Origin of the sequence: Paramagnetospirillum marisnigri (assembly GCF_001650715.1) — a bacterium.
Taxonomy (GTDB): Bacteria; Pseudomonadota; Alphaproteobacteria; order Rhodospirillales; family Magnetospirillaceae; genus Phaeospirillum; species Phaeospirillum marisnigri.
In genome coordinates this window covers 1-54,985 of the sequence record NZ_LWQT01000037.1, presented here as the reverse complement: position 1 = coordinate 54,985, position 54,985 = coordinate 1, and the positions used below count along the sequence as shown (strand labels likewise).

Genomic DNA, 54,985 nt, shown 5'->3' with positions numbered 1-54,985 from the left:
CGGCTGCCATCAGACCCAGCATGCGCCGTGCCGCGGGGTTGATGAAGGTAACGGCACCGCTGGCATCGACACCGCAAATGCCATCACCGGCCGCGTCCAAGATCAGCTTGGCGTCGCGATGCGCCCGCTCGGTTTCGCGCTGGGCGATTTCGCCCCCCTTCATGGCGCGCAGCAGGATCGAGGCTGCGACCACCGACAGCAGCGTCATCACCACGGCGATGGATACCAGGGTGAAGGTCTCGCGCCGCCAGGGAATCAACAGGTCGTCCACCTCGGCGGCCACGGTGACGTAAAGAGGATATTCCTTGAGCCGGATGAACGACACCAATTTGGGGGGCGTACCCACGGCGGTGCCATCCGAGTAATACGTCCCACGGCTCGATTGGGAGATATTCTGGTCCCAGGACGGGGTTCCGGCGATGGATTGGCCGATGATGTTGTTGCCGGCCGGGACCCGGAACAGGAAGGTGCCATCGGCCCGCATGATGGAAATGGCGCCATCGGGCTTGGGCCGCTCGGCCTCGAAGGTCTTGGCGATACGATCCAGTTCCATGGCGACGAACACGATGCCCACATCGCCACCTGCCACATCCACCGGTATGGAAACCGGGATGCCCCATTTGCCGGTTACCCGGCTGACCAGGGGGTTGCCGATGAAGAAACCCCGGGTGGCGGGGGTCAACTGCGCCTTGTAGTAGTCGCGGTCCGAGACATCGGCCAGAGGCTTGGGACTGCGCTTGGGGATATAGAACAGGCCGCCATTCCGGCCGACCATGCGGATGTCCAGCATGCCTTCCGAGGCGCCGCGGAGGCTGTCCACCAGCGCGGTAAAGGTGGGGGCGGTGCCCGGGTCCTCGGTTGGGTGGCCCGCCATCCAGTGCCGGGACACGATCAGCGAGGTTTCCGCCTGCTTGAACAGCCGCAGCGTCTGTTCCTCCACCGCGCTGGTCAACTGCTCCAGCAAGACGGTGCTCGATGCCAGCAGCCGATGGTATTGCGACCATGACCAGTAGCCGATGAAGCCCCACAGGACCAGCAGCAGGGTCCCCAGCAGCCCGACGACCAGACGGCGGTTGCTGGGACGGGTCATGGGCTCAGCGACTTTCCTGGAACCGCACGGGTTCGCCCACCGGGGCGCCCAGCAGTTGGCCCTCGCGCATGACGGTGCGGCCGCGCACGATGGTCGCCACCGGCCAGCCGGTGACCGTCTTGCCGTCGAACGGCGTCCAGCCGCAGCGGCTTTCGATCCAGTCATTGGTGATGGTGCGTTCGGCGCGCATATCCACCACGGTGAAGTCGGCGTCATAGCCCAGCGCGATGCGGCCCTTGCCGGCGATGTTGTAAATGCGCGCCGGTCCGGCGCTGGTCAGGTCCACCAGCCGCTCCAGGCTGAGGCGGCCGTGGTTGACGTGGTCAAGCATCAGGGGCACCAGGGTCTGGACCCCGGTCATGCCCGACGGACTTTGCGGGTAGGGCTGGCCTTTTTCCTCGAGGGTATGGGGGGCATGGTCCGAGCCCAGCACATCCACCACGCCGCTGGCGATGGCGGCCCACAGGGCCTCGCGGTGGCGGGCCTCGCGGATGGGCGGGTTCATCTGGGCCAGGGTGCCCAGGCGTTCGTAACAGTCGGGTGCCGCCAGGGTCAGGTGCTGCGGCGTGGTCTCCACCGTGGCCAGATCCTTGTGCCCCGCCAGGAATTCCATCTCCTCCGCCGTGGTGACATGCAGCACATGCACCCGGCGTCGTGCCGCCTCGGCCAGCCTCACCAGCCGCTGGGTGGCCAGCAGGGCGGTCTCGGCATCGCGCCATTGGTGATGGGCACGGGGATGGGCCGCTTCCACCGCCAGATGCTTGCGTTCGGCCAGGCGGCCTTCATCCTCGCAATGGACGGCGACGCGGCGCCAGCCCTGGGCCAGCACGGCGGCCAGGGTTTCGTCGTCGGCCACCAGCAGCGAGCCGGTGGAAGAGCCCATGAACACCTTGATCCCGGCGCAGCCCGGCATCCGTTCCCACTCGGCCAGATGGGCGACATTGTCGGCGGCTGCGCCGATGAAGAAGGCATGGTCGACCCAGGCGCGGCCCTTGGCCCGGGCCAGTTTGTCATTGATGGCGTCGGCGGTGGTGGTCGACGGCTTGGTGTTGGGCATCTCGAAGATGGCCACCACGCCGCCCTTGGCGGCTCCGGCGGTGCCCGAGGCCAGGTCTTCCTTGTGCTCCAGTCCGGGTTCGCGGAAATGGACCTGGGTGTCGATGACGCCGGGCAAAACGGTCAGGCCGCGCAGGTCCTGTTCCTCGGCCGCCGAGGCCCGCTCCAATCCGCCGATGGCCCTGATCCGGCCATCGGCCACGGCGATGTCGGTCCGCTCGGTGCCATTGGGCGTGACGACAATGCCATTGCGCAGAATCAGGTCATAGGTCTGGGACATGGGAAACTCCCGAAAGCCGTGTCTATTATAACTAATTATCTAGTTCGGAAAAGACATCCCCTTGAGGGAGAATTCCCTGGACATGCCGACGATACCACAAAGCGTAGAATAGCAGGGTCCAGCAGGCGAATCCCGTATCCTTGCCGCAGGCGCCAAACAGGCTTTGCACCGTTCCGGGTGAGCAAATTTCCTGAATTGCAGGCTGATTGGCGACAAGTTTCCCCAAATGGGGTGCATTGGAGATCCATTCGGCGACCGGAACGGTAAAGCCGCGTTTCTTGTCGAAAGGCTTCGCGGCGGGCAGGGCGGTTTCCAGCCACTTGCGCAGCAGCCACTTGCCCAGCCCCTTCCTGACCTTCAGGTGGTCGGGAAGACGGAAGGCGAAGCCCGCCACCACCGGGTCGAGGAAGGGCACCCGTCCCTCGATGCCGTTGGCCATCAGGCAGCGGTCGGCCTTGGTCAGCAGGTCGTTGGGCAGCCAGTCGGCGCAGTCCACCGCCTGAGCGCGCTGAAGCCTGGAGCGGCCGCTGCGCGCCTGCTCCCGCTCCACCGCCGCCAGCCGGTCGCGCCAGCCCTGGGTGACGCCGGGGCGCAGCACGTCGATTCCGTCGAAGGTTCCCTTGCGCCGCATGGGCTTGGCGAAGGGCCAAGGACGCATGACGTGACGATAGCGGCCATAGCCCGCGAACAACTCGTCGCCACCCTCGCCCGACAGGATGACCTTGACCTGCCTGGAAGCCTCGGCCGCCAGCTTGAAAGTGGGCAGGCAGGCATAATCAGCCGCCGGATCGTCCATGGCCGCCGCCACCCGGGGCAGCAGCGACCAGAAATCCGCCTCGGTGAATTCCACTTCCACATGGTCGGCGCCGGTGACGCGGGCCAGGGCGCGGGCGTGCTCGCGCTCGTCATGGGCGCGGGTGCCGGGGAACCCGGCGGTAAAGGCCAGCACGCCCTTGGGATTGAGCCGGGCCATCAGTGCCAGCACCACCGACGAATCGATACCGCCCGACAGGAACATGCCGTAAGGCACGTCGGAGCGCTGGTGCAGGTCCACCGATTCGGTCAGCACCTCGTCCAACTCGTCCAGAAGGCGGTCGAGATCGCCCGATTGCGGCGCTCCGGCGGGCAGCGCGGGCAGGATGCGGCTGTCTTGAACACATCCCCCCTCGGCCACCACGGTTTCGCCGGGGGCGAGGCGGCGGATGCCCTTGAAGATGGAGTCGGTGCCGCAGGTGAACTGCATTTGCAACAGTTCCGCCCGGGCCCTGGGGTCGATCTCGGGCTTGGCCAGCCCGGCGGCGATCAGGGCCTGGGGCTCGGAGGCGAAGGCGAGGCCGGGATGGCTTTCCGCCAGATAGAGCGGCTTGATGCCGAAGGGATCGCGCGCCAGCACCAGACGTTGGCGGGCGGGATCGTGGATGGCGATGGCGTACATGCCGCGCAGGCTGCGGGCGAAGCCGGTGCCCTGGTGGGCATACAGGTGCAGCGGCGGCTCGCAGTCGGAGCCGGTGGCGAAGGCCTGGCCCGGCATGTCCGACTTCAGTTCCAGATAGTTGTAAACCTCTCCATTGGCGACGATGGCCCGGCCCTGGGCGTCGAGGATAGGTTGTTTGCCGCCCTCCAGATCGATGATGGACAACCGGTTCTGCACCATGCCCACATCGCCTTGCACCCAGCGTCCCCGCCCATCGGGGCCGCGATGGGCCAGGGCTTCGGCCAGCCGGTCCAAGCTGGCCTCATCGGGCACCCCGCCCGCCGTCATGATCCCGGCGATGCCGCACATCAGCGCTCACCCATCATGGTCATCCCGAGCCGGGGCGAGGGATCTCGTCCTGGGTCGATGGTGCCGATCCTGAGCCAGGGGAGCAGGCGGAGATCCTTCCTCCCGATGGTCGTCAGGATGACAGGCGGGGGGGTCATCGCTTCACCGTGTCGAAGAACTCCAGATAGCGCGCCACCACGGCGGCCTGGGTGAATCTCTCCTCATAGGCCTGGCGCCCGGCGGCGGCCAGGGCGCGGGCGGTGTCGGGCTCGGCCATCAGTCGGCGGATGGCGGCGGCCAGGGCGTCGGCATCATCCACCGGCACCAGCAGCCCGTCGACGCCGTCCCTGATCAACTGGCGCGGTCCCTGCGAGGCGCAGGCCACCACCGGCTTGGCGGCGGCCCAGGCCTCGATCACTACATTGCCTAGGGGTTCGTGCCGCGACGGGCAGACGAAGATGTCGGCCGCCGCGTAAAGGGCGGCGACGTCGTCGCGCCAGCCCAGGAAGCGCATCCGGGGGCGAACCGACAGATGGGCGGCCAGCTCGCTCAACTCGGTGCGCAGCGGCCCTTCGCCCGCGATCCACAGATAGGCGTCGTGGAGCTTTTCCAGGGCATGCAGCAGGACGTCGAACCCCTTGTTGGGGTGCAGGCGGCCCATGGCGACGATCAGCGGCGCGCCCTCGGGCGTGTCCTGAGAGGCGCGGGCCAATGGCTGGGCCAGTCCCGGCTCGGCCACGAAATTGGGGACGTAATGGGCGCGCTCGGCGGGCCAGCCCTGGCCGACGATCCAGTCGCGGATGTCTTGGGTATTGCCGATCAGGTGGTCGCAGCCCCGGTAATATTTCAGGTCGTAATAGCCGCCCAGGCGGCCGACGCGGACATAGTCGCCCTTGGGCACGAATTTGCTGGCCCGGTTCATCCAGCTCAACACCACCTCGGGCCTGAAGCGCTTGATCTCCTGGGCCAGCTTCCAGCGGGTGACCAGATCGAGGGCGCCACCGAAGGGAAGCTCGGTCAGGTCAACGCCCTTGGACCGCAGCAGCTCGGCGCGCTTGGGATTATCGCGGATCAGCACCCGCTGCTCGACCCCGGCCTTGGCCAGGGCGGGGGCCAGCCGCTCGAAGAAGGCCTCGGCGCCGCCATGGGGGGCGCCCGCCATGGCCTGGAGCAGCCGGGTCATTTCAGCCAGCCTTCCAGCACGGCGGCGGCATTGTCCCAGGTGCGGCCCCGGTAGAGCGCGCGGGCCTCCTCGCCCATGGTCCGGCGCACCTGGGCATCGTTGAGCAGCAGGGCTGCCAGATTGGCGAAGGCGTCGTCGTCGGGGGCGACATAGGCGCTGGCGCCGTCCTTGACCCGCTCGGCCGCCGCCCCCAGCGGGCGCACCACCGCCGGACAACCGCTGGCCTGGGATTCCATCAAGGTGAAGCAGCCCATATCGTCGGCATGGCCGGGGAACAGATGGACGCTGGCTTCCTGATAGGCCACCGCCATCAGGAAATCGCCCTGCGGCCGGGTGATGACCACGCCGTGCTCACGGGCGGCCAGAGCCTTTTTGGCCAGCGGCCGCAGCGCTTCGTCCACGGCGCCGCCATCGGCGGCACTGGCCAGGGTGGTGGAATGGATGTGCAGTTCCGCCGTGGGCGCCAGCGGGCGGATGCGGCTGATCCACAGATCCAGCAGCCAGTCCAGCCCATGGGCGGGGTGGGTGGTGACCAGGGCGCGGGGCGGGTCCTGCGGCCGGGGCTCGCCGCCCAGGAAATCCTGGCGCACGGCGGCGGGCATCAGGCCGACCCGCAGTCCCCGGCCCTGGAAATCGCGGGCCTGGGCCTCGGCGGTCAGCAGGATCAGGGGTTTATGGCTGGACAGCAGCTCCCGCGTGGAGGGGCGTTCCAACAGGCGGCCCGGCCCGGTGTGCCACAGCACCCTGCGGTCGGCCTGACGGACGAATTCCAGCAGAGCGGGCTTGCGGAAGGCGATCAGCACATCGGTGCGCAGCGGCTTCTTGCCGTCCAGGGTTTCCCACTGGGCGCCCTCCACATACATGCCCCAGCGGCAGCGGTTGAAGGCGTGCACGGTGTGGCCACGACGCGCCAGGGCGCCGGGCAGCGAGGCGAAGGCTTTCTCCGCCCCGCCCAGGGGGCGGCTGGAGGCGCTGTAGCCGTCGAAGGGAATGGAATCGTCCACAAGGGTGATATTCATGATCCGATGTTTATAAGACGGCATTGATGCCTTGTCATCCCAGGTGCTTTGCCGCACTTTTGAGCAGGCTGGGTTCAGGAGATGTTGGAAATGGCAGACAAGGTGTATGTGCGTCTCGACCATCGCGCGGTCATCGAAGTGGGCGGCGAGGACCGCCGCGCCTTCCTTCAGGGGCTGGTTTCCAACGATATGATGAAGGTGGCACCCGATCGTGCCGTCTATAGCGCCCTGCTGACCCCCCAGGGCAAGTTCCTGTTCGACCTGTTCGTGGTGGAACTGGGCGATGTCTTCCTGTTGGAGGTCGAGGCCGCCCGCGCCGAGGAGCTGCGCAAGAAGCTGTCCATGTACAAGCTGCGGGCCAAGGTCACCCTTGCCATCGCCGCCAATACCGGCGTTTTCGCCGTGATGGGTGACGGTGCCGCCGCCGAAATCGGGGTCGGACTCGAGCCCGGCAATGCCGAGGAATTCGCGGGCGGCGTCGTCTTCGTCGATCCTCGCTCGGCCGAGATTGGTCTGCGCGCCCTGCTGTCCCTGGATGGCGGTCCCCGGGTGCTGGAAGCCAACGGCTTCGTCCCGGCAGCGTTCGAGGCCTGGGACGTGGCCCGCATCGGCCTGGGACTGCCCGACGGCTCGCGCGACATCGAGGTGGACAAGGGTATCCTGCTGGAGAACGGCTTTGACGAGTTGAACGGCGTCGATTTCCAGAAAGGCTGCTATATGGGCCAGGAGTTGACGGCGCGGACCAAGTATCGCGGCCTGATCAAGAAGCGGCTGATGCCGGTGGAAATCAACGGCCCGGTTCCGGCGCCGGGCGCGGTCATCCGCCTGGGCGATGCCGAGGCGGGCGAGATGCGCTCGAGCTGTGGCAAACAGGGCCTGGCCCTGATCCGCCTTGAACAGTTCAAGGCCTCGGGCGGCATGGGGCTGACCTGCGAGGGCGCCACCATGGACGCCATGAAGCCGAAATGGGCGGTGTTTCCCGAGGTGGAATAGACCGGCTACTGGGTCGGCTGGGCGGCGGCATCCTGCTGCCCGGCCAGATCCAACAGGGCGGCCGCCTGGGTGATCAGGGCATGGTGCATCTTGCCCCAGGCGTCGATGGCCTTCATGTCATCGATGGACAGCTCGAAGGCGCGGCCGTATTCCACCAGAACCTTGACCTCCTCTGAGCGAAACACCGCGTCGCAATAGGCGATGGAAGACAGCTTCAACATCGCGGCGATCTGGCTGCGGCGGCTGGCGAAGGCATCCAACTGGGCCCCGGCCTCGAAATCCGCCCGTGAGACCGAGGTGATGCCCAACTCGGCCTTCAGGGCATCCATGATGCTCTTTTCCTCGGGATGAACCAACTTGTCGGCCATGACCATGCGAAAGGCCATGACCAGCAGGCTCTTCCTCTGCTCTTCGTTTAGGTATTGCATGTACATGGCGCCGCATCCGTTTGGCGGTATGGATTTCTACTCACCATACCCGCTTCGTCGCCCGAGGAAAAGTGATGCTCAGCCAAAAGCTGCCACGGCGGTCCCGGCCATGGTGACGGCAAAGACCACAAGGACCACCGCCGCCAGACGGCAGATCCTGGTGGGGGTGGCCCGTGATCCGGCAGAGCGTGCCAGGGTCGCCCCCAAGGTAATCCAGCCCGCCGCCACGACCACGGCCAGCCCGGAGAAGCCGACCAACCAGGGGATCAGGTCCAGGGGAGATGCGGGGGGGAAGATGGCGATGGCGAAGATCAGGCCCTTGGGATTGAGCAAGGTGGTGGTGAAGATCCTGAGGGGGGTGATGACGGCTTCGTCTCCAAAGTCCGGTCCACCGCCTTCACGCCACAGGCGCCCGGCGCAGCAGACCAGCCAGGCGGCGGCGGCCAACTTCAGTCCGGCCCCCAGCAGGGCATGGGCGGCCAGCAGCGGCGCCACCACCAGCGCCAGGGTGGAAATGGACAGCAGATAGGCACTCAGTTCGGCCGGGATCAGCGCCAGCGACCGCCGCGGCCCGGCGGTGGCGCCCGAGGCGGCCAGCAGGGTGTTGGTGGGGCCGGGCGTGGCCAGCAAGGCCAGCACCGCCAGAGTAAAGGCGAGAGGATCGGTCATGGCTCATTTCACCGTAGCAGCTTTGCCAAGGCCCCCGTCAAGGCCTCTGCCGTCATGCCCGCCGCCAGTCCGGCGAGGAACAGCAGCGCCCATAATCCGAAACGGGCCCGAGGGCGTTCGACAATCAGCGACGGGGTCGCATCGCGGTGGGCGGGGGGAGGCGGCGCGTAGGGTTCGGCGATCGGCTCCTTGTGGCCAGTTCCGGTTTCTCCCTCGCCATCCTCCTCGCCGGACTCGTGGGTCCAACTGACGGCGCGGCCGGGCATGCGCAGCAGGGCGGCATGGGTGGTGGATCGCCATTCCCGCAGGCGGTTCAGGGCAAAATCCATGCCCAGGGACAGATGGAGCTGGGTCTCGGGGCGTCTTTGCCGTCCCAGTCGGGTCAGCAGTTCCTCACAGGCATCCACATAGGAGCGCCCGGCCAAGCCATCGGGATCCAGCACGGTCACCGGCAATCCCATCTGTGCCGCTTCCGCCACCTTTGGGTCGGTCTGGATTTCCGCGTCATAGACCTGATCGCCGAATTCGGCGCGGATCACCCGGGCGACATCGGCGCCGGCCGGTTCCGAGGCCGCCATGGTCATGATGATGCCGGCGACACCGAGATGGGGATTGACGGTCTCGCGGATGCGCTTGATCTCGTACCAGGTATTGACCAGCCCTTCATGGGCGAAGGGGTCTGGGCGTACCGGCATCAGCACCGCCGAGGCCGAGGCCAGGGCGGTGGCGGTGGCGGGGCCCAGGGCAGGGGGGCAATCCACCAGAACGATATCGACGCCGGTTGCCGCCAGGCGGGTCTCCAGCAGGCCGCGCCGCCGCCCGGCATGGCCCAGCACCCGGGCATTGTCGCGCAACGATATGGTCGCGGGCAGCAGCCACAAACCGGGATAGACGGTATCCAGGGCGACGTCCTCGACCCTGGCCGCGCCGGTGATGACCTCGAAGGCGCCCGAGGTGGGCAGGGGAGATACGCCGAAGCTGCCGGTGGCATTGCCCTGGGTGTCCAGGTCCACCAGCAGCACGGTATAACCGAAGGCGGTCAGGCACACCGCCAGATTGCAAGCCGTGGTGGTCTTGGCGACGCCGCCCTTCTGATTGAACACCGCCACCATGACCGGGGGGCGAGCATCAGGGGCGGCGGCCTTGGCCATTAGAACAGTTCGTCGTCGATATCGGCGGATTCGGCGGGATTGCGCGGGCCGGGATCACGGCCGTGCAGGGCTTCGTTGAAGCGCTTGCGCCAGTCGGCCAGGGAGACACAGCCGCCCAATTCGGCGATCCAGCGGGCGGAGGTATCCCGCACATCCGGGCGCGGGGGCAACTCCCCGCCGGCTTCCACCAGTTCGGCCTCGAGACGGCGCAGGGTCTCCAGCACCGAAGCCACCTGCTCCAGTCCCTGGCGCGAGCGGTCGGCGGCTTGCAGCTTGTGGACCACGGCGAAGGTTTCGGCCTGGATCTGGGCGGGGTCCAGAATCACCGAGGCATCCCCCATGCGGCTCAGGACCTGGGCGGCGCCATTGGTGGAATTCTCGAACTCCTCGCCGGTGGCGATGGCTTCGGAAGCCAGGAAGGCGAAAGCGTGTTGCTGCAATTCGGAAAAGGCCTGCCAGCGGGCCAGCAGGTCCAGCAGATCGGCCTTGGAAACAGTACCATCACTCATGAAACCATACCCCGTCACACCCCATGGCTCAGTGTCGCGTATAAGCGCGTCTGCATCAATGCCTGCCATCACTGCGACAGAGTTTTAGAATTTCATCGGCGATACGCGACAGCGGCAGTTCGCGGTCCACCGCGCCCAGTTCGAAGGCGGCCTTTGGCATGCCGTAGACCACGCAGGACGATTCGTCCTCGCCCAATGTGTCGGCTCCGGCCTTGTGCATGGCCAGCAGCCCCTCGGCACCGTCGCGGCCCATGCCGGTCAGGATGACGCCCACGGAGGCCGAGCCGCAGACCTCGGCCACCGAATGGAACAGCACGTCGACGCTGGGCTTGTGGCCAGAGGTCAGGGGGCCGTCGAAGGTGTGGGTCATCAACTGGGCGCCCGAGCGCTTCACCGTCAGGTGGCGGTCGCCCGGCGCGATATAGACGTGACCCGCCAAAATCCGTTCATTGTCGGCTGCTTCCTTGACCCGGACGGCGGCAAGGCCGTCGAGGCGCTCGGCGAAGCTGGCGGAAAAGCGCGGCGGGATATGCTGGGTGATGACGATGGGCGGGGCATCCGGGGGCAGGGCCAGGATGATGTCGCGCAGGGCCTCGACGCCGCCGGTGCTCGATCCGATCGCGACCAGCCGGTCCGAGGACTTGTAGATCTGGGTCACCGCCAGCTTGGCCTGCGGCTTGATTCCCCCCTTGCCCACCAGGGCCTTGACCCGCGACACCGAGGCGGCCTTGACCTTGTCGATCAGTTCCTGGGCGTGGGCGGCGAAGCCCCCGGCGGCCGCGTCGCCGGGCTTGCAGAACACGTCGACGGCGCCCAGTTCCATGGCGCGCATGGTGACCTCGGCGCCGCGTTCGGTCAGGGACGACACCATCACCACCGGCATGGGCCGCAGTGTCATGACCTTTTCCAGGAAGGCGATGCCATCCATGCCCGGCATTTCCACGTCCAGGGTCATGACGTCGGGATTCAGCGCCTTGATCTTCTCGCGGGCCACCAGGGGATCGGGGGCGGTGCCCACCACCTCGATGCCGGGGTCGGAGGATAGGATGGACGACAGGATTTGCCGCATCAGGGCGGAGTCGTCGACGACCAGGACACGGATTCTCGCCATGGCGCGCCTCAGGTAAACAATTCGACGTCGCCTTCGACCGGGACGTCCTTGAGTTTGCTGCGGTAGGACAGTTCGCGGGTAAGCACGGCCCGTTCCACGTCCTTCTTCAGGAACAGACGGATGACCTTGCCGATGCGCGGAAAGAAATGGATGCGTCGCGGATGTGGTCCACCCAGATCCTCGGCGGCGATGCGCAAGCCTTCCTCGGAGAGGTAGCGCCGCACGAATTCGGCGTTGCGGTCGCCGATGGGGCCGGTGCCGCCGCCGCTCATGCCCGCGATGACATTGCCGCCGCCGAACACCTTGATTTCCAGCGATTCACGCCGTGCGCCCCGGCGCAAAAGGTCGTTGATCAGTTCTTCCATGGCGTGATTGCCATAGCGCATGGACTTGTCGACCGGCGCGCCGTCCGAATTGGATTCGGGCAGCATGAAATGATTCATGCCGCCGATCTTCATGCGCGGCTCCCAGATGCAGGCGGACACGCAGGACCCCAGCACGGTGACGATCATTTCCTGCCCCGCGGTGGAGACGTAATGCTCGCCCGGCAGAACCTTGACGGCCATGATCTTGAAAGTGGGATCGAACCAACGCCGCCGCTCGGCTTCATCTGCCTGCGAACCCCAGACCTGGTCCACGCTCATCGGATGCGCCTGTACACGGTCTTGTCCGAAGCCTCGAAGCGATCATTCATGCCGATCAGGGATTCGGCATGTCCAAGGTATAGCATTCCGCCGACATGCAACATATCCGCGTACCGGTTGAACAAGGCTCTTTGTGTCGGCTTGTCGAAATATATGGCGACATTGCGACAAAATATGGCGTCGAACTTGCCCTTCATGGGCCATTTTTCGTGCAGGTTCAGCCGCTTGAACCGGATCAGTCGCCTGAGTTCATCGGCCATCTGGACATGGTCCGAGTCATTGTGCAGGCGACGCACGAATCGCTTGCGATAGTTCTCGGGAATATGGGCGGCATCCTCGGCGGAATAGATGCCATCGGCGCCCCGCTTCAGCATGTTGGTATCGATATCGGTGGCCAGGATCAGGGCATCCCAGGCTTCTGACGGCTTCAGGACTTCGGCCATGACCATGGCGATGGAATAGGGCTCTTGGCCCGACGAGCATCCGGCCGACCAGATGCGGATACGCGGCTTCTTCGGCGACTGGCTCAGCCGGGGTTCCAGCACCTGATGCCGCAAATGGTCGAAATGGTGGGGTTCGCGGAAGAAATTGGTGATGTTGGTGGTGATGGCATTGACCAGATGCTCCACCTCAGCCCCGGCCGCCGGGCTGTCCAGCAGGGCGCAATAGGCGGCGAAGTCGCGCATCCCCAGCGACCTCAGCCGTTTGACCAGCCGACCGCAGACCATCTGGCGCTTATGCTCGGAGAGCACAATGCCGGTTTCCCGGGACAGGAAGGATACCAGGAAGCGGAATTCCCGGTCTTCAAGATTGAATTCCCGCTGGTGTGAGTGATCGTGTCGCGCGTTCATAGCCCCCAAATCCGGCAAGGAGGAAGCCTCCTACCGGTATAGAGTCTTACCTGATAGGAAAATTCACGCAACCGCGAAACCCGCATGCCTCCCCCGCCGGGGCGGAGAAGAGGCATGCGGGCTTGGCAACCTAGAATTCCGCCCAGTCCTCGTCACCGCCGACGGCCTTGGCCGCGGCTGGGGCGGGGGCTTCCGCAGCCTCGGCCTTCTGGTGCAGCTTGGCCAGATGGCTCTGCGCCGGAGCCTTCTTGGCGGCGGGGCGTGCCGCCGCGACCTTGGCCGGAGAGGCCTTGGCCTTGGCCGGTGAGGCCTTGGCGGTGGGTCGGGATGGGGTGGCGGCCTGCTGCTTGGCCTCGTCGCCGGTATGGAAGAAGGCCATGACCTCGCTCAGATGGCGGGCCTGATCTTCCAGCGAATGGGCGGCGGCGGTGCTTTCTTCCACCAGGGCGGCATTCTGTTGGGTCATCTCGTCCATCTGGGTGATGGCCTGGTTGACCTGATCGATGCCCGAGGCCTGCTCCGCCGAGGCGGCGGCGATCTCGGCGACGATGTCGGCCACCCGCTTGACGCTGCCCAGGATGTCTTCCAGGGTCTTGCCCGCGCCCTTGACCAGTTCGGCGCCGGAACGGACCTGGCTGGAGCTTTCGGCGATCAGGCCCTTGATCTCCTTGGAGGCCTGGGCCGAACGCTGGGCCAGATTGCGCACTTCCTGGGCCACCACGGCGAAGCCCTTGCCGGCGTCACCGGCCCGGGCGGCTTCCACCGCCGCGTTCAGCGCCAGCAGATTGGTCTGGAAGGCAATTTCGTCGATCATGCCGACGATGTCCTCGATTTTCTGCGAACTGCCCTCGATGCGGCCCATGGCGCTGATGGCGTCGTTGACCACCTGGCCGCCGCCAGCGGCGACCTCGCGGGCTCCGGCCGCCAACTGGTTGGCCTGCTGGGCGTTGGCCGAGTTCTGGCGCACCGTGGCGGCCAGTTCTTCCATGGAGGCGGCGGTCTCTTCCAGGGCGCTGGCCTGCTGTTCCGAGCGCTCCGACAGATCCTGGCTGCCCGCCGCCACTTCCGAGGCGGCGCCAGTGATCTGGTTGGCGGCTTCATTGATATTGCTGACCACCTCGAACAGCTTGTCGGCGGTCAGGTTGACATCGCCCTTCAACTGGCCGAACACCCCGGCGTAGTCGCCGGTAATGCGCCGGGTCAGATCACCCTGGGCGACGGCGCCCAGGACATCGGCCACGTCCTTGAGGGCGATGCCGGTCAGATTGACCAGATTGTTGACGCCCTCGCAAAGATTGAGCAGGAAGCCCGACTTGCCTTCCAGATCGATGCGACGGTCCAGGTCGCCGGTGCTGGCGGCCTTGGCCACCTCGGCCACCTCGGCGACGATGGCGGCCTCGCGCTTGCGCTGGTCCTCCTCGGCCTGACGCTGGGCTTCCTCGGCGGCACGCTGTTCCGCTTCCATGCGCAGCTTGTCGATGGCGTTCTGCTTGAACACCTGGACGGCCTTGGCCATCAGGCCGATCTCGTCCTTGAAGCCCAGGGCGGGAATCTCGACCGAGTTGTCGCCGCCCGCCAGACGGGTCATGGCGCCGGTCATGTCGTTGACCGGGGTGGTGATGCCGCGCGCGATCAGCCAAGCAGCCACCACGCCGAGCGCCAGGGCGATGAGGGAGACGCTGATCAACAGCCGACTGGCGGCGGTGGCGGCAGCGTCATCCTCGACCTGGGCGCGGGTGTTGACGTCCTTCAACTCCGTGGACAAGGCATCGGCGGCGCTGGCGAACTGGGCGGCAATGCCGGGCAGGGTGGTATTGACCTGGACGGTTGCGGTGTCGACCGCCTTGGCCAGGGTCTGGAAAGCGGATTCATAGGCGATGACGGCGGCCAGGGTGTCCTTGAGGATGGCCTGGGCCTGAGGCTGCTTGGCCTTGTTCAGGGCGGCCTCGGTTTCGGTCCGCAGGGTGGCCAGCCGTTTGAGGGCTGCGTCCGTGGCCTGCGGGGTTGGGGTATAGATATAGTACAGCGCCGCCAGACGGGCGGTGGCGGCTTCCACCTGGATCTCGCTGATCTGGAAGGCACTCTGGAAATCGTTGGCCGCGGTGAAGATGTCCTGGGCCTTCTCCAGCTTGTCCAGCACGCTGGCGCCGGTGGCGCGCAGCCCGGCCTCGGTTTCGTCGCGGCTCTTGCGCAAGGCCCGCAACTTGTCGAATTCGCCCAAATAACTCTCGGTCAACTGGGCCAATTTGCCGGTGGCGTCGCGGCGGGCTTCCGAATGGAAGGTCTGCTGCAGCGCCTTCAGATCGGTGACGATCTTGCCGCCGGTGGTCATGGTCTGGGTAAAGGCCTTCTCATCGCCGGTAAAGCCGTAGATGCGAACCGTGCGGCGAATATCGGCGACATTGGCCTGGATCCGCAGGACGCTTTCCAATTGGCTGTTGCGGCGCTCAATATTGTTGCCATTTTCGTGGGCATTATCGAGGGCGCGCCAGCCGGTGAAGGCCACCGCCACCAGCAGGACCAGGATCATGATGAAGCCGGCGAATATGCGACTTCCCACCTTGTAATTGGCCATCCAATGAATCATTCAAACCCCCTTGGTCCGCAGCGCGGGCGGACGCGTGTCGTTCAGTCCCGTTCGGGCGCTATCAGGCGGCGGCGTCGGTATTGATCTCGGAAAGATCCATTTCGTCGAAGGCAAAGACGTGGTCGAGGTCGAGCAGGGCGACCATCCGCCCCTCGACGGTGACCAGTCCGGTCAGGAAACCGGCGGCGGCATGTTCAAGCTGCGGCACCGGCTGAATGTCGTCGCCGGGCACCGCCAGGATGTCCGCCACCGCGTCCACCAGCAGGCCGGCCACCCGATTGCCCACCGCCACCACCATGATGACATGGCGGGCGGAAGCGTCGGTGACGCCACGGCCGAAGCGGGCGCGCAAATCCAGGATGGGCACGATGGCGCCGCGCAGATTGATCACGCCCCGCATATAGGCGGGGGCGTTGGGCAGCGCCGTGCTGGCGGTCCAGCCCTTGATCTCGCGGATGGCCATGATGTCGACGCCGTATTCCTCGTCGCCGATGGTGAAGGAGATGAACTGACGGATGGTGTTGTCGGACACGCTGCTCTCCTTGTTGACCCTACTCTGCCGCCTGGGGGCTGGCGGCGGCCACCAACTGGGCGCCGCTCATCAGTCTTTCCCCCATGATGCGCAGTGCGCCCACGTCCAGGATCAGGGCGACGCGGCCATCGCCCAGGATGGTGGCGGCCGAGATGCCTTCCACCGGGCGATAGTTGGAATCCAGGCTCTTGATCACCACCTGCTGCTGGCCCAGCAATTCGTCCACCAACAGGCCGATGCGGTCGCCGCCTTCGGTTTCCACCACCACCACTAGGCCCCGGGTGGTGTCGGTGATGGCATTCTTGATGCCAAACAGCTCGTAGAGGCGGATCAGGCGGATATAGTCGCCGCGCAAGGTCAGGACATCGCCCACATTGACCAGGGTACGGGCCTGCTGGGCGGTGGGGCGGAGCGATTCGACGATATTGGTCAGCGGCAGCACGTAACGCTCGTTGCCGACCGCCACCAGCATGCCGTCCATCACCGCCAGGGTCAGGGGCAGCGACAGGATGAAGCGTGATCCCTGTCCGGGCGTGGATTGCACCACCACGCGGCCGCCCACGTCCTGGATGTTCTTGCGCACCACATCCATGCCGACGCCGCGCCCGGACACGTCGGAGACCACGGCGGCGGTGGAGAAGCCCGGCGCGAAGATCAACTGGTCGATCTGCTCATCGGTCATCTGGGCGCCCCGGTCCACCAGCCCTTTCTCGATGGCCTTTTCCAGGACCCGCTTGCGGTCGATGCCCTTGCCGTCGTCGGAAACCTGGATGACCACCCGGCCCGAACGATGCTCGGCGGCCAGATGGATGGTGCCCTCGGCGGGCTTGCCCTGGGCGATGCGCTCTTCCGGAGTCTCGATGCCGTGGTCCAGGGAATTGCGGATCAAATGGGTGAGCGGGTCGGACAACTGCTCGATGACGGTCTTGTCCACCTCAGTGCCTTCACCGCTCATGACTAGGCGGGCCTGCTTGCCCAGCTTGGTGGACAGGTCGCGGACCAGCCTGGGGGCGCGGGAGAACAGCGCCTTGACCGGCTGGGCCCGGATGGCCATCACGCTTTCCTGTAATTCACGGGTGTGGTGGGACAGTTCCTGCAGCCCCTGGACCAGTTCGGGATGGGATTCGATGGAGAAGCCGCTGGCCTGCTGCCCCAGCATGGCCTGGGTGATCACCAGTTCGCCGACCATGTTGACCAGCCGGTCGACCCGGTCCAGGTCGACGCGGATGGAGGAGGTGTGGATGCCACCGGCACCCGCTTCCTGGCCCTTGGCCGATGTGGCCGGAGCGGCGGGGTGTCCAACCGTGCCCTGATGTGTCGGAGCCGCCGCGGCGGGCGGGGCATCGGGCGTGGGGGGGATCGGGGCGAACAGGCCCCAGCCGTCGCCTTCCTCGGCTTCCACCGGCTGGCCGGTCTGTTCGATCACCACATCGGCGGAATCGCCGGCGACGAATTCGAAGACCTCCTCGATGGCGGCGCGGCCCTTGTCGGTGACCAGGGTGAAGGTCCAGGCCAGATAGGCGGTTTGAGCGTCCATATCGGCCAGCAACGGCAGGCGCGAACGGTCCACCGCCACCTTCATCTCGCCCAGGCCCGAAAGCTCGCGGATCATCAGCAAGGGGTCGTTGCCGGTGCGCAGCAGTCCCGGCGCCGGGGTCAGGCGGATGGTCCAGGTGGCGAACCCGGACGGAACGGCAGCGGGGGCGGCGACCGGAGCCGGTCGTGCCGCCGGAGCGGGGGTGTCGGCATCACCGGTCAGGATGGCGGCCAGTTGGGTCTTGACCTCGGCGCCGTGATCGGGGGGCAGGGTCTCGCCTTCCTGGGCGGCGCGGACGAAATCGCCCAGCACGTCATTGCCGCGCACCAGGATTTCCGCCACATGGGGGGTCAGCTGGACGCGGCCCGAGCGCAGGGCGTCCATGGACGTCTCGAACACATGGGCGAAATGAACCAGATCCTCGAAGGCGAAGGCGCCGCCGCCGCCCTTGATGGAGTGGACGCAGCGGAAGACCGCATTCAGATCCTCGACGCTGCCTTCGCCGTCCTGAAGACGCGACAGCGTCTCCTCGGCCGAGGCAAGCAGTTCGGCGCATTCCTCGAAATAGGTCGCCTTGAAGCGGGACAGGTCGTAGGACTGGTCTTCGGCCATGCGATGGTCCCCTTGTTCGCCAACGGGTTACGGGCAGACCTTGGCGACGATCTGCAGCAGCTTGTCCGGGCTGAACGGCTTGACGATCCAGCCGGTGGCACCGGCGGAACGGCCCTCGTCCTTCTTGGACTGGTCGCTTTCCGTGGTCAGGATCAGCACCGGCGTGCCCGCGTGCTGGGGCTGGGCCCGGATCTTGCGGACCAGGGTGATGCCATCCATCTCCGGCATGTTCACGTCGGTGATGATGACATCGACCTTGGCGCCTTGCAGGGCCTTCAATGCGCTGACGCCGTTATCGGCCTCGACCACCGTGTATCCGGCTCCGCGCAGGGTGAAGGAGACCATGTCACGCATGGTCTTGGAGTCGTCGACGGCCAGAACGCACTTTCCCATTCTCTACGATCCCTTATGTCAAATCAGTTTCTGAAGGTCGGGCGCCAGGCCAAGCCTTTCGAATGCATCGCTGAAGGCGGAACTGGGGTTTTCCACTTCCAGGCGCCGTGCCGCGGCCTTGAATCCGTCCGCAGCTACAAGGATCACCTGGACGCAGGCGGTGGACAGACGTTCCACCGCTCCGGCCTTGACCACGACATCGGCGGAACTGTCCCGGGCCAAGGCATCAAGCAGGATGTCGCGCAACTCGCCCGACATGGGTAGGTCGATGGCAACGGGAAGCTCGATCTCAAGCCGACCGCTCCCTTCTTTCAATTCCATGCTGGGCTCGCGAAGTTCTGTGTGGACCAAGGGGGCATAATACGGCAAATTCCAAACCTAGGTAAGGCCCTTAGGATAGATCAATTCCAGATGGCGAGAAAAGTAGCCCAGGCCGGTCCGTGGAACATGACAGTCTATACCTTCGAAATGGAGGATGCGGACAATCCACTCGGCCGTTTAACGGAGCAGGGGCTGGCCGAATTGCCATTCGGGGCGGTTGAGCTGTCGAGCGAAGGCATGGTGGTCGGGTACAACGACACCGAGCCATCGGGGGCCGCCGGTCTCCGCCAGTCGGTGAACGGTCGCCACTTCTTCAAGGATGTCGCCCCCTGGGCGGGATCGTCCATGGTGGCCGATGAATTCCGCAAGGGTGTCGAGAGCGGCGATCTGAACGTGGTGTTCGATTGCGCCGTTCCCGGCCAGACCTACAAGGTGCGGGTGCATCTGAAGGTCAGCCCCATCCTGGGCACCTTCTGGGTCTTCATCAAGCGGCTGCGGCGCCAGGCCGCCTGAGCGCGCGCCGTCCGGATCAGCGGGTGAAGCGGGGGCGGGGCGGCGTGATGCGCTCGACCACCTCTCCCCACAGGTCATAATCCTCGGCGGCTTCCACCGCGACCCTGACCAGATCCCCAGGGGCGAGATCGGTCTCGCCATTCATATAGACCTCGCCATCCACTTCGGGACTGTCGGCCTTGCTGCGGCCGATGGCGCCTTCGTCGTCCACCTCGTCGATGATCACCTCGACCACGGTGCCCACCCGCGCCTGCGCCTTGGCGTCGGCGATCTGGCGGGCGGCCTCCATGAATCGCTGGTGGCGTTCCTCCTTGACGTCCTCGTCCACGTGGTCGGCGAAGGCGTTGGCTCCCGCTCCCTTGACGTTCTCGTACTTGAAGCAGCCGACCCGGTCGAGTTGGGCCTCGTCCAGCCAGTCCAGCAGCGCCTCGAAATCATCCTCGGTCTCGCCGGGGAAGCCGACGATGAAGGTGGAGCGGATGGCGAGATCGGGACAGGTCTCCCGCCACGAGCGGATGCGGCCCAGCACCTTTTCCTGGTTGGCGGGGCGGCGCATGGCCTTCAGCACATTGGGGGCGGCATGCTGGAAAGGGATGTCGAGATAGGGGAGAATCCTGCCCTCGGCCATCAGCGGGATGACCTCGTCCACATGGGGATAGGGGTAGACGTAGTGCAGCCGCACCCAGATGCCCAGATCGCCCAGGGCCGAGGCCAGGTCGGTGAGATGGGCGCGCACCGGGCGGCCGCGCCACTGGCTTTCGGCGTGGCGCAGGTCGAGGCCATAGGCGCTGGTGTCCTGGCTGATCACCAGCAGTTCGCGCACGCCCGCCTCGGCCAGGCGTTCCGCCTCGCCCAGGATGTCGGTGACCGGGCGCGAGGCCAGCGGCCCCCGGATATCGGGAATGATGCAGAACGAGCAGCTGTTGTGGCAGCCCTCGGAAATCTTCAGATAGGCATAGTGCGAGGGCGTCAGGTGCAGGCCTTCCGGCGGCACCAGCGACTGCATGGGGTCGTGGAGCGGCGGCACGGCGGCGTGCACCGCCTCGACCACCGCCTGGTATTGGTGGGGGCCGCTGACCGCCAGCACCGAGGGGTGCATGGCGCGGATGGTCTTCTCGTCGCCGCCCATGCAGCCGGTGACGATGACCTTGCCGTTCTCGGCGATGGCCTCGCCGATGGCCTCCAGCGACTCGGCGCGGGCGGAATCCAGGAAGCCGCAGGTATTGACGATCACCACGTCGGCGCCGTCATAGGAGCCCGAGATGTCATAGCCCTCGGCCCGCAGGCGGGTCAGGATGCGTTCGGAATCCACCAGCGCCTTGGCGCAGCCGAGGCTGACGATTCCGACCTTGGGGGCAACCTGGGGGCGGGGGCTGGGCATGACGGGTCCTAAGCATGAGGGAACGGGGCATAGGGGAACAAGCGCGTGACTTAGCGGACTCGGGCGCCGGAATTCAAGCTTTTCAGGCATCAGAATGTCCGCATTCCCTGCGAGGTCATTCGTTTCTTAACAATGATCCGGAACGAATGCACAATGGCGTAGGAAAAGGACGTTCCATGCACGATCTTGCCGCCGCCCTGTCCACCGCCGCCAGCCTGGTCTCCAGCCTTGATCCCAGGGTGCTGGCCGTTGTTTCCCTGTCGGTGCAGGTTTCCGGCGGCGCGGTGGTGCTGGCGGCGCTGATCGGCCTGCCGCTGGGCGCCGCGCTGGCGCTGTTCACCTTTCCCGGCCGGGGCGCGGTGGTGGTGGTCCTGAACGCCTGCATGGGCCTGCCGCCGGTGGTGGTGGGGCTGGCCATCTATCTGCTGCTGTCGCGGGCCGGGCCATTGGGCGAACTGGGGCTGTTGTTCACGCCCACTGCCATGATGATGGCCCAGACCGTGCTGGTGCTGCCCATCATCGCCGCCCTGTCGCGTCAGGTGGTGGCCGATCTGTGGGAGGAATACGGCGAACAGCTTCGCTCGCTGGGGGCGCCCCGGGGGTCGGTGGTGCTGACCTTGCTATGGGATGGGCGCTTCAGCCTGCTGACCGCCGTGCTGGCGGGCTTTGGCCGCGCCTCGGCCGAAGTGGGGGCGGTGATGATCGTTGGCGGCAACATCAACGGAGTGACCCGGACCATGACCACAGCCATCGCCCTGGAAACCAGCAAGGGCGATCTGCCCCTGGCCCTGGCATTGGGGTTGATCCTGATCGGGCTGGTGACGGTGGTGAACGCGGCGGTATTCATGGTGGGGCAGGCTGCCAAGCGGGGAATGGGCTGATGGTCGGACGCGATGGCTCCATCCTGCCGCTGGAATTGTCCCGGGTCGGCTTCTCGGCCGGGGGACGTCCCCTTATACGCGATATCAGCCTGCGCCTCGAGGCGGGGTCGCGCACCTTGGTGCTCGGCCCCAATGGCGCGGGCAAGAGCCTGCTGTTGCGGTTGTGTCATGGCCTGCTCACGCCCACCGGCGGCAGTATCCGCTGGGGCGACGGCGCCATGGCGGCGGAAGGGCTGCGCCGCCGTCAGGCCATGGTGTTCCAGCGGCCGGTGCTGTTGCGGCGCTCGGCCCTGGCCAATATCCGCTACGTCCTTGGCCTGATGGGAATGCCCCGCCACCGCAGGCAGGCGGCGGCCATGGCGGCGCTGGCGCGGTTCGATCTGGCCGATCTTGCCTTGCGTCCCGCCCGGGTGCTGTCGGGCGGCGAGCAGCAGCGCCTCGCCCTGGCGCGGGCCTGGGTGATGGAGCCCGAAATCCTGTTTCTGGACGAGCCCACCTCGGCGCTGGACCCGGCCGCGACCCAGGCGGTGGAAACGGCGATCCAGGATTTCCATGGATCGGGGGCCAAGATCGTCATGACCACCCACGACCTCGGCCAGGCCCGGCGGCTGGCCGACGAGGTGGTGTTCCTGGCAGGCGGCGCATTGGAAGAGCGCACGCCCGCCTCGATTTTCTTCAAAGGGCCCGCCAGCGCGCGGGCCCGGGCATTCCTAGCGGGAGAACTGGTATGCTGAGACGGATATTCATGGCGGCCGTGCTGCTGTGTTCGCTGGCGGGGCAGGGGATGGCGCAGGAGCGTTTCATCACCCTGGCTTCCACCACCTCCACCGAGCAGTCTGGGCTGTTCGGCCATCTGCTGCCCATGTTCCGGGCCGAGACCGGCATCTGGGTGCGGGTGGTGGCGGTGGGCACCGGCCAGGCGCTGAAACTGGGCGAGCGCGGCGACGCCGATGTCCTGCTGGTGCATGACCGGTTGGGCGAGGACAAATTCGTGGCCGAGGGGTTCGGCATCGACCGCCGCGACGTCATGTACAACGACTACGTGCTGATCGGTCCCAAGGACGACCCGGCCAAGGTCAAGGGCGTCAAGGACGTGGCCGAGGCCTTCAAGCGTATCGGTGCCGCCAAGGCGGCTTTCGCCTCGCGCGGCGACGATTCCGGCACCCATCGCAGCGAGCTGCGCATCTGGAAGGCGGCCGGTGTCGACGTCAAGGCGGCGGGAAGCGGCTGGTACAGGGAGCTGGGCTCGGGCATGGGGCCGACCCTGAATACCGCCGCCGGGATGAACGCCTATGTCCTGGCCGATCGCGGCACCTGGGCCAGCTTCAAGAACCGCCAGTCCCTGGCCATCGTCCTGGAAGGTGACAAGGCCCTGTTCAATCCCTATGGCTCGATCCTGGTGGACCCGGCCCGTCATTCCGGCATCAAATCCGCCGATGCCAAGGCCTGGCATCAATGGCTGACCGGACCCAAGGGGCAGGCCGCCATTGCCGGTTTCAAGATCGGGGATGAGCAGTTGTTCTTCCCCAGCGCAAAATAGGCCGGTGGCGCGGGCATTCCCCTGGCTGACGGGAATGCCCGGCTCGGCGGCCCGGCCTACTGGATGCGGGTCAACAGCACCTGGATGTTGGGGTGGTGGTCGAAGGCATCCATGGTCCAGCCCACATCCTTGATGCGATACCACTTGCCGCTGCGGGTTTTGAACGACTGTCCGACTTTCGGGAACATGTCGGACTCGAAGTAGCGGTTGACTTCGCTTTTGTCGAAGCTCTCTGAGATGACGAAACGCATGATACACCAGCCAGGTCAAATTGTTGCTCTCATGATGTTATTGTGAGCGCTGGCGATAATTTATTCAGTGAATGCCTTAACATAGCAATTTTATGTAAATTTTTACTTCAATTCTCGCCGTTGTCATCGCTGTCTTGCTCTGTCGGTGCCCGCGTCGGCGGAGGCTGTAAAAAAATACATCCATGAAATCATATGGATAGCCCGTGTTGGGGGACGGGTCAGGTCTTCACCCGTTGAAGGGGCTAGGTCCAGGTGTCACCTTGGAGAAGAGGAGGCCAAGTGCCCGTGGCTTTCCTTCCTTGGGGCAACCGGTCTAGGCGCCCTGACGAGGGGGGTTGGAGGAGAATGCATGGAGCGACCCGCGTTCTTCCATCGCACCTATGACGAAGCCATGGACCTGATGGTCGAGGCGCGTAACTACATGCGGTTCATCGAGCGCCGCGAGCGGATTGAGGCCGGGGCGACGGTTGGATTGCGCATGAGCTGCGAGGCCATGCGGGTGACGTCGCGGCTGACCCAGGTGATGGCGTGGCTGCTGACACAGCGGGCGGTGCATGTGGGCGAGCTCAGCCCCGAGGAGGCCCTGGCCGAGTCCTCTCGCCTGTCGGGGGCGGGGGTCTGTCTGGACGAGAGTTTTACCCATGACGCCAGCCTGCCCAGCGGCCTTCGCAGCTTGATGGACCGCAGCTATCGCCTTTACGTGCGGGTGGCGCGGCTGGAGGAGATGATGGTGCGGCGCGTGCTGCACTGAGCTACCAGGGGATTTCCCACAGCTGGAACTTGTCGCGGAAGCCTTTGAGCGCATGCATGCCCGCATTGCCCCAGGGAATGGGCTTCGACCCGGCCAGGTCCTTGACCACCTGGGTGCAAAGCGTCTGGTCCGACTGGGTGGCGGCGCAGACGCGGGCGGCCAGCTGCACCGTCGAACCGAACAGGTCGTCCTCTTCCTGGATGGGTTCGCCGGAATTCAGCCCGATGCGCAGATGCAGCGGCAGATTGGGGTTCTTCTCGTTGTGGGTCGCCACCTGGCGCTGGATCTGGATGGTCGCATCCACCGCGTTGGAGGCCGAGGGGAAGGACGCCATGATGCCGTCGCCGGTATGCTTGACCTCGTGCCCGGCGAACTGGGTCAGGGCGGTGCGTACGATGGCGTTGTGCTTGCGCACGATCTCCTGGGCGGCGACGTCGCCGCGGGCCTGGGTCAGGTCGGTGGAGCCGACCATGTCGGTGAACATCACTGTCATGATGGACGGCTTCTTTTCCGAAGATGGCTTGTTCCAGTCCTTGAGCGAGGTCTGCAGCTTGATCTGAGGCGTCAGTTCGTCGCCGGAAGCCCAGGAATCCATGGCTTCCTTGCCCGCCATCACCATCTTGCCGTAACGGGGCTCGCGGGCGTAGTCCATGACCTTCTCATAGAACTGGCCGGACTGGCTGGCCGGGGTTCCCAGCTTCTCGATGATGGATTTCAGCAGATGGCGCTGGCCTTCGGAATCCAGCTTCTTGGAGCTGGCCAGGGCCTGGATGGCACCGGCCATGAACAGGTTGAGACCGAACAGGGTGTACTTGTCCTGCTGGGCACCGCTTTGGCGCACCACCTCGATCGCCTTGTCGACAAAACGGCCGGAAACCGCCTGGCAGGCTTCCAGTGCCGGGGTCTTGGGGGCGGCCTCGGCCAGGGCGGCGGATACCGTGCTGTCTTCCGACAGCGGCGGCGGCTCGTCCTCCTCGGGGCCGGGAAGAATCTCGGGCAGGTTCTCGTCCTCGGAGGCGGGAAAGGGGGGCTCCTCGGGTTCGTCATCGGCCCATTTGTCGGGAATCTGCTCCAAGGCGGCGTCGGCGGCCAGCTTGTTCAGGGACTTTTTCAGCTTGGGATCGGTCGTGGCGGCGGACGCAGGCTTATTCCGGTTCCAGTTGACGGATGGGGTGCTCAGCCGGAAATGGGCCCGGTGCGGCATCATGCGCAGGCCCAGCGGCACGCCGGTCATCAGCATCACCAGGACGAACACGGCGAACAGCAACTGGCCGTATTCGTCGGGAGTGACCTTGAATCCATAATCATAGAGGAAGGTGACAATGATGGGGACCAGGCGCAGGGCGCCCAGCGCCAGTCCCGCCGCCACCAGCAGGACAATCAGCATGCGGAAGACGACGGTGAAGGCCCCGGCGGTTTCGTGATGAGGGGTGCCGCCTCTGCGCGCCGCCGCCACCGCCGCCGCGCCGCCGCCCTTCTTGCCGCCGCCCTTGTGGCCGCTATCGGCGGAAGCACCGCGGCCGCCGCCACCGCCGCCACCTCCACCACCCCTCGCCAACCCGCCCTTCTTAGGCGCGACGACATTGCCGCTGACATAGACATCGGCTTCGTCGAAGGCATTGGTGTCGGTGTTATAGGTCTCGCGCACCACCTTGGTGCGGATGCCCATGGTGTTTTCGATTTCCTTGGCTTCGCGCACGGCCTCGTCCCGTTCCAGGCGCGGGAAGCGCGCATGGAGCATCCAGCCTCGGCCTTCGAGGACATAGACTTCAAAATGGACGATGATCATGGTTGCGCCCAGTAATCCCTAAACTTGCTCTAATCCCTTCGGCAAGTGATGTCCACCGCAAACGCCAATGGCCGACAATTGGTCGGCTTCGATGTCACGGATGCTGGCTGGGATATGGGAGAACGGGCGGCGGCCCGCAAGCCGCCGCCGGTCCGGTCTTGATATCAGGTATTGGTCGACTTGATGCCAAAGCCTTCGAAGCGCTTCTTGAACTTGGCGAGCTGGCCGCCGCTGTCGACCAGACGGTGCACGCCGGTCCAGGCCGGGTGCGACTTGGGGTCGATGTCCAGGCGCAGGGTGTCGCCGGCCTTGCCCATGGTCGAGCGGGTCGTGAACTCGGTGCCGTCCGTCATCACCACGTTGATTTCGTGGTAGTCGGGGTGAATGTTTTCCTTCATGGCCTGGTGCTCCGCAAATCGAAGGCGCCTCTATAACGAAAACGCGTCATCGGCGCAAGCCATCCTTCACCCGGACGTCGAATTCGCGTTAAGCTTCCCGCCCCCCTCCTTGGAGAGCATGGAATGAGTCTGGACGAGAACGCTTTCGCCACAATGGCCGATCGGTTTCTGGAACGCGTGGCGGACGCGGTCGAGGATACCCACGACGATGCCGACGCCGATATCCAGTCGGGCATCCTGACCATCACCTTGCCCGGCATTGGGCAATACGTGATCAACAAGCACGCCCCCAACCGGGAAATCTGGCTGTCCTCGCCGAAAAGCGGCGCCTTTCATTTCGCGCAGCGCGATGGCGACTGGGTCTCGACCCGCGATGCCTCGGTGTCGCTGGTGGCGCTGCTGACCCGGGAGTTGGGGATCGCGCTGTAATCCGTCGATGTCATCCCGACGCCCATCGGGCGGAGGGATCTCGTCCTGATCCGGCATGTCAGTCGTGGCACCGGCAGTCCAGGCGGAGATCCCTCGCCGTCGCTCGGGATGACAGGGCAGGGTTTCCAGCCTAGACCGGCTTGACCAGGATGTGACGCTTCTTGCCTGCCGTCAGCTTGATGACGCCGTCCTTGAGGTCGGCCTCGCCGATGGCGCGGGTCTCGCTGTCCAGTCCGGCGTCGTTGACCTTGCCGCCGCCACCCTTGATCAGCCGCTTGGCGTCGCCGTTCGAGGCGGCCAGCCCGGCCTTGACGAACAGGGCGAAGGCGGGAATGCCCGCCGCCAGCTCGGCGGCCGTGATTTCGACGGTGGGAAGATTGGCATCGGCGGCGCCTTCCTCGAAGGTGCGGCGCGCCGTCTCGGCGGCTTCACGGGCGGCGGCCTCGCCATGGCACAGCCGGGTGATCTCGCCCGCCAGCACCTTCTTGGCCTCGTTGATCTCGGCGCCCTGCAGGGTTTCCAGCTTGGCGATCTCGTCCAGGGGCAGTTCGGTGTAGAGCTTGAGGAAGCGGCCCACATCGGCGTCCTCGGTGTTGCGCCAGTACTGCCAGAACTCCCAGGGGCTGAGCATGTCGGCGTTCAGCCAGACGGCGCCATTGACAGTCTTGCCCATCTTGGCGCCCGAGGCGGTGGTCAGCAGCGGGCTGGTCAGGCCGAACAGCTCGGCCTGATCGGCGCGGCGGCCCAGCTCGACGCCGTTGATGATATTGCCCCACTGGTCCGAGCCGCCCATTTGCAGGATGCAGCGGTTGCGGCGGAACAGCTCGACGAAGTCATAGCCCTGCAACAGCATGTAGTTGAATTCCAGGAAGGTGAGCGGCTGCTCGCGTTCCAGCCGCAGCTTGACCGAATCAAAGGTCAGCATGCGGTTGATGGTAAAGTGGTGGCCGTAGTCGCGCAGGAAGTCGATATAGTTCAGCTTGTCCAGCCAGTCGGCGTTGTTGACCATCACCGCGTCGGTGGCGCCCGCGCCGAACGACAGGTATTTGCCGAACACGGTCTTGATGCCATCCATGTTGCGCTGGATGTCGGCGTCCGACAGCATCTTGCGCGATTCGTCCTTGCCGGTGGGGTCGCCGATGCGGGTGGTGCCGCCGCCCATCAGGACGATGGGCTTGTGGCCGGTCTTCTGCCACCAGCGCAGCAGCATGATCTGCATCAGCCCGCCCACATGCAGCGAGGTGGCGGTGCAGTCGAAGCCGATATAGGCGGCCTGGCAGCCCTCGGTCAGACGCTTGTCCAGGGCTTCCAGGTCGGTGCACTGGTGCATGTAGCCGCGCTCGGTGACGGTGCGCAGGAAATCGGACTTGAGACTGGTCATGGGAGGCCCGTATGGCTTGCTGCTGCGAGGCCGCTCGTTTATCACACCTTGAGGATCGCTACAATCGGAGGGGTGCCGTGCTGGCTCTGGGCCTGATGAGCGGAACATCGCTGGACGGCGTCGACGCCGCCCTGGTGGAAACCGATGGCGAGCGGGTGCTCGGCCTCGGTCCCAGCCTGACCGTTCCCTATGAGCCCGGGTTCCGCCAGCGCCTGCGGGCGGTGCTGGGCGGTGTCGGTCCGGTGGCGGAGGTCGAGCGCGACCTGACCCTGATCCATGCCGAGGTGGTCCGATGCCTGTTGGTCCAGGCCGGGCTGGCGCCGTCGGCGGTGGGGCTGATCGGCTTTCACGGCCATACCATCTTGCATCGGCCCGAGGAACGCCGGACCTGGCAGATCGGCGATGGCGCTCTGCTGGCCGCCACCACCGGCATCGACGTGGTCTGCGATTTCCGCGCCAATGACGTGGCCGAAGGTGGCCAGGGGGCGCCGCTGGTGCCGGTCTACCACCGAGCCCTGGCCGCCGGTCTGGACGCGCCGCTGGCGGTGCTCAATCTGGGCGGCGTCGGCAATGTCACCTGGATCGGGCGGGATGGGGGGCTGCTGGCCTTCGATACCGGTCCCGGCAACGCCCTGCTCGACGACTGGGCCCTGGCCCATACCGGCCAGCCGGTGGACCTGGATGGCCGCCTGGCGGATTCGGGGCGGGTGGATCAAGCGGCGGTGGCCGCCTTCCTGGCCCATCCCTATTTCGACCGGGTGCCGCCCAAATCCCTCGACCGCGACGATTTCCAGGCCCATGCCGCCGCCCTGGTGACGGGACTTTCCGCCGCCGATGGCGCCGCCACCCTGGCCGCCTTCACCGTGGCCTCGGTCGCGGCGGCATCACGCTGGTTTCCGGAGCCCGTGGCCCGCTGGCTGGTCTGCGGCGGCGGTCGCCGTAATCCTGCCATCATGCGGGCGTTGACTGAGTCCCTGGCGGTTGCGGTCGAGCCGGTGGACATCGTCGGCTGGGATGGCGATGCCCTGGAAGCCCAGGCCTTCGCCTTCCTGGCGGCGCGGGTCAAGGCCGGGTTGCCCCTGACTTTTCCGCAAACCACCGGCGCGCCCCGGCCGCTGGGTGGCGGGCGGGTGTTTCGAGCATGAGGAGTGTACGAGTGATGCGTTACGCAACCCTGTTGGCCGGGCTGGCCCTGGCGCTGGTCCTGGCGGCTCCGGCCCGGGCCGATCAGGCCACGGCCATGGCCGATATTCGCAGCCGCCCTGGAGTGCTGGACGCCTCCATCGACGACAAGGGCAATCTGTGGGTGGTGGTGAAGAACGCCAACATCTCCTGGCCGCAATACGCCGCCTTCATGTGCGACGTGGTGCGGCCCCACAAGGCGCGGGTGTTCATCTCGCGCATCGTCGATGTCACCTCGGTGGGGCGGGGCAAGAAGTCGTCGGAATGGAAGCAACTGGCCCAGGCGGCCTGCGGCGGCTGATCCGTCAAGCCCCTCGACGCGGCGGGGGCTTGACGGAGCCGCGAGGGTCAGGGCAGGGCGACGGCCAGTTCCGGCTCGCGCACCACCGGGGCGGTGGTGTCGGTGATGGCCTGTCCCAGATAGGAATCCACCATCTCGCTCAGGGTTTCCAGATGGGTGCCGAAAAAGTGGTTGGCCCCCTCGATGGTCTGGTACTTGACCCGGATATTGCGCTGGCTGGCCAGCTTGGTGGCCAGCTTGGCGACGGTGGGCTCCGGGACAAGGTCATCGGCGGCGCCGTGGACGATCAGGCCCGAGGACGGGCAGGGCGCCAGGAACGAGAAATCGAACACGTTGGCCGGAGGCGCCACCGAGATGAAGCCGTCGATTTCCGGACGGCGCATCAGGAGCTGCATGCCGATCCAGGCGCCGAACGAAAAGCCGCCGACCCAGCAGGCCGCCGCGTTGGGATTGAAGGACTGCATCCAATCCAGCGCCGAGGCGGCGTCCGACAGTTCGCCCTGGCCATTGTCGAACTTGCCCTGGCTGCGGCCGACACCACGGAAATTGAAGCGGAGCGTCGAGAAACCACGGCGCACGAAGGCGTGATACAAGGCGTAGACCACCTTGTTGTTCATGGTGCCGCCATGCTGGGGATGGGGATGCAGCAGCAATGCCAGCGGCGCGTTGGCCGACTTGCCGTGATGATAGCGCCCTTCAAGGCGTCCGTCGGGTCCGTTGAAAATCACTTCAGGCATGGCTCAGCGTAACACTCCAAGGCCCGGTTCCGCTCCTATACCTGAGTCGCGGGATCGGGGAAAAACCACATATTTTCGAGGAATTCCACCGGCTAAACTTGACCGGCTTTGTCGGGCATCCTATATTCACTTTCGATATCCCGGCGCCACCCGATGGGCTCCCCCCTGACGACCGCGCCGGCGTCCTGGCGGTACATTAACATATTGAGAGCTATGCTTTTCAAGAGTCTTCAAGAGGACATCGCGTCCATTCGGCAACGCGACCCCGCCGCCCACTCCTGGTTGGAGGTGGTGCTGTGCTATCCCGGCCTGCATGCCATCGTCTTGCACAGGCTGTCGCGATGGTGCTGGCATCGGGGCTTTCGGGTGCTGGGACGCTTCATCTCGCATGTGGCCAAGATCTTTACCGGCATCGAGATTCATCCCGCCGCCACCATCGGCCCGCGCTTCTTCATTGACCACGGCACCGGCGTGGTCATCGGCGAGACCGCGGTGATCGGCGCCGATGTGACGCTTTACCACGGCGTTACCCTGGGCGGCACCTCGCTGCACAAGGGCAAGCGCCATCCCACCCTCGAGGACGGCGTGATCGTCGGTTCGGGCGCCCAGGTGCTGGGCCCCATCACCGTTGGCAAGGGCGCGCGCATCGGCGCCAATGCCGTGGTGCTGACCGATGTGCCACCGGGGGTGACCATGGTGGGCATTCCGGCGCGCATGGTGATGCGCCGTCAGGAAGGCGAGTTCTGCGCCTATGGCCTGTCCCAGGACGATCTGCCCGATCCGGTGGCGCGCGCCATTGATTCTGTCCGTGGGCAGGTCAGCGCCCTGCTGGAACGGGTGCAGGAACTGGAAACCGAGCTGCACGGCCATCCCACCGAGGCCTGCGGCCGCATTCCCCGCATGATTCCCGGCGAGGCGGCCCGGGGCGAGATGCCGGAGGCGGATCATGCCGCCGGGTCGGCCAAGGGGCGCAATGCCCTGGAAAATCAAGACAAAGATACCGAAGACGCAAAGCAGTCATAGGGGCGGGCGGCCGTGCCGCACCGACCCGGAACAGGGAGATGCCATCGTGAAACTCAGCACCAAGGGACGCTACGCCGTCATGGCCATGGTCGACCTGGCCAGCCACTCCCAGGGAAGCCCCGTCGCGCTGGCCGATATCGCCGAGCGCCAGGAGATTTCGCTGTCCTATCTCGAGCAGTTGTTCGGCAAGCTGCGCAAGGGCGGGCTGGTGAAAAGCGTGCGCGGTCCGGGGGGCGGCTATCTGTTGTCGCGAATCCCACAACAGACGCGCATTTCCGACATCATCCTGGCGGTGGATGAACCAATCCAGACCACCCGCTGCTCGCCGGGCTCGCCGGCCGGCTGTCACAACAACAAGGGCCGATGCCTGACCCATGACCTGTGGGAGGAGTTGGGCAACCAGATTTACCTCTATCTCAGCTCGGTCTCGCTGGCCGATGTGTGCGAGCGCCGCCTGTTGGGCAGCTCAGGCATGTTCCACGGCGGTACCGCGCCCTCGACGGGCGTGGCGGCGCAATAGGGCGGAAACGGAAAGGACAAGCGGTGAGCCGGGCCGTCTACCTGGATTACAACGCCGGAGCCCCGGTTCGTCCGGAGGTGGCGGCGGCCATGGCGGAAGTCCTGCGGATGGCGGGCAATCCGTCCTCGGTCCATGCCTGGGGGCGGGCGGCCCGGCAAAAGCTGGAACAGGCCCGCGCCCAGGTGGCGGCCCTGGTGGATGCCGACCCCGCCGGGGTGGTCTTCACCTCGGGAGGCACCGAAGCCAACGCCTTGGCCCTGGCCGGTTGTGGCCGTGTGCATCGGCTGGTTTCGGCGGTGGAACATCCCTCGATCCTTGACGCCGGGGCAGCGGCGACGCTGCCGGTGGACCGCCTGGGGCGCGTCGATCTGGTGGCCCTGGACACCATGCTGGCGGGTCAGGCGGGGGCTACCCTGGTTTCAGTCATGCTGGCCAATAACGAGACCGGCGTGATCCAGCCGATTTCCGAGGTTTCACGGGTCTGTCGCGCCCATGGCGCCCTGCTTCATTGCGATGCGGCGCAGGCGGGCGGACGGATTCCCGTCTCAATTCGGCATTTAAATGCTGATTTTCTGACGCTGTCCGCTCATAAATTGGGAGGCCCCGCTGGCGTGGGCGCCCTGGTCCTGGCCGATGCCGATTTCGTGTTGGCACCAATCTTGCTGGGAGGTGGGCAGGAACGACGTCGACGGGCCGGGACCGAGAACTTGATCGGAATTGTCGGATTCGGAACGGTGGCTCAATCGGCCGGAGGTGATTTGTCGGACACAAACACCATATCTGCACTTCGGGGGCTGCGCGACCGGCTGGAAGGCCGGGCGCTGGCCCGGGTGCCCCGGGCGGTGCTCATCGCGGCCGAGGCGGAGCGTCTGCCCAACACCGTTTGCCTGGCGCTGCCCGGCGTGGCGGCGCAAACCCAGGTGATGGCGCTGGATCTGGCCGGAGTGATGGTCAGCGCCGGGGCCGCCTGCTCGTCGGGCAAGGTGGCGGAAAGCCGGGTGCTGGCGGCCATGGGGCTGGAGCCCGATCTGCGGGGTTCGGCCATCCGGGTCAGCCTGGGCTGGGATACCCGGCCCGAGGATATCGAGAGTTTCCTGGATGCCTGGGTCGATCTGGCCCGGCGCAAGGGATTTGGGATTTCGGAGGCGGCCTGACGGCTGCTTGTGCGACAAGAAGATGAAGAAGGGATAACCAGATGACCGCGATCGGCGCCAAACCCTGTCCGACCCTGGCCCGCAGGCCCGGAACCCCCGTCTACCTGGATTACCAGGCGACCACGCCTTGTGATCCCCGGGTGGTGGAGGCCATGCTGCCCTGGTTCACCGAGAAGTTCGGCAATCCCCATTCCCGCAACCATGCTTATGGCTGGGAAGCCGAGGAAGCGGTGGAAAAGGCCCGTGAACAGGTGGCCGCCATCATCGGCGCCGATGCCAAGGAAGTGATCTTCACCTCGGGCGCCACCGAATCCAACAATCTGGCGCTGAAGGGCGTGGCCCATTTCTACAAGGACAAGCGCAACCACATCGTTACCGTGGTCACCGAGCACAAATGCGTGCTCGACACCTGCCGCCATCTTGAGCAGGAAGGTTTCACCGTCACCTATCTGCCGGTGAAAAGCGACGGTCTGGTGGATCTGGCCGAGTTGGAGGCCGCCATCACCGACCAGACGGTGATCGTCTCGGTCATGGCGGTGAACAACGAGATCGGCGTCATTCAGCCCATCGCCGAGATCGGGGCGCTGTGCCGCAAGAAGGGTGCCTTCTTTCATACCGACTGTGCCCAGGCGGTGGGCAAGATTCCGCTCGACGTCAATGCCATGAACATCGACCTCATGAGCATCTCGGGTCACAAGATTTATGGCCCGAAGGGTGTCGGCGCCCTGTATGTCCGCCGCCGTCCCCGGGTGCGGCTGGTGCCGCTGATCACCGGCGGCGGCCAGGAGCGCGGCATGCGCTCGGGCACGCTGTCGACCCCGCTCTGTGTCGGCATCGGCGAGGCCTGCGCCCTGGCCCAGGCCGAGATGGCGAGCGAGGCCGAGCGCCTGAAATCCTTGCGCGACCGCCTGCTGGGCGGGTTGAAGCAGCGGCTGCCCGAAATTTACGTCAATGGCGACCTGGACCACCGGGTGCCCGGCAATCTCAACATCTCCTTCGCCTTCGTCGAGGGCGAGGGGCTGATGATGGGCGTCAAGGAACTGGCGGTATCCTCGGGTTCGGCCTGTACCTCGGCCTCGCTGGAGCCCTCCTATGTGCTGCGCGCCCTCGGTCTCGACGCCGAGATGGCGCACACATCCTTGCGCTTCGGCCTGGGGCGCTTCACAACCGAGGAAGACATCACCTTCGCCATCGACCACATCGTCGAGGCGGTGGAGCATCTGCGCTCCATGAGCCCCTTGTGGGACATGCATCTTGAAGGGGTCGACATCAAGTCGATCCAATGGGCCGAGCACTAATGTTGCACTGCCCACCAATGGGCGTGCTATACTCTTTAGAATTATTCCGGGTTAGACGCCCGGACTGACGTTGGAGGCAGGTTATGGCGTACAGCGACAAGGTCATCGACCACTACGAGCACCCGCGCAATGTGGGCGCCCTGGACAAGGACGACGGCGCGGTCGGCACCGGTCTGGTGGGCGCGCCCGCCTGTGGCGACGTGATGAAGCTGCAGATCAAGGTCAGCGCCGAGGGCATCATCGAGGATGCCAAGTTCAAGACTTTCGGCTGTGGCTCGGCCATTGCGTCCAGCTCGCTGGTGACCGAATGGGTCAAGGGCAAGACCCTGGACGAGGCGGCCGCCATCAAGAACACCGACATCGCCCAGGAACTGGCGCTGCCGCCGGTCAAGATCCATTGTTCGGTTCTCGCCGAGGATGCTATCAAGGCCGCCATCGCCGACTACAAGAAGAAGTCGGGCAAGGACGAAGCGGCGGAGTAATCCGCCGCTACCTTTCGGATCAAGACCAACAAGAGGGGAAAGCCATGGCTCCCGCACCCATGACCATCACCGAAGCCGCCGCCGAGCGGGTCAAGGCCATGCTTGCCAAGCGGGGCAAGCCGTCCGTCGGTATCCGTATCGGCGTCCGTTCCAAGGGCTGCTCCGGCATGTCCTACACCCTGGAATACGCCGACGAGAAGACCCAGTTCGACGAAGTCGTCGAGGATAAGGGCATCACCGTCCTGATCGACCCCAAGGCGACCATGTTCATCCTGGGAACCGAAATGGACTATGTCGACGAGAAGATGCAGTCCGGCTTCGTGTTCCGCAATCCCAACGAAAAGGGCCGCTGCGGCTGCGGCGAGTCGTTCCACGTCTAGTTGTTTGGCTTCGTCACCCCCGCGCAGGCGGGGGTCCATGCTGGGGGCGCGCCTGATGCCGGAGACCCGGAAATGTGCGAACAGTCGCATGGATTCCCGCTTTCGCGGGAATGACGACCGTTTTCAGAGATAGTGCTATGAACGCCTCCGCCATATCCGCTTCCGCCGCCGCCGTGGTGCCGTGCTGGTCCTGCAAGGGACCGGTGGCGGCCCGCGCCCTGTTCTGTTCCGTCTGCGGCGCCGTCCAGGGGCCGGGCACCATCGACCATTATACCCGCCTCGGCATGGCGCCCAGCTTCGACATCGACCTGGAGGAATTGCAGAAGCAGTATTTCGGCTTCCAGCGCCGCCTGCATCCCGACCGTTTCGCCTCCAAGTCGCCCAAGGAACGGGCCCTGTCGCAAAGCCAGGCCACCGCGCTGAACGAGGCCCACGAGACCCTGAAGGACCCGCTGAAGCGCGCCGCCTATCTGCTGGCGCTGCGGGGCCATCCGGTGGACCTCACCGCCTGTGGCACCATCAACGACCGTGAATTGCTGATGGAGCAGATGGAAAAGCGCGAAGCCCTGGCCGAGGCCGAGACCCCGGAACAGGTGGCCAAGCTGGCCATGGAGAACGAGTCCGAGGTCATCGCCTGCCAGTGCCATATCTCGGCCGCCTTCAACGCCGATAATCTGGACGAGGCCGCCCATCTGTCCATCCGGCTGAAATACCTGGTCAAGCTGGCCGAGGAGGCCCGCTCCAAGAAATCCCGCGTGACGAGGAAAATCTAGCATGCTGTTGCAGTTGCATGAACCCGGCGAAAGCCCGGCGCCGCACGAGTCCGAGCGCGGCCATGCCGTGGGTATCGATCTCGGAACCACCAATTCCGTGGTGGCGGTGGCCCGGGATGGCGAGACCGAGGTTCTGCGCGATGCCGATGGCAAGGGGCTGATCCCCTCGGTGGTCTATTACGGCGACGACGGCGAGGTCGTGGTCGGCCAGGACGCAAGGCGCATGCTGCTGGAATATCCCGACCGGGTGGTCAGCTCGGTCAAGCGCCTGATGGGACGCGGCACCGAGGACCTCAAGACCCTGGCCGGAACCCTGCCGTTCAAGCTGGACGTGGCCGCCGATGGCGGCATGGTGCGCCTGTCCGTGGCGGGCCGCACCCTGACGCCGGTGGAGGTCTCCGCCGACATCCTGCGCGCCGTCAAGGCCCGGGCCGAGGCCGCCCAGGGCAAGACCGTGGATCGCGCCGTGGTCACGGTTCCCGCCTATTTCGACGATGGGGCGCGGACCGCCACCAAGGACGCCGCCCGGCTGGCCGGGCTCGACGTGCTGCGGCTGGTCAACGAACCCACCGCGGCCGCCCTGGCCTATGGCTTGGACAACGCCGCCGAGGGCATCTACGTGGTCTATGACTTAGGGGGAGGCACCTTCGATGTCTCCATCCTGCGCATGGAAAAGGGCGTGTTCCAGGTCAAGGCCACCGGCGGCGATGCCGCCCTGGGCGGCGACGACATCGACCACGCCATCGCCGAGCGCTTCCTGGCCGAGCGGGTCAAGGAACACGGCGAGGAAACCATCACCGAGGGCGAGGCCAAGCAGGCCCTGGCCGCCGCCCGGGTCGCCAAGGAATGCCTGTCGGGGCGTAAGGATGGCGAATGGGTCATCGAGGTCGACGCCAAGCCGTCGCGCCATGCCCTGACCCGCGACGAGCTGGAAGCCCTGTCCACGCCGCTGGTGGACCGCACCATTTCCATCTGCCGCGCCGTGATCGAGGATTCCGGCATCGACACCGATGACATCAAGGGCGTGGTGCTGGTGGGTGGGTCCACCCGCATGCCGCTGGTGCGGCGCAAGGTGAAGGAAATCTTCGGCCGCGATCCCCTCTCCGACATCAATCCCGACGAGGTGGTGGCGGTGGGCGCCGCGCTGCAGGCCGAGGCCCTGACCGTGGGCTCCGACACCTTGCTGCTGGACGTGACGCCGCTCTCGCTCGGCATCGAGACCATGGGCGGCATCGTCGAGAAGGTGATCCCGCGCAACACCCCCATTCCGGTGGCCATGGCCCAGGAATTCACCACCTATCAGGATGGCCAGACCGCCATGGCCATCCATGTGCTGCAAGGCGAGCGCGAGATGGTGGACCAATGCCGCTCGCTGGCCCGCTTCGTGCTGCGCGGCATTCCCAACATGGCGGCCGGAGCGGCCCGCATCCGCGTCACTTTCACAGTGGATGCCGACGGGCTGCTGACCGTGTCGGCCTCGGAAGCCACCACCGGAGTCGAGCAGCAGGTGGCGGTGAAGCCGTCCTATGGCCTGACCGAGGACGAAATGGCCACAATGCTGCGCGATTCCCTGGTCCACGCCAAGGACGACATGGCCAATCGCCTGTTCGCGGAAACGGCGGTGGAAGCCCGCCGTTCGGTGCTGGCGGTGCAGGCGGCGCTGAATGTGGACTCAGACCTCTTGTCTGAAACCGAGCGACAGGATATCGATAGCGCCATCGAACGGGTCGATCAGGCGATCGCCTCCAACGACCGCGACGCCGTCACCGCCGCCACCGAAGGCCTGGAGGCCGCCACCAAGACCTTCGCCGAACGGCGGATGGATCGGGGCATCCGGGCGGCGCTGGCGGGGATGGCGGTGGACAAGCTGGACGACGCCCTCGGCGAATGAATTAGAGAAGGCCACCCTCCATGCCCAAGATGACGTTCATCGCCCCCGATGGTTCCACCAAGGAAGTGGATGCCGCCGAGGGGCTGTCGGTCCTCGAGATCGCCCACCGCAACAAGATCGAACTGGAAGGCGCCTGCGAGGGCTCGCTGGCCTGTTCCACCTGCCATGTGGTGGTGGCCAAGGACTGGTACGACAAGCTGTCCCCCGCCACCGAGGACGAGGAGGACATGCTGGACTTGGCTTTCGGCCTGACCGCCACCTCGCGGCTGGGCTGCCAGATCATCATGAGCAAGGATCTGGACGGTCTGGTGGTGACGCTGCCCGCCGCCACCCGCAACATGATGGTCGACAAGAAGTAGCGACGGGGGCTGGCGATGAAGTGGACCGATACCCTCGACATCGCCATCGCCCTGGAAGAGGCGCATCCCGGCGTCGACAATGTCAATCTGCGCTATACCGACCTGCACCGCTGGGTCCTGGAGCTTGACGGGTTCGACGACGATCCCGCCAAGTCCAACGAAAAGATCCTGGAAGCCATCCAGATGGCCTGGATCGACGAACGGGACTGACGGAGACTCCGTCTTCCGTCATCACCGGGCTTGACCCGGTGGTCCACGTGGTTCCGCTCCCATAGTCGGGGAACCGGCGATGACCATATTTACCCTTCTTTCCATCTGGGACGTGGCGGCCCTGGCGGCTTTTGTCGCCCTGTGGACCGGCTATACCATCCAGGCCGACCGGCTGACCGGGCAGGGGCATTCCCTGCTGGCCGCCACGGCACGGGCGCGGCGCACCTGGATGCGCAGCCTGTGCGACCGCGAGGTCCGCGTCGCCGATACCGCCCTGATGGGCAATCTGATGCGCAGCGTGTCGTTCTTCGCCTCGGCGTCCGTGCTGATCATGGGCGGGTTGGTGGCGCTGCTGGGGGCGGGGGACAAGGCCTATGCGGTGATTCAGGACCTGCCGCTGACCGAGTCCTCGGGACGGGGCGCCTTCGAGGCCAAGGTGATGCTGCTGACCGGCGTGTTCGTCTATGCCTTCTTCCAGATCACTTGGTCGCTGCGCCAGTTCAATTACTGCTGCATCCTGCTGGGTGCCGCCCCCATGCCCGAGGCCGAGGCGGCGGTCAAGGACCGCTTCGCCGAGAACGCCGCCCAGCTCAACGCCCTGGCCGCCAACAGCTTCAACCGGGGCCTGCGCGCCTATTACTTCGCCCTGGCCATGATGACCTGGTTCATCCATCCCGGGGTGTTCGTGGCCGCCAGCGTGGCGGTGGTGGCGGTGCTGTACCGGCGGGAATTCCGCTCCAAGACCCTGAGGGCGCTCAACGCAGCGCTGCCGCCATGACCAATGCCCTGGGAATCCATAAGCCCGCCGGGGCGACGCGGGTGGTGGTGGCCATGTCGGGCGGGGTGGATTCCTCGGCCACGGCGGCGCTGCTCAAGGAACAGGGCTTCGACGTGGTGGGAGTCACCCTGCAGCTTTACGACCACGGCGCCGCCGTCTGCCGCCCCAAGACCTGCTGCGGCTCCAAGGATATCCATGACGCCCGCGCCGTGGCTGACGCGCTTGGTATTCCCCACTATGTGCTGGATTACGAAGCCAGCTTCCGCCGCGACGTGATCCTCCGGTTCGTCGACTCCTACGCGGCGGGCGAGACCCCGATTCCCTGCGTGCTATGCAACCAGACCGTCAAGTTCCGCGATCTGCTGGCCACCGCCCGCGACCTGGGCGCCGATGCCCTGGCCACCGGCCATTACGTCCGGCGAGCGGAGGGACCGGATGGGCCGCAATTGCTGAAGGGTGCCGACCCCGCCCGCGACCAGAGCTATTTCCTGTTCGCCACCACCGCCGAGCAGTTGGCCTTCCTGCGCTTTCCCTTAGGCGGAATGATGAGCAAGGACGAGACTCGCGCCATCGCGGCGCGGCACGCCCTGCCGGTGGCGGCCAAGCGCGACAGCCAGGACATCTGCTTCGTGCCCGATGGCGACTACGCCGCCCTGGTCACCGGCCTACGTCCCGATGCGGCGCGGCCGGGCGATATCGTCGATGGGGCGGGGCGGGTGCTGGGGCGCCATCGGGGGATCATCCATTACACCATCGGCCAGAGGAAGGGCCTGGGCCTGGGCGGCGGCCCGCCGCTTTATGTCTTGGCCCTTGATCCCGCCGCCAACCGGGTGGTGGTCGGCCCCAGGGCGGCGCTGGACTGTCCGGTGGTGCGGGTGCGCGACGTCAATTGGCTGGGCGGCCCCGAGATGGAATTGCGGGTCGAGGCCCGCGTCCGCTCCACCCGGCCGCCGGTTCCCGGCCTGCTGCGCCGCCTCGAGGGCGGCAAGGCGGAGCTGATGCTGGACCATCCGGAACAGGGCGTCGCCCCCGGCCAGGCCTGCGTTTTCTACCAGGGCGACAGGGTGCTGGGCGGCGGTTGGATTTTGCCGCAGCGAAGCTCTTGACAGCCCCCACTGGGCCATTTATACCGGCCGCTCTCGACGCGATGGCGGGGTAGCTCAGCTGGTTAGAGCACGGGAATCATAATCCTGGGGTCGGGGGTTCAAGTCCCTCTCCCGCTACCATCGAAAAGCATTGAAAAACCTCGGCTTTCTAACGAAAGCCGGGGTTTTTTCATGCCTAAAATCGTTCTGGGACCCTCCAGAATGAAAGAGTGAAAACAGCAAGGAATCATAATGGCTTACCTCAAAATTCCAATTCGCTCCGAATTGTCCCGAAATGTCATTTCCAGAACGATTTCCAGAAAAGCGGGATGAAAAAATATCGTTGACTTAATCGAATCGTAGTGTAGGATATTTCCAACAGTAAATTGCGATACGTGTGCATTGACTCACGTATCGATAGCTGTTTATGCTCCGTGTAGTCCCGAACTGCACAGGAGCTACCTCTTATGACCCGTACATTGCCCCAGACTAGTGAGCTTTTCCCCGACTTGGTGGATAAGGCCGCAATTGCCCGCTCGCTCGGTGTCCACACGAAGACCGTTGAGCGGCTGGATATCCCTTACACCACGGTCGGCCGAAAGCGTCTCTACAGATTGGGCGACGTCCGCGCATGGCTGGACGCCCGCGTGGTGCAGCGCGGCTCCGCGCAGTGACCTCCCTCGACCGAGCAGACGCCCTGGAAGGCCTCGCCCGCGCCGCCGTGCTGTGGGGGCTGGCATGAGCGCCGACCTCCGCGCCATGGAAGCCGCTCTGGTCGACTCCTACCCGGAGGGTGTCAACCGCCGTCGCATTGCCCAGGCAAAGACGCTGTTACACCGACGTGACTTGGTGGAAGCCGTCCTGGCCGGGCAACTGTCGCTGGCGGATGCCACCACGCGCTTGAGGGTCCGGCCACGCATCCCAGAAGCCGTCAGGGCCTTGCGGGAGCGGATTCCCGACTATGCCCGCCAGCAGTGGGATGGATGGATCAAGGGCGACCGGCTGGCCGGGGAGAACCTGATTGCAGCACTGCCCCAGCCCATGCGCGGCTGGTTGATCCGTCGGCTTTATGAGGAGCGGCTGGCGCCTGCCCTGTTCGGCCCGATGCTGGCTGAGGCCTGGGAACAATCGCCGGATTCCGTCCAGGCCTCCACAAGGGGGCCGCAGCAAATCGCCAACATGTTCGGGTATGCCGGGATTGAGCACCCGGTGAAATGATTGCGCCCGCTGGTGGACAAGGCCAGCGGGCGCGAAGATTTAGGAGTACTTATGCCATGGGTAATGTAGCCTTACCGGCTGCAAAAATCAACGACCACGAAAAGCCGAAGATTGTATGGACCGAAGCAACGACCCGCTATAGCCGGGCGAATGCATTAACGCCAGAAGACCAAAGCGCCCCCTTAGCGCCATTGGCTACTAAGATTCATCGGCTGACTGCTGACGGTGGCGTCGAGACGGTTGCATTCGGCGATGCCTATTTTTACTCGTACGTCCGATTCGAAGCGTCGAATATCGATGAGGTAGCCCAGCGCCTGCAGCGGCTGCAGCGGGAGCGCAAAACCTTCGTGGTTAGGGGACGGTTGCTACCTTCCGCTAACCGCCGTCACACATACCGGCTGTTGCATCCCAAGCCAGACCGCCCGGCCACGTTCGAGAAGGCCGCCCGTGCCTGGATCATGGTTGATGTTGACGAGGCCGTAGACTGCCCCGAAGGGCTCGACCATATCGCCGACCCCGGCGCGGCTGCGGCCCATGTGGTCACCATGCTGCCCGACGAGTTCAAGGGCGCCTCATATATCTGGCAAGCTTCGTCCTCTTATGGTCTGGAGCGGTACGGGGGCGGCCCGGCTGTCCTGAAATTTCACCTGTTTTTCCTCCTGGACCGTGAGGTGTCCGAGGCCGATCTGCGCCGATGGGGGAACACCTGGAATGACAAAGTCGGCTTCAAGCTGGTGGACGTGTCCGTGTTCGGCGCCATCCAGCCGAATTACACCGCCGCGCCGATCTTCCAGGGGCTGGCCGATCCTATCGCCGGGCGCCGTATGGGTGTCTACCGGGGCGGGTTCGAGCGGGTGGCGCTGGTGCTGCCGCCCGAGGTGGTGACCAAACCGAGCCGCCGAAAGGCCGAGGGGGGCGAGGCGCTGCCGGAGGATGCCCGCGCCGATGACACCGGCACCAGCAAGGCGCGGGGCTACCTCGCCCACTTGGACCGGATCGGTGTACCGAATTACCGCTATCCGATCTTTTCGGCGATGATGTCCTACTTCTCCCACAACGGAGTCGATGCCCCGGTCGGGCCGTTGAAACGAGATATCCGGGCGCGGATCGATGCGGCGCCTTCGGCTGGCCGATCCGTCCAAGAGCTGACCCGATACAAGAGCGACGAATATCTAGACCCGGATATCCGGTCGGCTCGTGCCAAGCTGGCCAAGCCGAAGGCCAACTTGCCAGCCTATTACCCCGCGCCGACCGAAGACCGGGATTCGGCCCTGGCACGGCAACGGCGGGTGATTGCCGAGTGGTTCACCGATGCGGCCCGGCTGGAAACAGCCAACCGGCGCTTAGAGGTGTTGAAAGCTGGCTTTGCGGAGGGTGATGGTTTCAACACCCCGACCGCAGCCCAAAAGGCCGCCCATACGCGAAAAGTGACACCGGGCATTGTCAAAGATGCCGGTTATGCGGGTGATCGGCTGCCTGATGGTCGCCGCCTGCTGATCACAGGGGCGCAAGGGTCCGGCAAGAGCCGAGCCGCCGCCGAAGAAATCGCCGCATGGCCGATCCGGGAGTCGGTGATCTGGTGGACAGTCCCGACGATCACCAAGGCCGACGAACAAGCCGCCGAATATACCGCGATCCGCCGCGACGATTCACCCCCTGTGATGGTGGTGCGCGGGCGAGGTCAAGAAGACCCGGCAACGGATGAGTTGATGTGCCTGCGAGACGCTGCGGCTCGGCTGGTGACGGCTGCCGGGCAAAGTCCTGGTGAGGTTCTGTGCCCAGTGTGCCCACATCGTGGGAGCTGTGGCTACAAGCGCCAGAGCGCCGAAATCAATCTGTATGGCAAGCGCGGGCTGTACCTGATGAGCATGGAATACCTATTCCAAATTGGCCCGGCGCCGTCGCCCGATTTGATCATTGCCGACGAATCGGTGATCGGTGCGGCTGCCGAGGAACTGGCCATATCCTGCCATGCCGTCGAGGACGTGGCCGAGCGGCTTGGTCTGGGAGTACTGGAGCGGATCGGCAAGGAGTTGATGTGCGATCCTGCCGGGGCGCTGGCTCGCATTGCCGGTTGCTGCAGCGTTGAGGAGATCAAGGCCGCAGTGCGGGCATTGCAAGCCGAGGCCAAGCGCGAAAGTGAGCTGATCGCGATCACCGGCCACATGAGCGACACCGAAATCCTAGATGCGGTTGACCACTACATGAGCCGGGAGCTTTCCCGAGTGCGCGGCTTACTGGAAGCTGTGTTGCTGGAGCTTCCCCATTCCCCCACCCGGTCGAGCTTCAACGCGATTTGGTACAATCCCAGACACCGAAAGCGGGAAACAGAATATCCCGCCTATATCGTCCACCGACTCCGCGAGCTTAAACCGGCCCGGGGGAAACCTGTGCTGTTGCTCGATGGGACCGGCGAACTGGGGCTCAACCGCGCGGTGTGGGGTGACCGGGTGGAACTCGCCCACATCCCCGTTGAGCGTCGCGCCGAGGTGGTTGGCACCATCGGCAAGGAGTACAGCAAGCAATCCCTGACTGGCACAGACCGGCGCGGTAAGCCGATGGGCGACAAGGTGGCGGATGCTGCCAAGTTGCGATCCGAGATAGCGGGCATTGCGGGCAAGATCGACGGGCGTGTTTTTTGCGGGTCGACTTTGAAAGTTGAAAAGGTTTTGGCCGAGGTGTTGCCGGTTGGCGTCATGACTGGCCATTTCGGGGCAGTACGCGGGATCAATGCGTGGGAGGCCTGCGAAAGCGCCTTGGTGATCGGACGCGAACAGCCCGCCCCCCAGGCCGTCGAGAGGCAAGCCCGCGCATTCCTGGCGGAAGACCCCGAGCCGCTGCTGTCGGTGTGCGATTACGTCCGACAGACCCGAGGCCGCCGGATGCGAGACGGCACGGTGTTGCCGGTCGAGGTGCTGGTGCATCCCGATCCGCGAGTCCAAGCCATCCTAGAGCAAATCCGGGAGGCCGAGCTTTGCCAGACAATCGACCGAGTGCGCCCGATCTACAATGACCGGCGGATTTTTGCTCTCAACAATCTGACGCTGGATTTGACTTATGACCGCGTGGTGTCTCATGCCCAGCTTGTGGCCGGTGGTGACCGGTGGCAACGGGCTTGGAGACTTAACGGAGTCATGCCTACAAGCACGGCCGATCTATCCGCAGCCTATCCAGTCATATGGCCGGATGCTAAAAGCGCGGAGAATTATATTATCCGGGACCGGATTAATTACCCTCATTCTCCAAAAGAGAGTCTTATTTGGGAGATGAGGGTAATTAAACTGGCTAAAGCCCTTGGCGAAACTGCAACGCCATATCGATACCGCAAAAAAGGTAAGCGCGGCCCGGCGCCGACTGTATGGGTTTCATCGCGTCACCCTGACCCACGCGCCGCAGTCGAGTCGATCCTGGGCGAGCTGTCACTATTCGAGCCGGTCGAGGCCGAGTCTATCAACAATGCAACCTATGAGCCGATCACCATCAAACTGTGCGGTGGTTCCGTCGAGCTGTCCGGGTCGCCGGTCGAGTTGCTGGCTATGGTGGCCGGTGCCGATCCGGTCGCGAGAGATGCCGCGATCATGGCGTTGATCTGATCGGGTCGAGGTGCTGGTGTCGGTGTATAGGTTATGTGACTCACAATAATTGTGACGCAGAAAGGGGCTGGTTGCGCGGTAAAGTAGGCGAAACTAAAAACTAAATAACTTTTCATGCATATTAAAATTTGATTGATAGTGATATTTATGATATTTAATTAACTTATGGCGGAATTAATGGGGTTGAAAACATAATTATTCAGATAAAAACCTTTGCAAGTATGTAATATATTCAGCTGCGGATAGTTTGTGTCCGCACTTCTCTGCGTCAACTATTTTAGTTGCCAATATGCTATTTCCATACGCACGAGAATCTTTTTTTGGCTGAAAGTATGAATTGACATCATGCTTTCTTAAATTACATCTTGATATTAGGTATTGCTCGTACCAGTTTGAATAGTGTCCAATATCGATTAGAATCTCTGCTTCTGTTAGAATGTACAATTCATCTGATGAGTGACTTATCATTTTATCTATCAATTGTGCTGGGACGCCAAGCTCAGTGAGGCGATCTCTTGTATAGCTTATGGCTTTTTTTTGCTCAGCCATAGCTTCTCCTGGGGACATTTTTGAAACAATGTCTTTGCGAAGGTAGGGGCGATGGATTCCGATTGATCCTAATGAAGCCATGCGAGTTGGCGCCGATAAGTACATAAAAAAACACGCACTTAAGCAGCGCCCGGTTGCTTTCCCAACAAATACAGTTGAGTATGTTCCTTGTATAAAATCTGCAATTTTAAGTGCTTCACTAATATCTCCGCCGGTTGATGACAATATAATTCGCCGATTTGTTTCGAGATATCTCTTTGTGTCACTTAAAATAAAATTCTTTAGCCTGACAGTGTCTCCAGAATTTATTGATGACGAGATTAATAGGCTCTCTCCATCAATGCGGCCTTCACCGAAGGCGTTTGCGCTTGTATATGAGAATTCAGCGGCAATCGCATGATTTGCACATCCGGCAAATAGTGATATTACGAATATTATTGCATTCTTTATGTTTTTAATCATGTTTGGCCTCAATTTTAATTAAAATTTACTTATAATCGCGTGCAGCATCTAGCTTAGTGCGCGTCGATATCATTTGGCAATGATCGAAAACTAAGCATGGATATAAATTCTAAGCAATCCGTAGACCGGGGGGCGGCTAAATCAGATAGCCAGCTAGGCGTTTGCACCGACGCCGGGGTGAAACATGTGTAAATTGCGCCCCAACCTTTATCGCCCGGGCCGAGTATGATAGTATTCCTGCAAATTGATCACCATTTTCCGGGTTACTGTCATGCGTACACGCGTCAAAACGTCAACGATCCTCCGCGATACTGGCCGTAATAAAGTACCGCCACACGTAAAGTGCCCGGCGCACCTTGTCGGCCAAGCCCGTGAAACCTGGGACTACCTCGCGCCACGGCTCCACGATATCGGCATCTTTGAGGATGTTGACATTTATACGCTCGAGTCCTATTGCGTCGCATACAGCATGTATCGCGACGCCCTGGCCCATGTGCAAGCCAATGGCACCGCTGCCGCCACCACTCAAAAAGCTGGTGGGGCCAAATCGTCGCCCCAGGCCTTGATGTTGAAAGACATGATCACCACCATGCGCGGACTGTCCAATGAGCTGCAATTGCATTCGCTGTCCCGCGCCCGTGCTGGGACCACGATTCAGCATGTAGACAATGAGTGGTCCGGCTTCTCCGTGTAGGGAAACCGTAGGAAAATTAAGCGTTTGTCCTGCGCGATATTGATCGGCTAGTGTCTTATCCAGGCAATAACCGACAGGGGATTACAGTTATGATCACGACCACCGAGCGTTATACATTGGCCGACCATTTCGACGCCGCCGCCCTGGCCATCGTAGACGGCGCCGCCCACGGGATCGACGACACCCGCCATGCCCTGGCCGTGCTGAGTTCCGTTTTGTGGACGAGCGACCTTTCACCCGCCCAGGAAGCTGCACTTGGTCAAGTTATGGCATATCTAGAACAGCTCAATTAATGTTGGAAATATCCAACACTAAAACGGGAGTCGATTCGAGTCGACTCCCTTTATTTTTGGGTGCAGTCCATGGTAAAAGTGATGTGCCTTTTACACATGGTGCCCAAAATGTTGAAGACATACCCCATTTCCAAAGTCTACGCTGCCGCGAAGACCTACCGACAGCAGGCCCGATCCTGGCGCGGTGGTCCGCTACACATCCCGACCCGCCGGGCGACGCTCGTCGATGCTGTTGGACTGGCGACCATGGCTTTCATGCGGAAGGCCGGGTGGCCGGTCGAGGTCGCGCAACGAGCAGCCGCGAAGGCCGCAGAAGCCGCCAATACCGACAATCCCGATCTAGTGGCGGTCTACGGACATGGTGATTCTTGGTCTGTAACCCGCGCCACCCGCGACTCCATCGGCCGCCTGACCGATGGGGGCTACCTTACATTTGTCCTTTCCGTCGCCTGGGTCCGCGAGTCGATTCTCCAAAGGCTGGAGCCATGACCCCCGACCACATCGCCCGGACAGCGCCCCCGTCCTGGCACGCTCGAATGGAAGCCCTTCACGTCGAGGCCCGCCGAAACACACTAATTGTCCGTTGGGCCAGCACCCTCCCTCGGCACATGGCGCGGTACGCCCGCGCGTGCAGGATCGCGGACGCCCTGACCGGCTATTACCGCGACCGCTGGCGGTCCGACGCCCTGTCCTCGGCCATGCCAGCCGATTACGCAGGGACCGACCTTGCATGGTGCTGGGCTGTGTTCCGCTGTGGTGGTCGCATCCTGACCACCTACAAGTCGATTGACAGAATCCTACAAGATTGGACAAACACAAATCCAATGTAGTGATGCGCATGCTGTAGTAATGTCCGATCATCTAATGATGTGAGGACATACCATGATCCCTCCTACTGAGTATCCGGCTGTAGTTTCCGCCAACTCGGTTCTTTCCGACGCTGAAAAGCGGGCGTCGGAGTCCGAAACTGCACTTGCCGCCGCCCGGCAAAAGGTCGCTGAAACTGAAGCCGCTGCCGCCAAGGCATCCCTGACCGGGGTCGCACCCTCGGCCAAGGGGTTGGACGAGGCCCTGGCCAGCCTGACCAAGGCCGAGTCGACCCATCGGGTCGCCCTGGCCGCTCTGAGCATGGCGCGAGGCCATTACGAAACCGCCCTGGCCGAAGCCGCCGCCGACGTGCTGGCATCGGCCCGGACCTCCGCGAGCGAAGTGTACCGCAAATGGGTCAAGGCCGCCCGCGACCTCGCGACAGCGACGACAGCCGCCAACGCGATCCGCGCGGAGCTGTCATCCTCGCCGTACTCTTCCCCAGCTGTGGATAACGCTCCGCCCATCACCGGCCGGTTCGGCCCCGATGGGCTGGCCGAGATGCTGTCTCAGGTTGAGGCCTTCGTCTCCCCCAGGGAGACGGTCGCCCCCTCGAAGCCCGGCCATACCGTTCTCCGATTCATCCATGCCCCCCGGTTCCGTGGGGCTTTCGGCGGGTCCGCCCGGCCGGGGTTTAACCTCGCGGCTGGCGACGTCGCGGGCGTCGAGGACGCCTTGGCCGCCGCTCTTATCAAGGCTGGTGTGGCCGAGGAGGTCCAACGATGACCCGCCCATCCCATATGCGTGACTGGGTCGTGGTCCGCATCCTCACCCCAATTTCCATGCCCACCGGGGCCGCTCTGGCGGGCTCCTACGGCCCTGGAGACGTCGCGGGGTTCCCCCCGGCCATCGCGTCGAAATTGCTCAAATCCGGCGCTGCCGTCCTTGTGGAGGAGCCCAAAAATGACTGAAGTCAAAAAGAGGATGAAACTGGCCGCAGACCTTTCGGCTGACAGTAATACTCGTCGGATCAATGTGATTTGCTCCACAGAGCATCTTGACCGCGATGGAGACATTATTGTCCAGCATGGCTGGCACCTCGCAACATATCTTAAGAATCCTGTCGTCCTGTGGGCTCATGACCATAAACAACCCATTGCGGTCACCCGCTCGATTGGAGTGCGGGACGGCAAGCTCCAGGCTGAGATCGAGTTCCCCCCGTCGGGTGCTGTCCGACAGGCCGACGAAATTTTCGCGCTGATCAAGTTGGGCGGAGTTAACAGCATATCTGTAGGATTCCGCGTCATCGCGTCCGAGCCGATTCCCGGCGGACGTGGGATGCGGATCACCCGTGCCGAGCTGCTCGAAATCTCCGTTGTGAGCGTCCCCGCGCAGCCGGAGGCGGTCATTTTTGAGAGGTCTAGCAGCGACCACGCCCGTGCCGTCATCGCAGACATGCGCCGCTCCTGCGCTCCCCTCCCAGGCATCGACAGCCGTCGAGACGACATCGCCCGCCTGCGCGGGTCCGACAGTCGTCGCGAGGACATCGCCCGCCTGCGCGGCGATTCCAAGCGGAAACACATCTCCTACACCGGGAGCTGACAATGGGTATCTTCAATCTTTTCAGGAAGCCGACGCCGCCCGCCACGAATGAGAAGGCTGTCCGAATCCCTTGGGGATCGGTGTCAACCGAGGCGGGGGTTTGGGTTGACGACGCCGTTGTCATGCAATCCGTAGCGGGAGCCGCGATTGGAATCATCGCAGAGGCAATCGCGAGCTGTGACATCGTTGTTCGCCGGGTCGCCGCCGACGGAACCAAGCGGACTATATACGACCATCCCCTGACAAAAGTCCTGTCACGCCGACCGAATGGGTTCCAGGACCCATTCGCGTTCCGGTTGCACATGATGCACCGGCTGTTGCGGGCTGGTGATGTTTTCTATGTGGTCGTGTGGGACGGTATCTACAACGCAAAAGAGCTGATCCCGATCCCGACCCCGACAATGCTGGTCACGGGGGATGGAGATGTCGTTTGGTCGGTGGCGTCTGCCATGGGTGATCAGGTTGTCGGCCCCCGCCTGCGGGGGGCTGGGTACACTGACGTTATCAGTGATCACGACGTGCTGCGGATTGGGGCTGTCCCTTCGATCGCTCTCCACGGGCTCCGGTCATCCTCTCCCACGGATCAAGCGCGGGGAGCGATCGGACTCGCGACTGCGCTTGAGCGCCACTGCGCGTCGCTTTTTTCGAGAGGCGCCCGCCCCTCGGGTGCGCTTTCAATCCCTGGGAAAATGTCGGATTCCACCCTCGCCCGCATCCGCGCCCAGGCCGAGTCTTTTCTGTCCGGGGTCGCGAACCACGGGCGGCTCGCGATCTTCGAGGAGGGTATGACATTCCAGCCCTTCGCCCTGGATTCCGTTAGCGCCCAGACCATGGAGCAACGCCGTCTCGCTGTCGAAGAGGTCGCCCGATTCTATCGGATTCCTTTGTCCAAGCTGGCCGCCAACGGCGCGGCGCCGCGAGCGAACGTTGAGGCCGAGCAGCAGGCTTTCATTAATGACGCGCTGCTGCCCTGGATGGAGCGAATTGAGTCCGCCATGACCGCTTCGCTTCTCCAGGCTGACCCGAGCGGTGCCCACATCATCGAGTTCGACGTTGCGAATCTGCTTCGCGGCGACGTCCAATCGCGTGCCGAGGCGGCTGCTACGTATCGATCCTCCTCCATCGTGACAATTAACGAGGCCCGCCGGATTTTCGAGGGGCTGCCACCCCTCGCAGACTCCGACGCCGACGCCGTCCTGGCGCCGCTGGCGTCGAACGTCTCCCCCGCCCCGCCGGGTGCTAAGGAGCTGACAGACGACCTCTCCGAGATCAAGGAGCATTTCGAACTCCAAAAGATCTTAAACGGCAAAATGATAGACGCCATCAACGCCCAAGGGAGATGGGTCCAGGGGGAAAAAGACACCCGCCGTCAGGCGGAGATTCGGGCGTTTCTGGCCTCGCAGGACGAGGAGCAGGGTCATGCTGATTGATACCGCTGATCCGGCGACCCGCGCTGAGTGTTTGGAGGTCGAGCTACTGGTCATCGACACCCTGTCCGAGCGGTTGCGGACTCTGGCCAGAATCAAGGCAGAGCGCGAGCCAGCCCCCCTGCAAGAGGATGGAAAACCATGATCCCCCCATCCTGGCATTTCAAAGGGCCGCGCGGAGAAACGCTTGTGCTTCCCGAGCGGGCGGGGCGCTTGCTCCACACCCTAGCGACCCACCCGGAGGGGGTGGTCCCTCGGGGCGCACACCATGCGCAACTCCGTATCCTCCGAGCCCACGGTGTCCGGCTGTACCCGTGCGATAAGCGATTTTTCTTGTCAGACCCATGGGTGCTGGAGCGAATCGGATGAGTACCCCGTCTCCAGTGTCCGTGGTCTGTCTCCCCCGCATGTTCCGCGACGAGCGGATCACCGGAACCATTCCCCCCGGCTGGTCAATTGACGAGATCGTGGGCCAGATGGTCGCCGACCACGCCATTCACCCGCTGATCATCCCAGGCCTGCGGGTCTATATCCGGGACGACAAGCGGGAGCGCGACTCCTTGGTCCCATACGACCGCTGGCGGTTCGTCCGCCCGAAGGCTGGCGCCGCCGTGATCATCAAGGCCGTGCCCCTGGGTGGCGGTGGTGGTGGCGGTGGCGGGAAGTCACCCGTCAAGATGATCGCCATGCTGGCGGTGATGGCGGTGGCGGCTGTGGCCACGGCTGGCATCGGGTCCGCGATCATGGGCGTGGCTGGCGCTGCCCCCGGCGGCGCCTTCGCCGTGGGCGGGATCGAGTTGGCGACGTCCGCGACATTTGGCGTCACGACGCTGACATCGGTTGGCACCGTGGTGGCCGGTCTGGCCGGAGGGCTGGTGCCGATGATCGCCCCGGCTGCAATCAACATGAGGATTCCGAGATCATGAGCTTCTACGCTATCAGCGTGACCCCGTCCGCTGCCGTGGTCACAACCGACACCCGTGTCGAGCTGCCAGACGGCGCCGTCGCGGAGATCGGCAAGCTTCGGGCCGTCCCGCACCTGAATCTGGTGACCACGCTGGTTGGCACAGCCGAGGCCATGGAGGTCTGGCACACCTGCCTTTCCGTCGCCGATATCTCCGATATGCCCCACTGGGTTAGGACCACGGCGCGGCAGGTGCGCGCCGTCACCGGCCACGACTTCCAGGCCGTGGTGGTCGGCTTCGATGCGGCGCCATACGGCTGGTTCATCGGCCCTCAATCGGACTGGGAGCCGGTGCCGCTGGAACGCGGCGGGTTGTCCGTCCACCCGCCCCTAGCGTCCTGGCCGCCTGCAGTGCTGGATGCTGGCGACGCTGCCGCCGCAGGAACACCCGAGGCCCTGGGCACCCTCCATGATGCAATCGCCCATGCTGTTGTCGCCGAAGGTCTTCCTATCGGGGGCACCTTGTGCCGCGCCGAGGTGTCGGGCGAGGGCATCACGATCCGAAGGGTGGGTCGGCTGTAGTCCAGCGCTTGACCACGATCCAATTTTGACCAAGTCTTTCGTATGGGTGCGTTTTCCCATCATTAGCGCCCCATGCCGGTCGGGAGCAGTACGCAGCTCGCTCCTGACCGGCCACCAATTCTGGGACGGGGCGCTGGCGCCTAATTCAAATATAATCTCAACAATACTTTGGTGCCGGAATGGATAAAGATGAGTTTGAATCCTCTATTCGCGATCTAGGATTAAGTAAAAGATCATTTATTGAGTTGGTATTAAGCTATGGAGATTCTAGGATTACGCCCGAAGCGGTTGGCCGATGGCAGAATGGCTCGAGAGGCGTCCCAATTGGTATTGGCGCGTTTCTTCGCCTTCTATTAATGTTGCCTGTTGGCCTTAGACAAAAAATTTTGAAGGCCGCCTGGAAGAAGCGCAAGCCATCGTCACTCCCGCCACCTTGATGCCGCCATGATCCCGCGCCATCCTGGGCACCATGGAGGCCGATCATGCTACGTCCGATCATCACCGCCCTGTTCATCCTGGCCTGCGGCCACGCCCTGGCCGGTGATCTGCCAGCCGTGGGGACCCGCACCATCGGCAGTCAGACCTATTTCGTTGACCGGAACGGCATGACGGTCTGCAAGCTTCGGGAGGTGTCGCCGGGCAACTGGCACGTTCTCGATACCAGGGGGATGACTGTGGGAACGGTGACCGGATCGCCGGGTGTTCCTCCGGTGGTTCTGGGGCCGGTGCGCCGATAGGGCCGGGGTAGCCGGTCTGGCCTATTGGGCCGATTGGGCCGATTGGGCCGATTGGGCCGCCGCGCTGTGCTGGCGCCCCCTGGGGGTGGTGGCATAGCACGGTGGTAACGCGTTACTATTTTGCCTCCCATTGGTAACGCGTTGCCAGACGTAGCCTAGTTGCGTTTGACAACAGGATATTTTCCAGAAATACTGATAACAGGATTTTTTCTGGAGGGTTTCCCCATGGCGAATGGGTCCGTGTATCAGTTGATCCGCGACGGCAAGCCGGTCCTGCGTAAGGACGGCAAAGCTATATGGTGCGTCGAGTATAAGGCCACCGACGGCAAGCGCGTGACCAAGTCAACATTTCGCACCAAGCGCGAGGCTGAGTCCTATCTGGCCGAGGCGACGGTCGAAAAGCGGAAAGGGGTCCACGTCGCCGACCGGGATTCGATCACAATCGAAAAGGCTTGTGAAAACTGGCTGAAAGATGCCGCTGCCAATGGGCTGGAGCGATCAACCCAAGATCAATACGAGCGGCATGTGCGGCTCTATATCAAGCCACGTCTGGGCGACAAAAAGCTGTCGCAACTGACCATGGCCGATGTGTCCACTTTCCGGGACGACGTCGCCGCCGGTTCGCCGAAAATGTCGGCGAAGGTCTTTACCTCGTTGCGATCCATCATCGCCCTGGCACAGGAAAAGGGATTCGTCGCGACGAACGTATGCGCCGCGATCCGCCGGAGCCGGAGGAGCCAGGGAAAACGCCACGCCGCGCCCGCCTCCAAGGTGGTGATCCCTACACAAGTGGAGGTCGGCAAACTCCTGAAAGCTGCTGCCGAACATTACCCCGGCAAGTATCACGCCATGCTTGCCACGGCTATTTTTACCGGGCTTCGTTTGTCAGAGCTTCGTGGGCTGATCTGGGACAATGTGGACCTAGACGGCGCCGCCCTTAAGGTGCTGCAACGCGCCGATGAGTTCGGCGAGATCGGTTCGCCAAAGTCCAAGACGTCAACCCGCACCATCCCCTTGGGTCCTTCCCTGGTCACCATCCTGCGCGCCTGGAAGCTGGCCCAGCCGCTTGCCGAAAGGGGGAGGGGGCTGGTCTTCCCGAACGGGGTGGGCAACGTCGAATTCGCGTCGAACATCCATGATCGATTCATCCAGCCGGTACAGGTCAAGGCCGAGTTGGCCGCGACGGATGAGGAGGCGCCCTTTAGCTGGCACGATTTCCGGCACCTTTATGCGTCTGTCCAAATCGCCCTGGGTAAGACGGTGGTCGAGGTCCAGAAGCTGCTAGGCCACTCGACCCCATCAACCACGCTCAATGTATACGCCCACATGTTCGAGGCGCGGGAGGAAAAGCGAAACGCGGGGGCCGACGCCGAAGCCGCCCTTCTGGGGACATCCCAGAACAAATCGGAGCGAAAAGCGGATTCCAGAAAAATCACAGAAAAATCCTCTGTAACCCGCATAAAGCCTAGATAAACAACAGGCATCATAATCCTGGGGTCGGGGGTTCAAGTCCCTCTCCCGCTACCATCGAGACTAAGGAAATCCAAGGGGTTAGCTCTTACAAGGGCTAGCCCCTTTGGCTTTCTAGGGCGTTTTGGGTAACAAATTGGGTAACAAAAGCCATGGCTTGTTACCCAGGCCCCGAAAATGGTGTGAAAGTACCCCCGTTGCCCGTCCTTCTGGCTGTTACCCAATTTGTTACCCAGAACCGAAAATCGGCATCAATGGAAGCGGGCCAATCAGAGCTGATAAGCTTTGATCGCCAGCCACTTCGCGTCATCCTTCACCTCTGCCACGAGGCGTTCCACGCATTTCTCTGAGTAGGTGGGCACCTCCGGAAACTGGCGTCGGCTCGGGTTTCGTGATTCCCTATCCGTATGACGGAACAGGGGGCGGATATGA

The 54,985-nt window shown here is 64.0% G+C and carries 59 protein-coding genes and 1 tRNA gene (1 of these 60 cut by a window edge); 36 read left to right on the top strand and 24 right to left on the bottom strand.

All coding sequences use genetic code 11. The features are described from left to right. The 5 genes from A6A04_RS02570 to A6A04_RS02550 form a co-directional block, all read right to left on the bottom strand. Positions 1–1,090 carry the 5' portion of an ATP-binding protein gene (locus A6A04_RS02570; protein ID WP_156612438.1) on the bottom strand. The gene continues 974 nt to the left of window position 1, outside the view, so only the first 1,090 of its 2,064 coding nucleotides appear in the window; its start codon is at positions 1,088–1,090; its stop codon lies off the left edge, out of view. A 4-nt stretch (positions 1,091–1,094) separates the two neighbouring features. Further along, positions 1,095–2,426 (bottom strand): dihydroorotase, encoded by a 1,332-nt coding sequence (locus tag A6A04_RS02565; protein WP_068489690.1) that lies wholly within the window; start codon positions 2,424–2,426, stop codon positions 1,095–1,097. A 31-nt stretch (positions 2,427–2,457) separates the two neighbouring features. Further along, positions 2,458–4,209, bottom strand: coding sequence for an asparagine synthase (glutamine-hydrolyzing) (gene asnB, locus A6A04_RS02560; protein WP_068489689.1), 1,752 nt, complete (start codon positions 4,207–4,209; stop codon positions 2,458–2,460). Positions 4,210–4,342: 133 nt separating this feature from the next. Next, positions 4,343–5,371 carry a glycosyltransferase gene (locus A6A04_RS02555; protein WP_068489688.1) on the bottom strand — a complete coding sequence of 343 codons (1,029 nt, stop codon included), beginning with the start codon at positions 5,369–5,371 and terminating at the stop codon, positions 4,343–4,345. Continuing rightward, positions 5,368–6,390 (bottom strand): glycosyltransferase, encoded by a 1,023-nt coding sequence (locus A6A04_RS02550; RefSeq protein WP_068489687.1) that lies wholly within the window; start codon positions 6,388–6,390, stop codon positions 5,368–5,370. Before A6A04_RS02550 ends, A6A04_RS02555 begins: the two co-directional genes overlap by 4 nt. Positions 6,391–6,480: 90 nt before the next feature. Between A6A04_RS02550 and ygfZ the strand changes: the two genes are divergently transcribed. Continuing rightward, complete coding sequence (ygfZ, locus tag A6A04_RS02545) at positions 6,481–7,383, top strand: CAF17-like 4Fe-4S cluster assembly/insertion protein YgfZ (RefSeq protein ID WP_068489772.1); 903 nt, start codon at positions 6,481–6,483, stop codon at positions 7,381–7,383. A 5-nt stretch (positions 7,384–7,388) separates the two neighbouring features. Here ygfZ and A6A04_RS02540 read toward each other — a convergent pair whose 3' ends face one another. The 12 genes from A6A04_RS02540 to A6A04_RS02485 form a co-directional block, all read right to left on the bottom strand. Then, a complete protein-coding gene (locus A6A04_RS02540; RefSeq protein ID WP_068489686.1) occupies positions 7,389–7,817 on the bottom strand; it encodes a hypothetical protein in 429 nt (142 codons plus the stop codon). Positions 7,818–7,889: 72 nt separating this feature from the next. Beyond that, positions 7,890–8,480 (bottom strand): hypothetical protein, encoded by a 591-nt coding sequence (locus tag A6A04_RS02535; RefSeq protein WP_068489685.1) that lies wholly within the window; start codon positions 8,478–8,480, stop codon positions 7,890–7,892. 8 nt (positions 8,481–8,488) lie between these two features. Continuing rightward, complete coding sequence (locus A6A04_RS02530) at positions 8,489–9,631, bottom strand: ParA family protein (RefSeq protein ID WP_068489684.1); 1,143 nt, start codon at positions 9,629–9,631, stop codon at positions 8,489–8,491. Further along, entirely contained in the window at positions 9,631–10,140 is a 510-nt protein-coding gene (locus A6A04_RS02525) for a hypothetical protein (protein ID WP_068489683.1), read from the bottom strand. Before A6A04_RS02525 ends, A6A04_RS02530 begins: the two co-directional genes overlap by 1 nt. Before the next feature lie 55 nt (positions 10,141–10,195). Beyond that, positions 10,196–11,251 carry a protein-glutamate methylesterase/protein-glutamine glutaminase gene (locus A6A04_RS02520; RefSeq protein ID WP_068489682.1) on the bottom strand — a complete coding sequence of 352 codons (1,056 nt, stop codon included), beginning with the start codon at positions 11,249–11,251 and terminating at the stop codon, positions 10,196–10,198. A gap of 8 nt (positions 11,252–11,259) precedes the next feature. Then, positions 11,260–11,895, bottom strand: coding sequence for a chemoreceptor glutamine deamidase CheD (gene cheD, locus A6A04_RS02515; protein WP_068489681.1), 636 nt, complete (start codon positions 11,893–11,895; stop codon positions 11,260–11,262). Then, complete coding sequence (locus A6A04_RS02510; protein ID WP_068489680.1) at positions 11,892–12,746, bottom strand: CheR family methyltransferase; 855 nt, start codon at positions 12,744–12,746, stop codon at positions 11,892–11,894. Before A6A04_RS02510 ends, cheD begins: the two co-directional genes overlap by 4 nt. A gap of 130 nt (positions 12,747–12,876) precedes the next feature. Next, a complete protein-coding gene (locus tag A6A04_RS23375) occupies positions 12,877–15,333 on the bottom strand; it encodes a methyl-accepting chemotaxis protein (RefSeq protein WP_068489679.1) in 2,457 nt (818 codons plus the stop codon). Positions 15,334–15,394: 61 nt separating this feature from the next. After that, positions 15,395–15,865 carry a chemotaxis protein CheW gene (locus tag A6A04_RS02500; RefSeq protein ID WP_068489678.1) on the bottom strand — a complete coding sequence of 157 codons (471 nt, stop codon included), beginning with the start codon at positions 15,863–15,865 and terminating at the stop codon, positions 15,395–15,397. Positions 15,866–15,884: 19 nt separating this feature from the next. Next, positions 15,885–18,014: a chemotaxis protein CheA gene (locus A6A04_RS02495; RefSeq protein WP_068489677.1), complete on the bottom strand. Its 2,130-nt coding sequence runs from the start codon at positions 18,012–18,014 to the stop codon at positions 15,885–15,887. 27 nt (positions 18,015–18,041) lie between these two features. Next, on the bottom strand, positions 18,042–18,407 hold the full coding sequence (locus A6A04_RS02490) for a response regulator (protein ID WP_068489676.1): 366 nt from the start codon (positions 18,405–18,407) through the stop codon (positions 18,042–18,044). Between the two features lie 18 nt (positions 18,408–18,425). Continuing rightward, entirely contained in the window at positions 18,426–18,728 is a 303-nt protein-coding gene (locus A6A04_RS02485) for an STAS domain-containing protein (RefSeq protein ID WP_068489675.1), read from the bottom strand. Positions 18,729–18,818: 90 nt separating this feature from the next. Between A6A04_RS02485 and A6A04_RS02480 the strand changes: the two genes are divergently transcribed. Then, positions 18,819–19,241 (top strand): hypothetical protein, encoded by a 423-nt coding sequence (locus tag A6A04_RS02480; protein WP_156612437.1) that lies wholly within the window; start codon positions 18,819–18,821, stop codon positions 19,239–19,241. Between the two features lie 16 nt (positions 19,242–19,257). Here A6A04_RS02480 and rimO read toward each other — a convergent pair whose 3' ends face one another. Further along, positions 19,258–20,622: a 30S ribosomal protein S12 methylthiotransferase RimO gene (rimO, locus tag A6A04_RS02475; protein ID WP_068489673.1), complete on the bottom strand. Its 1,365-nt coding sequence runs from the start codon at positions 20,620–20,622 to the stop codon at positions 19,258–19,260. 176 nt (positions 20,623–20,798) lie between these two features. Here rimO and A6A04_RS02470 point away from each other — a divergent pair, with 176 nt between their 5' ends. The 3 genes from A6A04_RS02470 to A6A04_RS02460 are packed head-to-tail and all read left to right on the top strand — an operon-like array spanning position 20,799 to position 23,043. Further along, positions 20,799–21,503 carry an ABC transporter permease gene (locus A6A04_RS02470; protein ID WP_068489672.1) on the top strand — a complete coding sequence of 235 codons (705 nt, stop codon included), beginning with the start codon at positions 20,799–20,801 and terminating at the stop codon, positions 21,501–21,503. After that, positions 21,503–22,237, top strand: coding sequence for an ATP-binding cassette domain-containing protein (locus A6A04_RS02465; protein WP_068489671.1), 735 nt, complete (start codon positions 21,503–21,505; stop codon positions 22,235–22,237). Before A6A04_RS02470 ends, A6A04_RS02465 begins: the two co-directional genes overlap by 1 nt. Then, on the top strand, positions 22,231–23,043 hold the full coding sequence (locus A6A04_RS02460) for a substrate-binding domain-containing protein (RefSeq protein WP_068489670.1): 813 nt from the start codon (positions 22,231–22,233) through the stop codon (positions 23,041–23,043). Before A6A04_RS02465 ends, A6A04_RS02460 begins: the two co-directional genes overlap by 7 nt. Before the next feature lie 56 nt (positions 23,044–23,099). On the opposite strand, the gene A6A04_RS02455 is transcribed toward A6A04_RS02460, so the two are convergent. After that, complete coding sequence (locus A6A04_RS02455; protein ID WP_068489669.1) at positions 23,100–23,294, bottom strand: hypothetical protein; 195 nt, start codon at positions 23,292–23,294, stop codon at positions 23,100–23,102. A gap of 349 nt (positions 23,295–23,643) precedes the next feature. Between A6A04_RS02455 and A6A04_RS02450 the strand changes: the two genes are divergently transcribed. Further along, positions 23,644–24,045: a DUF1465 family protein gene (locus A6A04_RS02450; protein ID WP_068489668.1), complete on the top strand. Its 402-nt coding sequence runs from the start codon at positions 23,644–23,646 to the stop codon at positions 24,043–24,045. Between the two features lies 1 nt (position 24,046). On the opposite strand, the gene A6A04_RS02445 is transcribed toward A6A04_RS02450, so the two are convergent. Next, positions 24,047–25,834 carry an adenylate/guanylate cyclase domain-containing protein gene (locus tag A6A04_RS02445; RefSeq protein ID WP_068489667.1) on the bottom strand — a complete coding sequence of 596 codons (1,788 nt, stop codon included), beginning with the start codon at positions 25,832–25,834 and terminating at the stop codon, positions 24,047–24,049. Between the two features lie 164 nt (positions 25,835–25,998). Then, entirely contained in the window at positions 25,999–26,232 is a 234-nt protein-coding gene (rpmE, locus tag A6A04_RS02440; RefSeq protein WP_068489666.1) for a 50S ribosomal protein L31, read from the bottom strand. A 123-nt stretch (positions 26,233–26,355) separates the two neighbouring features. On the opposite strand from rpmE, the gene cyaY reads away from it, so the two are divergent. Next, complete coding sequence (gene cyaY / locus A6A04_RS02435) at positions 26,356–26,661, top strand: iron donor protein CyaY (protein WP_082914645.1); 306 nt, start codon at positions 26,356–26,358, stop codon at positions 26,659–26,661. 130 nt (positions 26,662–26,791) lie between these two features. Here cyaY and tyrS read toward each other — a convergent pair whose 3' ends face one another. Beyond that, on the bottom strand, positions 26,792–28,042 hold the full coding sequence (gene tyrS / locus A6A04_RS02430) for a tyrosine--tRNA ligase (RefSeq protein WP_068489665.1): 1,251 nt from the start codon (positions 28,040–28,042) through the stop codon (positions 26,792–26,794). Positions 28,043–28,053: 11 nt separating this feature from the next. Between tyrS and A6A04_RS02425 the strand changes: the two genes are divergently transcribed. Together A6A04_RS02425 and A6A04_RS02420 are read left to right on the top strand one after the other, a co-directional pair. Beyond that, on the top strand, positions 28,054–29,187 hold the full coding sequence (locus A6A04_RS02425; RefSeq protein ID WP_082914644.1) for an anhydro-N-acetylmuramic acid kinase: 1,134 nt from the start codon (positions 28,054–28,056) through the stop codon (positions 29,185–29,187). Positions 29,188–29,201: 14 nt separating this feature from the next. Then, positions 29,202–29,525, top strand: a complete 324-nt coding sequence (locus tag A6A04_RS02420; RefSeq protein WP_068489664.1) for a hypothetical protein — start codon at positions 29,202–29,204, stop codon at positions 29,523–29,525. A gap of 47 nt (positions 29,526–29,572) precedes the next feature. Here A6A04_RS02420 and A6A04_RS02415 read toward each other — a convergent pair whose 3' ends face one another. Continuing rightward, entirely contained in the window at positions 29,573–30,262 is a 690-nt protein-coding gene (locus A6A04_RS02415) for an alpha/beta hydrolase (protein WP_068489663.1), read from the bottom strand. 213 nt (positions 30,263–30,475) lie between these two features. Between A6A04_RS02415 and cysE the strand changes: the two genes are divergently transcribed. The 16 genes from cysE to A6A04_RS02335 all read left to right on the top strand — a co-directional run bounded on the left by cysE (position 30,476) and on the right by A6A04_RS02335 (position 45,026). Then, a complete protein-coding gene (cysE, locus tag A6A04_RS02410; RefSeq protein WP_068489662.1) occupies positions 30,476–31,285 on the top strand; it encodes a serine O-acetyltransferase in 810 nt (269 codons plus the stop codon). A 46-nt stretch (positions 31,286–31,331) separates the two neighbouring features. Next, a complete protein-coding gene (locus A6A04_RS02405) occupies positions 31,332–31,805 on the top strand; it encodes an Rrf2 family transcriptional regulator (protein ID WP_068489661.1) in 474 nt (157 codons plus the stop codon). Between the two features lie 23 nt (positions 31,806–31,828). Beyond that, entirely contained in the window at positions 31,829–32,959 is a 1,131-nt protein-coding gene (locus A6A04_RS02400; protein ID WP_068489660.1) for a cysteine desulfurase family protein, read from the top strand. Between the two features lie 41 nt (positions 32,960–33,000). Then, positions 33,001–34,257, top strand: a complete 1,257-nt coding sequence (locus A6A04_RS02395; RefSeq protein WP_068489659.1) for an IscS subfamily cysteine desulfurase — start codon at positions 33,001–33,003, stop codon at positions 34,255–34,257. Between the two features lie 83 nt (positions 34,258–34,340). After that, positions 34,341–34,739 carry a Fe-S cluster assembly scaffold IscU gene (iscU, locus tag A6A04_RS02390; protein WP_068489658.1) on the top strand — a complete coding sequence of 133 codons (399 nt, stop codon included), beginning with the start codon at positions 34,341–34,343 and terminating at the stop codon, positions 34,737–34,739. A gap of 44 nt (positions 34,740–34,783) precedes the next feature. Continuing rightward, on the top strand, positions 34,784–35,119 hold the full coding sequence (locus A6A04_RS02385) for a HesB/IscA family protein (RefSeq protein WP_068489657.1): 336 nt from the start codon (positions 34,784–34,786) through the stop codon (positions 35,117–35,119). Positions 35,120–35,256: 137 nt separating this feature from the next. After that, the gene (gene hscB / locus A6A04_RS02380; RefSeq protein WP_068489656.1) at positions 35,257–35,892 is read left to right on the top strand and encodes a Fe-S protein assembly co-chaperone HscB; all 636 of its coding nucleotides are present in this window, start codon (positions 35,257–35,259) and stop codon (positions 35,890–35,892) included. Between the two features lies 1 nt (position 35,893). Continuing rightward, positions 35,894–37,783: a Fe-S protein assembly chaperone HscA gene (hscA, locus tag A6A04_RS02375; RefSeq protein ID WP_068489655.1), complete on the top strand. Its 1,890-nt coding sequence runs from the start codon at positions 35,894–35,896 to the stop codon at positions 37,781–37,783. A gap of 20 nt (positions 37,784–37,803) precedes the next feature. Next, positions 37,804–38,142 carry a ferredoxin family 2Fe-2S iron-sulfur cluster binding protein gene (locus A6A04_RS02370; RefSeq protein WP_068489654.1) on the top strand — a complete coding sequence of 113 codons (339 nt, stop codon included), beginning with the start codon at positions 37,804–37,806 and terminating at the stop codon, positions 38,140–38,142. Positions 38,143–38,157: 15 nt separating this feature from the next. Beyond that, a complete protein-coding gene (gene iscX, locus A6A04_RS02365) occupies positions 38,158–38,352 on the top strand; it encodes a Fe-S cluster assembly protein IscX (protein ID WP_068489653.1) in 195 nt (64 codons plus the stop codon). Between the two features lie 79 nt (positions 38,353–38,431). Continuing rightward, positions 38,432–39,130: a DUF599 domain-containing protein gene (locus A6A04_RS02360; RefSeq protein ID WP_068489652.1), complete on the top strand. Its 699-nt coding sequence runs from the start codon at positions 38,432–38,434 to the stop codon at positions 39,128–39,130. Continuing rightward, positions 39,127–40,236 (top strand): tRNA 2-thiouridine(34) synthase MnmA, encoded by a 1,110-nt coding sequence (gene mnmA / locus A6A04_RS02355; protein WP_068489651.1) that lies wholly within the window; start codon positions 39,127–39,129, stop codon positions 40,234–40,236. Before A6A04_RS02360 ends, mnmA begins: the two co-directional genes overlap by 4 nt. Before the next feature lie 43 nt (positions 40,237–40,279). Then, positions 40,280–40,356: transfer RNA gene (locus A6A04_RS02350), tRNA-Met, on the top strand. 326 nt (positions 40,357–40,682) lie between these two features. Further along, complete coding sequence (locus A6A04_RS02345; protein WP_068489650.1) at positions 40,683–40,889, top strand: MerR family transcriptional regulator; 207 nt, start codon at positions 40,683–40,685, stop codon at positions 40,887–40,889. Positions 40,890–40,953: 64 nt separating this feature from the next. Continuing rightward, entirely contained in the window at positions 40,954–41,433 is a 480-nt protein-coding gene (locus tag A6A04_RS02340) for a hypothetical protein (RefSeq protein ID WP_068489649.1), read from the top strand. Between the two features lie 56 nt (positions 41,434–41,489). Next, the gene (locus tag A6A04_RS02335) at positions 41,490–45,026 is read left to right on the top strand and encodes a hypothetical protein (protein WP_068489648.1); all 3,537 of its coding nucleotides are present in this window, start codon (positions 41,490–41,492) and stop codon (positions 45,024–45,026) included. Between the two features lie 195 nt (positions 45,027–45,221). Here A6A04_RS02335 and A6A04_RS22120 read toward each other — a convergent pair whose 3' ends face one another. Continuing rightward, complete coding sequence (locus A6A04_RS22120; protein ID WP_156612436.1) at positions 45,222–46,037, bottom strand: hypothetical protein; 816 nt, start codon at positions 46,035–46,037, stop codon at positions 45,222–45,224. Positions 46,038–46,281: 244 nt separating this feature from the next. Here A6A04_RS22120 and A6A04_RS21505 point away from each other — a divergent pair, with 244 nt between their 5' ends. From A6A04_RS21505 to A6A04_RS02270, 11 genes are all read left to right on the top strand, one after another. Then, positions 46,282–46,731 (top strand): phage terminase small subunit P27 family, encoded by a 450-nt coding sequence (locus A6A04_RS21505; protein ID WP_082914643.1) that lies wholly within the window; start codon positions 46,282–46,284, stop codon positions 46,729–46,731. 89 nt (positions 46,732–46,820) lie between these two features. Continuing rightward, positions 46,821–47,024: a hypothetical protein gene (locus A6A04_RS02320; protein ID WP_068489645.1), complete on the top strand. Its 204-nt coding sequence runs from the start codon at positions 46,821–46,823 to the stop codon at positions 47,022–47,024. A 69-nt stretch (positions 47,025–47,093) separates the two neighbouring features. Continuing rightward, entirely contained in the window at positions 47,094–47,513 is a 420-nt protein-coding gene (locus tag A6A04_RS02315; protein WP_156612435.1) for a hypothetical protein, read from the top strand. Positions 47,514–47,906: 393 nt separating this feature from the next. Further along, a complete protein-coding gene (locus A6A04_RS02305; protein WP_068489642.1) occupies positions 47,907–48,617 on the top strand; it encodes a hypothetical protein in 711 nt (236 codons plus the stop codon). Between the two features lie 177 nt (positions 48,618–48,794). After that, on the top strand, positions 48,795–49,433 hold the full coding sequence (locus tag A6A04_RS02295) for an HK97 family phage prohead protease (protein ID WP_068489640.1): 639 nt from the start codon (positions 48,795–48,797) through the stop codon (positions 49,431–49,433). 2 nt (positions 49,434–49,435) lie between these two features. After that, on the top strand, positions 49,436–50,863 hold the full coding sequence (locus tag A6A04_RS02290) for a phage portal protein (RefSeq protein ID WP_068489639.1): 1,428 nt from the start codon (positions 49,436–49,438) through the stop codon (positions 50,861–50,863). Then, the gene (locus A6A04_RS22115; RefSeq protein ID WP_156612434.1) at positions 50,853–51,005 is read left to right on the top strand and encodes a hypothetical protein; all 153 of its coding nucleotides are present in this window, start codon (positions 50,853–50,855) and stop codon (positions 51,003–51,005) included. The genes A6A04_RS02290 and A6A04_RS22115 overlap by 11 nt, the downstream gene beginning before the upstream one ends. 220 nt (positions 51,006–51,225) lie before the next feature. Beyond that, entirely contained in the window at positions 51,226–51,786 is a 561-nt protein-coding gene (locus A6A04_RS02285; RefSeq protein ID WP_068489638.1) for a hypothetical protein, read from the top strand. Then, positions 51,783–52,346, top strand: coding sequence for a hypothetical protein (locus tag A6A04_RS02280; RefSeq protein ID WP_068489637.1), 564 nt, complete (start codon positions 51,783–51,785; stop codon positions 52,344–52,346). The genes A6A04_RS02285 and A6A04_RS02280 overlap by 4 nt, the downstream gene beginning before the upstream one ends. 482 nt (positions 52,347–52,828) lie before the next feature. Continuing rightward, positions 52,829–53,083 (top strand): hypothetical protein, encoded by a 255-nt coding sequence (locus tag A6A04_RS02275; protein WP_068489636.1) that lies wholly within the window; start codon positions 52,829–52,831, stop codon positions 53,081–53,083. 225 nt (positions 53,084–53,308) lie between these two features. After that, positions 53,309–54,556 carry a tyrosine-type recombinase/integrase gene (locus A6A04_RS02270; protein ID WP_068489635.1) on the top strand — a complete coding sequence of 416 codons (1,248 nt, stop codon included), beginning with the start codon at positions 53,309–53,311 and terminating at the stop codon, positions 54,554–54,556. Positions 54,557–54,985 lie beyond the last annotated feature (429 nt).

Excerpts from the sequence above, each read along its gene's own strand:
- hscA (WP_068489655.1), top strand. The coding sequence starts at position 35,894 with ATGCTGTTGCAGTTGCATGAACCCGGCGAAAGCCCGGCGCCGCACGAG.
- A6A04_RS02465 (WP_068489671.1), top strand. The coding sequence starts at position 21,503 with ATGGTCGGACGCGATGGCTCCATCCTGCCGCTGGAATTGTCCCGGGTC.
- A6A04_RS02275 (WP_068489636.1), top strand. The coding sequence starts at position 52,829 with ATGCTACGTCCGATCATCACCGCCCTGTTCATCCTGGCCTGCGGCCAC.
- A6A04_RS02540 (WP_068489686.1), bottom strand. The coding sequence starts at position 7,817 with ATGTACATGCAATACCTAAACGAAGAGCAGAGGAAGAGCCTGCTGGTC.
- A6A04_RS02415 (WP_068489663.1), bottom strand. The coding sequence starts at position 30,262 with ATGCCTGAAGTGATTTTCAACGGACCCGACGGACGCCTTGAAGGGCGC.
- cysE (WP_068489662.1), top strand. The coding sequence starts at position 30,476 with ATGCTTTTCAAGAGTCTTCAAGAGGACATCGCGTCCATTCGGCAACGC.
- mnmA (WP_068489651.1), top strand. The coding sequence starts at position 39,127 with ATGACCAATGCCCTGGGAATCCATAAGCCCGCCGGGGCGACGCGGGTG.
- A6A04_RS02450 (WP_068489668.1), top strand. The coding sequence starts at position 23,644 with ATGGAGCGACCCGCGTTCTTCCATCGCACCTATGACGAAGCCATGGAC.
- A6A04_RS02315 (WP_156612435.1), top strand. The coding sequence starts at position 47,094 with ATGGTAAAAGTGATGTGCCTTTTACACATGGTGCCCAAAATGTTGAAG.
- cheD (WP_068489681.1), bottom strand. The coding sequence starts at position 11,895 with ATGAGCGTGGACCAGGTCTGGGGTTCGCAGGCAGATGAAGCCGAGCGG.
- A6A04_RS02425 (WP_082914644.1), top strand. The coding sequence starts at position 28,054 with ATGGCTTGCTGCTGCGAGGCCGCTCGTTTATCACACCTTGAGGATCGC.
- A6A04_RS02385 (WP_068489657.1), top strand. The coding sequence starts at position 34,784 with ATGGCTCCCGCACCCATGACCATCACCGAAGCCGCCGCCGAGCGGGTC.
- A6A04_RS02565 (WP_068489690.1), bottom strand. The coding sequence starts at position 2,426 with ATGTCCCAGACCTATGACCTGATTCTGCGCAATGGCATTGTCGTCACG.
- A6A04_RS02455 (WP_068489669.1), bottom strand. The coding sequence starts at position 23,294 with ATGCGTTTCGTCATCTCAGAGAGCTTCGACAAAAGCGAAGTCAACCGC.
- A6A04_RS02460 (WP_068489670.1), top strand. The coding sequence starts at position 22,231 with ATGCTGAGACGGATATTCATGGCGGCCGTGCTGCTGTGTTCGCTGGCG.
- tyrS (WP_068489665.1), bottom strand. The coding sequence starts at position 28,042 with ATGACCAGTCTCAAGTCCGATTTCCTGCGCACCGTCACCGAGCGCGGC.
- A6A04_RS02520 (WP_068489682.1), bottom strand. The coding sequence starts at position 11,251 with ATGGCGAGAATCCGTGTCCTGGTCGTCGACGACTCCGCCCTGATGCGG.
- A6A04_RS02270 (WP_068489635.1), top strand. The coding sequence starts at position 53,309 with ATGGCGAATGGGTCCGTGTATCAGTTGATCCGCGACGGCAAGCCGGTC.
- A6A04_RS02420 (WP_068489664.1), top strand. The coding sequence starts at position 29,202 with ATGCGTTACGCAACCCTGTTGGCCGGGCTGGCCCTGGCGCTGGTCCTG.
- A6A04_RS02305 (WP_068489642.1), top strand. The coding sequence starts at position 47,907 with ATGATCCCTCCTACTGAGTATCCGGCTGTAGTTTCCGCCAACTCGGTT.
- A6A04_RS02445 (WP_068489667.1), bottom strand. The coding sequence starts at position 25,834 with ATGATCATCGTCCATTTTGAAGTCTATGTCCTCGAAGGCCGAGGCTGG.
- A6A04_RS02470 (WP_068489672.1), top strand. The coding sequence starts at position 20,799 with ATGCACGATCTTGCCGCCGCCCTGTCCACCGCCGCCAGCCTGGTCTCC.
- rpmE (WP_068489666.1), bottom strand. The coding sequence starts at position 26,232 with ATGAAGGAAAACATTCACCCCGACTACCACGAAATCAACGTGGTGATG.
- hscB (WP_068489656.1), top strand. The coding sequence starts at position 35,257 with ATGAACGCCTCCGCCATATCCGCTTCCGCCGCCGCCGTGGTGCCGTGC.
- A6A04_RS02535 (WP_068489685.1), bottom strand. The coding sequence starts at position 8,480 with ATGACCGATCCTCTCGCCTTTACTCTGGCGGTGCTGGCCTTGCTGGCC.
- A6A04_RS02345 (WP_068489650.1), top strand. The coding sequence starts at position 40,683 with ATGACCCGTACATTGCCCCAGACTAGTGAGCTTTTCCCCGACTTGGTG.
- A6A04_RS02490 (WP_068489676.1), bottom strand. The coding sequence starts at position 18,407 with ATGGGAAAGTGCGTTCTGGCCGTCGACGACTCCAAGACCATGCGTGAC.
- A6A04_RS02340 (WP_068489649.1), top strand. The coding sequence starts at position 40,954 with ATGAGCGCCGACCTCCGCGCCATGGAAGCCGCTCTGGTCGACTCCTAC.
- iscX (WP_068489653.1), top strand. The coding sequence starts at position 38,158 with ATGAAGTGGACCGATACCCTCGACATCGCCATCGCCCTGGAAGAGGCG.
- asnB (WP_068489689.1), bottom strand. The coding sequence starts at position 4,209 with ATGTGCGGCATCGCCGGGATCATGACGGCGGGCGGGGTGCCCGATGAG.
- A6A04_RS02525 (WP_068489683.1), bottom strand. The coding sequence starts at position 10,140 with ATGAGTGATGGTACTGTTTCCAAGGCCGATCTGCTGGACCTGCTGGCC.
- cyaY (WP_082914645.1), top strand. The coding sequence starts at position 26,356 with ATGAGTCTGGACGAGAACGCTTTCGCCACAATGGCCGATCGGTTTCTG.
- A6A04_RS02495 (WP_068489677.1), bottom strand. The coding sequence starts at position 18,014 with ATGGCCGAAGACCAGTCCTACGACCTGTCCCGCTTCAAGGCGACCTAT.
- A6A04_RS02485 (WP_068489675.1), bottom strand. The coding sequence starts at position 18,728 with ATGGAATTGAAAGAAGGGAGCGGTCGGCTTGAGATCGAGCTTCCCGTT.
- iscU (WP_068489658.1), top strand. The coding sequence starts at position 34,341 with ATGGCGTACAGCGACAAGGTCATCGACCACTACGAGCACCCGCGCAAT.
- A6A04_RS02285 (WP_068489638.1), top strand. The coding sequence starts at position 51,226 with ATGAGTACCCCGTCTCCAGTGTCCGTGGTCTGTCTCCCCCGCATGTTC.
- A6A04_RS02360 (WP_068489652.1), top strand. The coding sequence starts at position 38,432 with ATGACCATATTTACCCTTCTTTCCATCTGGGACGTGGCGGCCCTGGCG.
- A6A04_RS02395 (WP_068489659.1), top strand. The coding sequence starts at position 33,001 with ATGACCGCGATCGGCGCCAAACCCTGTCCGACCCTGGCCCGCAGGCCC.
- ygfZ (WP_068489772.1), top strand. The coding sequence starts at position 6,481 with ATGGCAGACAAGGTGTATGTGCGTCTCGACCATCGCGCGGTCATCGAA.
- A6A04_RS02370 (WP_068489654.1), top strand. The coding sequence starts at position 37,804 with ATGCCCAAGATGACGTTCATCGCCCCCGATGGTTCCACCAAGGAAGTG.
- A6A04_RS02550 (WP_068489687.1), bottom strand. The coding sequence starts at position 6,390 with ATGAATATCACCCTTGTGGACGATTCCATTCCCTTCGACGGCTACAGC.
- A6A04_RS02280 (WP_068489637.1), top strand. The coding sequence starts at position 51,783 with ATGAGCTTCTACGCTATCAGCGTGACCCCGTCCGCTGCCGTGGTCACA.
- A6A04_RS02335 (WP_068489648.1), top strand. The coding sequence starts at position 41,490 with ATGGGTAATGTAGCCTTACCGGCTGCAAAAATCAACGACCACGAAAAG.
- A6A04_RS02510 (WP_068489680.1), bottom strand. The coding sequence starts at position 12,746 with ATGAACGCGCGACACGATCACTCACACCAGCGGGAATTCAATCTTGAA.
- A6A04_RS02480 (WP_156612437.1), top strand. The coding sequence starts at position 18,819 with ATGGCGAGAAAAGTAGCCCAGGCCGGTCCGTGGAACATGACAGTCTAT.
- A6A04_RS02530 (WP_068489684.1), bottom strand. The coding sequence starts at position 9,631 with ATGGCCAAGGCCGCCGCCCCTGATGCTCGCCCCCCGGTCATGGTGGCG.
- A6A04_RS02295 (WP_068489640.1), top strand. The coding sequence starts at position 48,795 with ATGACTGAAGTCAAAAAGAGGATGAAACTGGCCGCAGACCTTTCGGCT.
- A6A04_RS23375 (WP_068489679.1), bottom strand. The coding sequence starts at position 15,333 with ATGATTCATTGGATGGCCAATTACAAGGTGGGAAGTCGCATATTCGCC.
- A6A04_RS02320 (WP_068489645.1), top strand. The coding sequence starts at position 46,821 with ATGATCACGACCACCGAGCGTTATACATTGGCCGACCATTTCGACGCC.
- A6A04_RS22115 (WP_156612434.1), top strand. The coding sequence starts at position 50,853 with ATGCTGATTGATACCGCTGATCCGGCGACCCGCGCTGAGTGTTTGGAG.
- A6A04_RS22120 (WP_156612436.1), bottom strand. The coding sequence starts at position 46,037 with ATGATTAAAAACATAAAGAATGCAATAATATTCGTAATATCACTATTT.
- rimO (WP_068489673.1), bottom strand. The coding sequence starts at position 20,622 with ATGCCCAGCCCCCGCCCCCAGGTTGCCCCCAAGGTCGGAATCGTCAGC.
- A6A04_RS02555 (WP_068489688.1), bottom strand. The coding sequence starts at position 5,371 with ATGACCCGGCTGCTCCAGGCCATGGCGGGCGCCCCCCATGGCGGCGCC.
- A6A04_RS02290 (WP_068489639.1), top strand. The coding sequence starts at position 49,436 with ATGGGTATCTTCAATCTTTTCAGGAAGCCGACGCCGCCCGCCACGAAT.